52 protein-coding genes, 1 rRNA gene and 1 pseudogene (1 of these 54 cut by a window edge) are annotated in these 57,025 nt (G+C 71.4%); 25 read left to right on the top strand and 29 right to left on the bottom strand.

The window, feature by feature from the left end; genetic code table 11:
• The 5 genes from IE318_RS23955 to hemL form a co-directional block, all read right to left on the bottom strand.
• Positions 1–147, bottom strand: partial view of a cytochrome c biogenesis CcdA family protein gene (locus IE318_RS23955; RefSeq protein WP_189903566.1) — the beginning only. The gene continues 615 nt to the left of window position 1, outside the view; the window shows 147 of its 762 coding nt (coding positions 1–147); it begins with the start codon at positions 145–147; the stop codon falls past the left edge of the window.
• 6 nt (positions 148–153) lie between these two features.
• Positions 154–819, bottom strand: a complete 666-nt coding sequence (locus tag IE318_RS23950; protein ID WP_189903564.1) for a TlpA family protein disulfide reductase — start codon at positions 817–819, stop codon at positions 154–156.
• 66 nt (positions 820–885) lie between these two features.
• On the bottom strand, positions 886–2,235 hold the full coding sequence (locus IE318_RS23945) for a polysaccharide deacetylase family protein (protein WP_189903562.1): 1,350 nt from the start codon (positions 2,233–2,235) through the stop codon (positions 886–888).
• A 189-nt stretch (positions 2,236–2,424) separates the two neighbouring features.
• Positions 2,425–3,126 (bottom strand): histidine phosphatase family protein, encoded by a 702-nt coding sequence (locus tag IE318_RS23940; RefSeq protein WP_030174242.1) that lies wholly within the window; start codon positions 3,124–3,126, stop codon positions 2,425–2,427.
• Positions 3,123–4,439, bottom strand: a complete 1,317-nt coding sequence (hemL, locus tag IE318_RS23935) for a glutamate-1-semialdehyde 2,1-aminomutase (RefSeq protein WP_189903560.1) — start codon at positions 4,437–4,439, stop codon at positions 3,123–3,125. The genes IE318_RS23940 and hemL overlap by 4 nt, the downstream gene beginning before the upstream one ends.
• Before the next feature lie 607 nt (positions 4,440–5,046).
• On the opposite strand from hemL, the gene IE318_RS23930 reads away from it, so the two are divergent.
• From IE318_RS23930 to IE318_RS23905, 7 genes and pseudogenes are all read left to right on the top strand, one after another.
• On the top strand, positions 5,047–5,484 hold the full coding sequence (locus tag IE318_RS23930; RefSeq protein WP_010353923.1) for a hypothetical protein: 438 nt from the start codon (positions 5,047–5,049) through the stop codon (positions 5,482–5,484).
• A gap of 72 nt (positions 5,485–5,556) precedes the next feature.
• Positions 5,557–5,765: pseudogene (locus tag IE318_RS45160) on the top strand (MarR family winged helix-turn-helix transcriptional regulator); the annotation flags it as partial.
• A 103-nt stretch (positions 5,766–5,868) separates the two neighbouring features.
• On the top strand, positions 5,869–6,690 hold the full coding sequence (locus tag IE318_RS23925) for a PaaX family transcriptional regulator (RefSeq protein WP_189903558.1): 822 nt from the start codon (positions 5,869–5,871) through the stop codon (positions 6,688–6,690).
• 156 nt (positions 6,691–6,846) lie between these two features.
• A complete protein-coding gene (locus tag IE318_RS23920) occupies positions 6,847–8,259 on the top strand; it encodes an alpha/beta hydrolase (RefSeq protein WP_189903556.1) in 1,413 nt (470 codons plus the stop codon).
• A gap of 15 nt (positions 8,260–8,274) precedes the next feature.
• Positions 8,275–9,864 (top strand): MFS transporter, encoded by a 1,590-nt coding sequence (locus tag IE318_RS23915; RefSeq protein ID WP_189903554.1) that lies wholly within the window; start codon positions 8,275–8,277, stop codon positions 9,862–9,864.
• Positions 9,865–10,208: 344 nt separating this feature from the next.
• Positions 10,209–11,021, top strand: a complete 813-nt coding sequence (locus tag IE318_RS23910) for an alpha/beta fold hydrolase (RefSeq protein ID WP_189903553.1) — start codon at positions 10,209–10,211, stop codon at positions 11,019–11,021.
• Positions 11,018–11,728 carry a hypothetical protein gene (locus tag IE318_RS23905; protein ID WP_229903721.1) on the top strand — a complete coding sequence of 237 codons (711 nt, stop codon included), beginning with the start codon at positions 11,018–11,020 and terminating at the stop codon, positions 11,726–11,728. Before IE318_RS23910 ends, IE318_RS23905 begins: the two co-directional genes overlap by 4 nt.
• 36 nt (positions 11,729–11,764) lie before the next feature.
• On the opposite strand, the gene IE318_RS23900 is transcribed toward IE318_RS23905, so the two are convergent.
• Positions 11,765–12,730 (bottom strand): EamA family transporter, encoded by a 966-nt coding sequence (locus IE318_RS23900; RefSeq protein ID WP_189903551.1) that lies wholly within the window; start codon positions 12,728–12,730, stop codon positions 11,765–11,767.
• 79 nt (positions 12,731–12,809) lie between these two features.
• Between IE318_RS23900 and IE318_RS23895 the strand changes: the two genes are divergently transcribed.
• The 3 genes from IE318_RS23895 (at position 12,810) to IE318_RS23885 (ending at position 16,332) form a co-directional block, all read left to right on the top strand.
• Positions 12,810–13,703 (top strand): LysR family transcriptional regulator, encoded by an 894-nt coding sequence (locus IE318_RS23895; RefSeq protein ID WP_189903661.1) that lies wholly within the window; start codon positions 12,810–12,812, stop codon positions 13,701–13,703.
• 257 nt (positions 13,704–13,960) lie between these two features.
• A complete protein-coding gene (locus tag IE318_RS45155; protein WP_229903720.1) occupies positions 13,961–14,245 on the top strand; it encodes a hypothetical protein in 285 nt (94 codons plus the stop codon).
• A 188-nt stretch (positions 14,246–14,433) separates the two neighbouring features.
• On the top strand, positions 14,434–16,332 hold the full coding sequence (locus tag IE318_RS23885) for a phosphatidylglycerol lysyltransferase domain-containing protein (RefSeq protein ID WP_189903549.1): 1,899 nt from the start codon (positions 14,434–14,436) through the stop codon (positions 16,330–16,332).
• Between the two features lie 39 nt (positions 16,333–16,371).
• Here the strand turns inward: IE318_RS23885 and IE318_RS23880 are convergent, their stop codons facing one another.
• The gene (locus IE318_RS23880) at positions 16,372–17,865 is read right to left on the bottom strand and encodes a sensor histidine kinase (protein ID WP_229903719.1); all 1,494 of its coding nucleotides are present in this window, start codon (positions 17,863–17,865) and stop codon (positions 16,372–16,374) included.
• Positions 17,866–18,588, bottom strand: a complete 723-nt coding sequence (locus IE318_RS23875; protein ID WP_308438593.1) for a response regulator transcription factor — start codon at positions 18,586–18,588, stop codon at positions 17,866–17,868.
• Between the two features lie 547 nt (positions 18,589–19,135).
• Between IE318_RS23875 and IE318_RS23870 the strand changes: the two genes are divergently transcribed.
• Positions 19,136–21,460, top strand: coding sequence for a glycosyl hydrolase family 18 protein (locus IE318_RS23870; protein ID WP_189903545.1), 2,325 nt, complete (start codon positions 19,136–19,138; stop codon positions 21,458–21,460).
• Positions 21,461–21,579: 119 nt separating this feature from the next.
• Here IE318_RS23870 and IE318_RS23865 read toward each other — a convergent pair whose 3' ends face one another.
• Entirely contained in the window at positions 21,580–22,845 is a 1,266-nt protein-coding gene (locus IE318_RS23865; protein WP_229903718.1) for an MFS transporter, read from the bottom strand.
• 251 nt (positions 22,846–23,096) lie between these two features.
• Between IE318_RS23865 and IE318_RS23860 the strand changes: the two genes are divergently transcribed.
• The 5 genes from IE318_RS23860 (at position 23,097) to IE318_RS23840 (ending at position 26,995) form a co-directional block, all read left to right on the top strand.
• Complete coding sequence (locus IE318_RS23860; RefSeq protein ID WP_189903659.1) at positions 23,097–24,044, top strand: LysR family transcriptional regulator; 948 nt, start codon at positions 23,097–23,099, stop codon at positions 24,042–24,044.
• 214 nt (positions 24,045–24,258) lie between these two features.
• The gene (locus IE318_RS23855) at positions 24,259–24,600 is read left to right on the top strand and encodes a YnfA family protein (RefSeq protein WP_189903541.1); all 342 of its coding nucleotides are present in this window, start codon (positions 24,259–24,261) and stop codon (positions 24,598–24,600) included.
• A gap of 141 nt (positions 24,601–24,741) precedes the next feature.
• Complete coding sequence (locus IE318_RS23850; RefSeq protein WP_189903539.1) at positions 24,742–25,518, top strand: SDR family NAD(P)-dependent oxidoreductase; 777 nt, start codon at positions 24,742–24,744, stop codon at positions 25,516–25,518.
• A 7-nt stretch (positions 25,519–25,525) separates the two neighbouring features.
• Positions 25,526–25,687, top strand: coding sequence for a hypothetical protein (locus IE318_RS23845; protein ID WP_189903537.1), 162 nt, complete (start codon positions 25,526–25,528; stop codon positions 25,685–25,687).
• A 42-nt stretch (positions 25,688–25,729) separates the two neighbouring features.
• Positions 25,730–26,995, top strand: a complete 1,266-nt coding sequence (locus tag IE318_RS23840) for a GNAT family N-acetyltransferase (protein WP_189903535.1) — start codon at positions 25,730–25,732, stop codon at positions 26,993–26,995.
• 5 nt (positions 26,996–27,000) lie between these two features.
• Here the strand turns inward: IE318_RS23840 and IE318_RS23835 are convergent, their stop codons facing one another.
• A complete protein-coding gene (locus tag IE318_RS23835) occupies positions 27,001–28,194 on the bottom strand; it encodes an RtcB family protein (RefSeq protein WP_189903533.1) in 1,194 nt (397 codons plus the stop codon).
• 229 nt (positions 28,195–28,423) lie between these two features.
• Here IE318_RS23835 and IE318_RS23830 point away from each other — a divergent pair, with 229 nt between their 5' ends.
• The 3 genes from IE318_RS23830 to IE318_RS23820 all read left to right on the top strand — a co-directional run bounded on the left by IE318_RS23830 (position 28,424) and on the right by IE318_RS23820 (position 31,688).
• Positions 28,424–29,272: a DUF3558 domain-containing protein gene (locus IE318_RS23830; RefSeq protein ID WP_189903530.1), complete on the top strand. Its 849-nt coding sequence runs from the start codon at positions 28,424–28,426 to the stop codon at positions 29,270–29,272.
• Positions 29,273–29,390: 118 nt separating this feature from the next.
• Complete coding sequence (locus IE318_RS23825; protein WP_189903528.1) at positions 29,391–30,305, top strand: DUF3558 domain-containing protein; 915 nt, start codon at positions 29,391–29,393, stop codon at positions 30,303–30,305.
• A gap of 135 nt (positions 30,306–30,440) precedes the next feature.
• Entirely contained in the window at positions 30,441–31,688 is a 1,248-nt protein-coding gene (locus tag IE318_RS23820) for a DUF2637 domain-containing protein (protein WP_189903526.1), read from the top strand.
• Between the two features lie 74 nt (positions 31,689–31,762).
• Here IE318_RS23820 and lysS read toward each other — a convergent pair whose 3' ends face one another.
• Positions 31,763–33,517 carry a lysine--tRNA ligase gene (gene lysS / locus IE318_RS23815; RefSeq protein WP_189903524.1) on the bottom strand — a complete coding sequence of 585 codons (1,755 nt, stop codon included), beginning with the start codon at positions 33,515–33,517 and terminating at the stop codon, positions 31,763–31,765.
• Positions 33,518–33,668: 151 nt separating this feature from the next.
• Here lysS and argS point away from each other — a divergent pair, with 151 nt between their 5' ends.
• Positions 33,669–35,444, top strand: a complete 1,776-nt coding sequence (argS, locus tag IE318_RS23810) for an arginine--tRNA ligase (RefSeq protein WP_189903522.1) — start codon at positions 33,669–33,671, stop codon at positions 35,442–35,444.
• Between the two features lie 58 nt (positions 35,445–35,502).
• Here argS and IE318_RS23805 read toward each other — a convergent pair whose 3' ends face one another.
• Positions 35,503–36,405 carry an SAM-dependent methyltransferase gene (locus tag IE318_RS23805; protein WP_189903520.1) on the bottom strand — a complete coding sequence of 301 codons (903 nt, stop codon included), beginning with the start codon at positions 36,403–36,405 and terminating at the stop codon, positions 35,503–35,505.
• Between the two features lie 271 nt (positions 36,406–36,676).
• Here IE318_RS23805 and IE318_RS23800 point away from each other — a divergent pair, with 271 nt between their 5' ends.
• A complete protein-coding gene (locus tag IE318_RS23800; RefSeq protein WP_189903518.1) occupies positions 36,677–36,913 on the top strand; it encodes a hypothetical protein in 237 nt (78 codons plus the stop codon).
• Here IE318_RS23800 and hemB read toward each other — a convergent pair.
• Together hemB and IE318_RS23790 are read right to left on the bottom strand one after the other, a co-directional pair.
• The gene (gene hemB / locus IE318_RS23795; RefSeq protein WP_189903516.1) at positions 36,877–37,869 is read right to left on the bottom strand and encodes a porphobilinogen synthase; all 993 of its coding nucleotides are present in this window, start codon (positions 37,867–37,869) and stop codon (positions 36,877–36,879) included. The two genes, IE318_RS23800 and hemB, sit on opposite strands and share 37 nt — an antisense overlap.
• 4 nt (positions 37,870–37,873) lie before the next feature.
• Complete coding sequence (locus tag IE318_RS23790; protein ID WP_189903514.1) at positions 37,874–38,890, bottom strand: helix-turn-helix transcriptional regulator; 1,017 nt, start codon at positions 38,888–38,890, stop codon at positions 37,874–37,876.
• A 73-nt stretch (positions 38,891–38,963) separates the two neighbouring features.
• On the opposite strand from IE318_RS23790, the gene IE318_RS23785 reads away from it, so the two are divergent.
• Positions 38,964–39,353, top strand: coding sequence for a VOC family protein (locus tag IE318_RS23785; protein WP_030174166.1), 390 nt, complete (start codon positions 38,964–38,966; stop codon positions 39,351–39,353).
• 71 nt (positions 39,354–39,424) lie between these two features.
• On the opposite strand, the gene IE318_RS23780 is transcribed toward IE318_RS23785, so the two are convergent.
• The 5 genes from IE318_RS23780 to IE318_RS23760 all read right to left on the bottom strand — a co-directional run bounded on the left by IE318_RS23780 (position 39,425) and on the right by IE318_RS23760 (position 45,213).
• Entirely contained in the window at positions 39,425–41,134 is a 1,710-nt protein-coding gene (locus tag IE318_RS23780) for a bifunctional uroporphyrinogen-III C-methyltransferase/uroporphyrinogen-III synthase (RefSeq protein ID WP_030174163.1), read from the bottom strand.
• Positions 41,131–42,090: a hydroxymethylbilane synthase gene (gene hemC, locus IE318_RS23775; RefSeq protein ID WP_189903512.1), complete on the bottom strand. Its 960-nt coding sequence runs from the start codon at positions 42,088–42,090 to the stop codon at positions 41,131–41,133. Before hemC ends, IE318_RS23780 begins: the two co-directional genes overlap by 4 nt.
• The gene (locus IE318_RS23770; protein WP_189903510.1) at positions 42,087–43,844 is read right to left on the bottom strand and encodes a glutamyl-tRNA reductase; all 1,758 of its coding nucleotides are present in this window, start codon (positions 43,842–43,844) and stop codon (positions 42,087–42,089) included. Before IE318_RS23770 ends, hemC begins: the two co-directional genes overlap by 4 nt.
• On the bottom strand, positions 43,841–44,611 hold the full coding sequence (locus IE318_RS23765; protein WP_030174153.1) for a redox-sensing transcriptional repressor Rex: 771 nt from the start codon (positions 44,609–44,611) through the stop codon (positions 43,841–43,843). The genes IE318_RS23770 and IE318_RS23765 overlap by 4 nt, the downstream gene beginning before the upstream one ends.
• 308 nt (positions 44,612–44,919) lie before the next feature.
• Positions 44,920–45,213 carry a glutaredoxin family protein gene (locus tag IE318_RS23760; RefSeq protein ID WP_189903508.1) on the bottom strand — a complete coding sequence of 98 codons (294 nt, stop codon included), beginning with the start codon at positions 45,211–45,213 and terminating at the stop codon, positions 44,920–44,922.
• 163 nt (positions 45,214–45,376) lie between these two features.
• Between IE318_RS23760 and IE318_RS23755 the strand changes: the two genes are divergently transcribed.
• The 3 genes from IE318_RS23755 (at position 45,377) to IE318_RS23745 (ending at position 48,949) form a co-directional block, all read left to right on the top strand.
• Positions 45,377–46,300, top strand: a complete 924-nt coding sequence (locus IE318_RS23755) for an HAD family hydrolase (protein WP_189903506.1) — start codon at positions 45,377–45,379, stop codon at positions 46,298–46,300.
• Positions 46,301–46,700: 400 nt separating this feature from the next.
• The gene (locus tag IE318_RS23750) at positions 46,701–47,474 is read left to right on the top strand and encodes an ECF subfamily RNA polymerase sigma factor, BldN family (RefSeq protein WP_189903504.1); all 774 of its coding nucleotides are present in this window, start codon (positions 46,701–46,703) and stop codon (positions 47,472–47,474) included.
• A 233-nt stretch (positions 47,475–47,707) separates the two neighbouring features.
• Positions 47,708–48,949 (top strand): DUF5667 domain-containing protein, encoded by a 1,242-nt coding sequence (locus IE318_RS23745; protein WP_189903502.1) that lies wholly within the window; start codon positions 47,708–47,710, stop codon positions 48,947–48,949.
• 110 nt (positions 48,950–49,059) lie between these two features.
• On the opposite strand, the gene IE318_RS23740 is transcribed toward IE318_RS23745, so the two are convergent.
• The 10 genes from IE318_RS23740 to rrf all read right to left on the bottom strand — a co-directional run.
• Positions 49,060–50,172, bottom strand: a complete 1,113-nt coding sequence (locus IE318_RS23740) for a lysophospholipid acyltransferase family protein (RefSeq protein ID WP_189903500.1) — start codon at positions 50,170–50,172, stop codon at positions 49,060–49,062.
• A 14-nt stretch (positions 50,173–50,186) separates the two neighbouring features.
• The gene (locus IE318_RS23735) at positions 50,187–51,248 is read right to left on the bottom strand and encodes an NAD-dependent epimerase/dehydratase family protein (protein ID WP_030174143.1); all 1,062 of its coding nucleotides are present in this window, start codon (positions 51,246–51,248) and stop codon (positions 50,187–50,189) included.
• Positions 51,249–51,469: 221 nt separating this feature from the next.
• Positions 51,470–51,568 (bottom strand): 30S ribosomal protein bS22, encoded by a 99-nt coding sequence (locus IE318_RS23730; protein WP_003948845.1) that lies wholly within the window; start codon positions 51,566–51,568, stop codon positions 51,470–51,472.
• Positions 51,569–51,747: 179 nt separating this feature from the next.
• Entirely contained in the window at positions 51,748–51,960 is a 213-nt protein-coding gene (locus IE318_RS23725; RefSeq protein ID WP_004984898.1) for a helix-turn-helix domain-containing protein, read from the bottom strand.
• Between the two features lie 129 nt (positions 51,961–52,089).
• Complete coding sequence (locus IE318_RS23720; RefSeq protein ID WP_189903498.1) at positions 52,090–52,905, bottom strand: phosphatase; 816 nt, start codon at positions 52,903–52,905, stop codon at positions 52,090–52,092.
• A gap of 98 nt (positions 52,906–53,003) precedes the next feature.
• Positions 53,004–54,176, bottom strand: coding sequence for an acetoin utilization protein AcuC (locus tag IE318_RS23715; protein WP_189903496.1), 1,173 nt, complete (start codon positions 54,174–54,176; stop codon positions 53,004–53,006).
• Positions 54,127–55,338: an MFS transporter gene (locus tag IE318_RS23710; RefSeq protein ID WP_030174135.1), complete on the bottom strand. Its 1,212-nt coding sequence runs from the start codon at positions 55,336–55,338 to the stop codon at positions 54,127–54,129. Before IE318_RS23710 ends, IE318_RS23715 begins: the two co-directional genes overlap by 50 nt.
• Before the next feature lie 74 nt (positions 55,339–55,412).
• The gene (locus IE318_RS23705) at positions 55,413–56,156 is read right to left on the bottom strand and encodes a VC0807 family protein (protein ID WP_229903717.1); all 744 of its coding nucleotides are present in this window, start codon (positions 56,154–56,156) and stop codon (positions 55,413–55,415) included.
• 93 nt (positions 56,157–56,249) lie between these two features.
• The gene (locus IE318_RS23700; RefSeq protein ID WP_189903494.1) at positions 56,250–56,894 is read right to left on the bottom strand and encodes an HAD family hydrolase; all 645 of its coding nucleotides are present in this window, start codon (positions 56,892–56,894) and stop codon (positions 56,250–56,252) included.
• A gap of 62 nt (positions 56,895–56,956) precedes the next feature.
• A 5S ribosomal RNA gene (rrf, locus tag IE318_RS46865) occupies positions 56,957–57,025 on the bottom strand; the annotation flags it as partial.

Below are 57,025 nucleotides of genomic sequence, written 5' to 3'. Positions count from 1 at the left end.
CACGTACGACAGGTAACCGGGGACGAGCGGCAGGACGCACGGGGAGAAGAAGGAGACGAGCCCGCCGAGCACGGCGATGGGCAGCGCGAGCAACAGAGCTCCGCTGAACACCGTCTGGTTGGGGTCAGTGGCTGCGGCCAGTAGCACGGCGGCTCACTTCTCCGCGACGACCGGGTCGAGCATCTTGCGCAGCTTCTCCTCGCTGAGCGCCTGAAGGGCGCGGGCCGCGATCTTCCCGTCCCGGTCGACGACGATCGTGGTCGGGATGAGCTGCGGGTTCAGCGTGCCCTTCTTGAAGCGGAGCATGAGCTTGCCGCTCGGGTCGTACAGGCTCGGGAACGGCACCCCGTAGCGCTTCTCGAAGGCGAGGGCGGGCTGGGTGCTGGTGTCGCGGGTGTTGATGCCGACGAACTGCACGCCCTTGCCGGCGGTGTCCTTGGCGACCTTCACCAGGTTGGGCGCCTCGGCCCGGCAGGGCGCGCACCATGAGCCCCAGACGTTGAGGACGACGACCTTGCCCTTGTAGGAGGCGATGTCGAGCTGCTTGCCGTCGATGGTCTGGCCGGACAGATCGGGGGCGGGCTTGCGGTCGCCCTTCTTCACGGTCGCGATGCCGTCGGAGCCGGTGATGAAGTTGGTGTTGCCGGAGCCGCCGGAGGTGCCCCCGGAGCCGCACGCGGACAGGGCGAGTGCCAGGGCGGCGGTCCCGGCCGCGAGGAGGGTGGTGCGCCCGCGGACGCGGGTCGTGCGCGTGCGGTGCGGTGCGGACGTACGGTTCGCCCGGTTCGAGCACTGGGGGGCGCGGCTGACGACACTCATGTGAAAAGTTTCGCATGCCTGTTCCGGGGATCTTGCGCGCCCCCCTCGCGGGCGGAAAACCGCATTTCAGGCAGCGTTCGCGGTGCCCTTCGCGGCCCCTGACGTCCCGGAGGTCCCGGACGTCCCGGACGTCGTGGAGGCCCCGGTGTCCTTCAGGAACTCCTTCCAGCCGCCGGCCGGCCGCTGCCCGACGTCCAGGGTACGCAGCTTGGCGAGCACCTCCGGCTTCTGTACGTCCATCCAGTCGACGAACTGCCGGAAGGAGACCAGCCGGACGTCGGCGCCCTTCTCCTTCTCGCGCGCGATGTGCTTGAAGGCCTCTTCGACGGAGTCCATGTAGATCCCGCCGTTCCACTGCTCGAAGTGGTTGCCTATGAAGAACGGTGCCCGGTTTGTCTCGTATGCCCGCTGGAAGCCCTGGATGTAGGACTGGGCGGACTGCTGGCGCCAGCCGGGGTAGTTGGAGGGCGGGGCCTTGGTGGAGTTCACCGACTGGTTGGCGAGCATGTTGTAGTCCATGGAGAGGACCTCGAACCTGCGGCCGGGGAAAGGTATCTGCTGCAACGGCAGGTCCCAGATCCCGAGCCGCTTGACCGGCCACACCTGACGGCCGCCGGGCGAGGAGGCGTCGTAGCGCCAGCCGAGCTCGCGGGCGGTGGGCAGCAGGTTGTCCTGGCCGAGCAGACAGGGGGTGCGGCCGCCGACGAGCTCCTTGTCGTAGTCGAAGGGCAGGGAGGGCAGGTCGTGCCAGCCCGTGTTGGTCCGCCACTGCTTGACGAAGGACTTGGCCTGGTCGATCTCGCTCTTCCACTGCTGTGGGGTCCACCACTTGACCGAGCCGTGGGTCTCGCCGCAGAAGTGCCCGTTGAAGTGGGTGCCGATCTCGTGGCCCTCCAGCCAGGCGCGGCGGACGTTGGCGAGGGTGGCCTTGACGTGGTCGTCGTTCAGGTAGCCGATGGCGGAGGCGCCGCGCGGATTGTTCGGCGGGTCGTACATCCGCTTCTTGCTCTCCGGCAGCAGATACAGCCCGGAGAGGAAGAAGGTCATATGGGCGCCGTGCTGCTTGGCGAGGTCCAGGAAGCGCGGGAACAGGCCGTTGCCGACCTCGCCCGCCCCGTCCCAGGAGAAGATGACGAACTGCGGCGGGGTCTGACCCGGCTCCAGCGGCTCGGGCCTGGCGGGCTGATGGGGCTGCTTGCCGGTGAACGACGTCGAACCGTCACCGATCGGACGGGCCGGGGGCTCCGTGCTCCCACCCCCGTGGCCCTTGTCCCCGTGCGAACCCGCGCCCGACCCGGAACCGCCGGCGTGACCCGAGCCGTCCGAGGACTTGAGGCTGCCGCAGCCCGCCAGTCCGGCGGCGGCCGCGGTGCCCGCGCCGAGGCCGAGTATTCCCCTCCGGGAGAAGGTGCGCATGAGTTCCCCGATCCGTCCCGTCCTCTGATGTGGTCACCCACTCAGAGGGCGTGACGGACACGGTGGTTGCGCGGGAACGATATGAATTTCACAACAAATATTGGGAAATTGTCCTTATGTGACGGAACCCTTACCGCGTCCTTACGCTCCGTGCACTTCCCTCCGGCTCGCCAGGGCGGACCGCCGGGTCTACGCCCCGAAGGCCTTCCCCTGCCCCTTCACCGGCTTGGCGCCCGCGAGGAGATGAGCGGGCACCAGGTCGCGGGCGGGCTCGGTGTAGCCCACGGAGACGATCCGGTCGCCCTGGTACGTGAACGTCGTCAGCGAGGCCAGCGTGCACTGCCGCTTGCGCGGGTCGTGCCACAGCCGCCGCCGCTCGACGTAGGAGCGCACGATCCAGATCGGCAGCTGGTGGCTGACGACCACCGCCTCATGGCCGCGCGCGGCGTCCTTGGCCGCGTTCAGCGCGCCCATCATCCGCACGACCTGGTCGACGTACGGCTCTCCCCAGGACGGCTTGAACGGGTTGACCACGTGCTTCCAGTTCGCCGGCCGGCGCAGCGCGCCGTCGCCGATCCCGAAGGTCTTGCCCTGGAAGACGTTCGCCGCCTCGATCAGCCGCTCGTCGGTGGCGAGGTCGAGCCCGTGCGCCTTGGCGATCGGCGTGGCCGTCTCCTGCGCCCGCTCCAGCGGGGAGGCGACGACGTACGTCACATCGCGGGGGGCGAGGTGCTCGGCGACCCGCTCGGCCATCTGCCGCCCGAGGTCGGAGAGGTGGTAGCCGGGCAGCCGCCCGTACAGGACCCCGGTCGGGTTCTCCACCTCGCCGTGGCGCATGAGGTGGACGACGGTGATGTCGTCCTTGCCGTTCTTCTCCGGCGTCTCGCTCATGCCGTCGCCTCCGCCGCCGCCCGGGCCGCCGCCGGAAGGGCGTCGGCGATCCGCTGCAGTGCCTGCTCGTCGTGCGCGGTGGAGACGAACCAGGACTCGAAGGACGAGGGCGGCAGGTAGACGCCGTTCGCCAGCATCGCGTGGAAGAAGGCGGTGAAGCGGTACGACTCCTGGGCCTTGGCGTCCTCGTAGTCGCGCACCGGGCGGTCGGTGAAGAACACCGAGAACATGTTGGAGGCGTTCTGCAGGGTGTGCGCCACACCCTCCTTGGTCAGCGCCTCGGACACCATGGCCTGGATCTGCTGCGAGACGGCGTTCACCTTGGCGTACGCGGCCTCGTCGAGCAGGCGCAGCTGGGCCAGGCCGGCGGCGGTGGCGACCGGGTTCCCCGACAGGGTGCCGGCCTGGTAGACGGGCCCGGCGGGCGCGAGGTGCGCCATGACGTCAGCACGCCCGCCGAAGGCGGCGGCGGGGAATCCGCCGCCCATCACCTTTCCGAAGGTCATCAGGTCGGGCTCGACCCCGTCGACGCCGTACCAGCCGGCGCGGCTGGTACGGAACCCGGTCATGACCTCGTCGGAGATGTACAGCGCGCCGTTCTCGCGGCACAGGTCCTTCAGCCCCTGGTTGAACCCGGGCAGCGGCGGCACGACGCCCATGTTGCCGGGCGAGGCCTCGGTGATCACACAGGCGATCTCGCCCGGGTGGGCGGCGAAGGCCGCGCGCACCGCGTCGAGGTCGTTGTACGGCAGCACGATCGTGTCGCCGGCCTGGGCGCCGGTGACACCCGGCGTGTCGGGCAGCGCGAAGGTGGCGACCCCGGACCCGGCCGCGGCGAGCAGCGAGTCGACGTGCCCGTGATAGCACCCGGCGAACTTGATCACCTTGGTCCGCCGAGTGAAGCCGCGGGCGAGCCGGATCGCGGACATTGTGGCCTCGGTCCCGCTGGAGACGAGCCTGACCTGCTCCAGCGGTCCGACCCTGCCCACCATCTCCTCGGCGAGCGCGACCTCGCCCTCACCGGGCGTGCCGAAGGACGTACCGCGCGCGACCGCCTCCTGCACGGCGGCGATCACCTCGGGCCGTCCGTGCCCGAGGATCATCGGCCCCCAGGAGCAGACGAGGTCGACGTACTCCCGCCCGTCGGCGTCCTTCAGATACGGCCCGCTGCCGGACACCATGAACCGGGGCGTACCGCCCACGGCGCGGAAGGCACGCACCGGCGAGTTCACGCCGCCGGGCGTGACGGCCGCCGCACGATCGAACAGCGCCTGCGAGGCGGGGGCTTCGTATGGATATGGCAGTTCGCTCATGGCCTGCGGCTTCTCCGATTTCTCGGGTTTCTCGGGGTTCACGGGGTTTCACACGGGGTTTTCGCGGAATCCGGTGGGCAGTGACCTGTTCAGGGTAGGCCAGCGGGGGCGGAGCACCGGGCGGTGGTGGTGCCGGCCGACACGCCGGGACGGAGTCCGCGGAAGATCCACGCGCCCGAAGAAGCGGATTCGCCCCCGCCCATCTGAGAAACTGGGCTCCTCGTACGTATGGACAGGACGAAGGTCGTGTCGAGGGCCGCGAGGATCCTCGGAGCTCCCGCGGGCAGATGTTTCGGCGCACGTTTCGGCGTGCGGCCGTGGGGGAGGTCACTGACACGATGATCGGGTTGCGCGGCGGGGGCCACGCGTCCTAGAAAAGCAGTCGGGTGGAGATATGCATCGCGGTGGCGGACTGGGCGAGGGGACTGATGACCTGGGTCCTCGACGTGCCCGGCGGGGAAGGCACCGGCGCGCCGCGGAGCAGGCGGCCGAAGCACGTCAGGCACAGGGTGCACCGAGTGAGCCCGAGCGACCGGACCGGCGGATCGACGACCGGACGGACCGCCGGGTCGACAGCCTTCGGGCGGGGAGCAGGAATGGTGGTCGGGTGGGGGTGACGTACAAGTACTTCGGCGCGCCGGACGGTGCGACCGCGGCCCGCGTCCCGATCTCGATGCGCCCCGAGGAACTCGGCGGTGACGAGCTCGGCATGAACGGCATGTTCACCAAGATCAAGCCGGAGACCATGGCCGCGATGGTACTGACCGGCATCGAGGGCGTCCCCCTGCACAAGGTGCCGCCGCTCGAACTGGTCGTCCTGCACCCCGACTACGCCGTCGTCAAGCTCCCCATGACCGTCGTCGACCCCCTCCGCGACATCGGCGAGGAAGCGGTCGGCGCGGCCGCCTTCATCTGGTCCACGGTCCCCGACCGCGGCGGCCCGAGAGACGCGTTCAACGTGTACCAGCTGCTCCACGAATGGCAGGACTTCTCGCACCGGCTGCACGAGGCGGGGCACCAGCCGTACTGCCTGGTGTGGCCCTGAGCTGGGGTTTCGTGGGGTTTGGGCGGGGTCTTCGGGCCTCACCGTAGCGGTGGCGGACCCGGGACTTGAGGTGAGAAGCCGGGCTTCGCCGAGCGCCGCCCCGCCCCGGAGGACCGCCGAAGTCGCATCGTCGTCCTCACCGAGGACGGTCGGGCGGTTCTGCGCGGCACGGACCAGGCGGGTCAGCGGGTGACAGACGAACTGCTCACCCGGCTCGCTCCCGCCGAGCGGGATCGCTGCACACCCTCCTGCTGCGCGCCACGGAGAACCGAATTGCCTGACCGCCTCGGCCGTCGTGCATCACGCCCATGGCCGCAGACCCCGCGTCCGAGCGACTGCCGCACGCGCGTGTCATGGCGGACGCGTCCCTCGTAGGGTGTCCGCGTGACCGGTCCAGTCCCCCGCCCCCAGTCCCTTCTGCTCAGCTTCCTCGGTGACGAGGTGCTGGGCCGCGGGGTGTGCGTGTACACGGGCAGCGTCATCGAGGTGTTCCGGCGCGCCGGAGTCGGAGAGCAGGCCACCCGGTCCACGCTCACCCGCATGGTCGGCCGGGGCCTGCTGAGCCGTCGGCGCCAGGGCCGGCGGACCTACGTCGGCCTCACCGGCCGCTCCGAGGCGATCCTGCGCGACGGCGAGCGGCGCATCTGGAAGACGGGTGCGGTCAACCGGGACTGGGACGGCACCTGGACGCTGCTCGGCTTCTCGCTCCCGGAGTCGTGGCAGCGCCAGCGGCACGATCTGCGCTCCCAATTGACCTGGGCGGGCTTCGGTGCGCTGTTCAGCGGGCTGTGGATCGCGCCGGGCGAGGTCGACGTCTCCGGGATCGTCGCCGAACTGGGCCTCAAAGCACATGTGAAGGTCTTCCGGGCCCATGCGGACGCCGGCATGGACATCGCCGAGATGATCGACGACACCTGGGACCTGCCCGAACTGGCCGCCCACTACCGGGACTTCGAGGCGACCTGGCGGCCGTACGCGTCGGGTCGCGGGGACCTGGTCGCCGAGGACGCCCTCGCGCTGCGCCTCCGGCTGACCGCCGAGTGGCTCCAGGTCATCCGCGCCGATCCCCGGTTGCCCGTACGGCACCTGCCCGCGGACTGGCCGGCGGCCGCGGCGGAGAAGACGTTCCGCACGCTTCACGCCCTGCTGGAAGCGCCTGCCCGGGACGCGGCGCGGCGGGTGATCGAGACGATTCCGGCGGCGTAACGCCTGTCGCGCCTCCCGCAGGTCCTGTCAGCCGCGATTTTGTGCATTCTATTGACGGCCGCAAGAAAGCAGCCCTACATTCCTCCACACCTTCGTTCAGTGCACTGAGCATCTGCCAGGTCTCCGCTCCCCACCCGCCCTCAAGGAGCCACCTCCATGCCCGCCGGCACACGTCCTCGAACTCCCCGCATCCGTCTGCGCATCGCCCTGGCCGCCTGGGCCACGCTGGCGTCCGCGGCCCTCACCACCCTCCCCGCGTCGGCCGCCCAGGCAGACACGGCGGACGCCGCCCACCTCACCGGCACCCTCTCCGACGGCGCCACCTGGATCGCGGACGTCCCGGCCCGCTGGAACGGCACCCTGCTGCTGTTCAGCCACGGCTTCGGCCCCACCGTCGCCGAGGACGCCCCCTCCGACGCCGTACGCACCGAGCTGCTCGCCGAGGGCTACGCGATGGCCGGGTCGTCGTACGACCCCCATGGCTCGATGTGGGCCCTGAACAGCGCCGAACGCGACCAGTTCGCCACGCTCGGCGCCGTCACCACGAAGATCGGCACACCGACGCGCACCCTGGCCGTCGGTCAGTCCATGGGCGGGCTCGTCAACGCGCAGATCGCCCGCGACGGCGCCGGCCGCGTCGACGGCGCACTCGGCCTGTGCGGACTGGTCGCGGGCGGCACCGACCTGGACAACTACCAACTCGACGCCGAGTACACCATCGCCCGGCTACTGCTGCCCGGGCAGGACGTCGGCCTGGTCCGCTTCGGCACCGCCGACGACGCGTCCACCACCGCCGAGAAGCTCACCGACGCCGTCACCGCCGCCCAGACAACCCCACAGGGCCGCGCCCGCATCGCACTGGCCGCCGCCTTCCTCAACCTGCCCGCCTGGGCGCCCGGACAGGACCGGCCCGCCCCCACCGACTGGGCAGGCCAGGAGGAGCAGCAGTACGCGTGGTTCGCACAGGGCATCCTGTCCTTCGTCGAGGGCGGCCGGTACGCCGTCGAACAGTCCGTCGGCGGCAACAACTCCTGGAACCGGGGCGTGGACTACGCCCGCCTGCTCGCCGGATCCGCCCACGCCCCGCAGGTCCGCGCGCTCTACCGGGCGGCCGGGCTCGACCTGCGCGCCGACCTGAGCTCCCTGACCCGGGGCGCCTCGATCAGCGCGGACCCCGCCGCGGTCCGGGCCGCGCAGCGCAGCTCGTCCGCCGGGCAGGGCCTCGGCGTACCGCTGCTGGACGTGCACACCACCGCCGACAACCTGGTCCCGGTCGAACAGGAACGACGGTTCGGCGACCGCGTGCGCACGGCCGGGGACAGCGCGCTGCTGCGGCAGGCCTATGTCGAGCGGCAGGGCCACTGCGCCTTCACCACCGCGGAGACCGTGGCCGCCCTGCACGCGCTCGAACACCGCGTCACCACCGGCCGCTGGGACGACGCGGCGACCCCCGCCGCGCTCCAGCGGTCCGCCACCGCACTGGGTCCGGACGGGGCGGCGTACGTCCCCTACCGCCCGGCACGTCTGACGGTCGGCAGTGACCGCCCGGCGCACCCCACCCACCCCTGACGTTGGGACCCTCTCATGTCCGACGCATCCGCCGCACCGCGAGGTTCTCTCCCCCTCGGCACGCTCGTCGCCGGCTGTCTCGCCGTCTGCCTCGCCCAGATCGGGCTCGCCATCCCGGCCACGCTGAACGGCCTGTTCCAGGAACACCTCCACCCCGTCGGCTCCCAACTCACCTGGATCTCCGACGCGTTCCTGCTGCCCGTCGCCGTCCTCGAACTCTCCTTCGGCGTGCTCGGAGACCTCTTCGGCCGCAAACAGCTCCTCGTCGGCGGTGCCGGACTGCTGTGCGCGGGCGAGATCGTCGCGGCGAGCGCCTCCGGCATCCATCAGCTCTGGGCGGGGCAGGCGCTGGCCGGCCTCGGCGCCGCCGCTCTCTTCCCCACGTCCCTCGCCATGATCGCGGCCGGCACGCACGCCGGTCCGCAGCGCGCCCGCGCCATCGCCGTATGGGCCTCCAGCCTGTCGGCGGGCGGCTTTCTCGCCCCGCTGCTCGGCGGCATCACCGGCACCTACGGCTCATGGCGGTCGGCGTTCGTGGTGGTGGCCGTACTGGCCGCGCTCAGCGCCCTGGTGAGCCTATGGCTCGCGACCAACTCACGGTCGCCGGAAGGGCGTTCACTCGACTTCGGCGGCCAGATCACCATCTGCGTCGGTCTGTTCGCCCTGCTGTACGCCGTCATCCAAGGGCCGACGGACGGCTGGGGCTCGACCCCGGTGGTCGCGGCTTTCGTGATCGCCGCGGTGTTCGTCGGCCTGTTCGTGGCCGCCGAGAGCCGGGCCCGCTCTCCCCTCCTGCGCCTGGACCTGTTCCGCAACCGCTCCTTTGCGATCGCGTCGGCCGTGGCGGTCGTGGGCATGTTCAGCTTCCTGGGCACGGCCTACGCGGCGAGCATCCGGCTCGGCCCGATCCAGCACCAGAGCCCGATGCGCACCGCCTTCGCGTTCCTGCTGCTCAACGGCATCACTCCGGTCCTCACCCCGCTGACCTCCCGGCTCCTGCACCGCCTGCCCGTGCGGGCGCTCCTGACCGCCGGTCTGGCGTCGATCGCCGCGGGCGACTTTCTGGCCGCCGGGCTCGACGTCGGCGACCGCGACCTCACCGCGCTGATCCTGCCGCTCGGCCTGGTCGGCATCGGCTTCGCCTTCACGGTGTCGTCCATCACCGCGACCGCCGTCAACACCGTGCCGCTACCACTGGCCGGCATGGCGAGCGCGGCGACCAACCTGCTGCGCGACTTCGGCTTCACCCTCGGGCCCGCGGTCATCGGCGCGGTCGCGCTGAGCCAGGCAGCATCCCGGGTGACTTCGTCACTGGCCACCTCGCCGTCCCTGAACGCCGAGTCGAAGGCGGCGGCGCACGAGGTGCTGAAGGAGGGCGGTCCCCTCGCCCTGAACTCCGTCCCCGCCACCTCCCCGCCGGGTGCGGCCCGCACCTACGCCCTCGACGCCCTCGGTCACGGCTACGCCATCGGATTCGTGGTGTGCGGCTCGGCCGCCCTGTTCTCGGCACTGCTGGTCGTGACGGCGCTGCGGGGGCGTACGACACAGGAGAACGGGGCGCCGGCGGACGACGGTACGGAGCGGACCGTCCTGACCACGGGGTGAGGTGCACGCGGCGAGCCTCCGGGGCCGCTTGGTGTCCCGGGGCCCGCCGAACGGCTCCTCGGTGCGTGCCGTTTCCAGCACCGGCATCCGCGAGGCGTGTGCGGGTCGGAATTCTCAACTCCGCGCCGGACCACTTGGCACCGGGGCTCGCCGGGCCGAGCGACCGATGCTCGGCCCGGCGAGCCCCGGTGCGCCAGGCGGCCAGGGCACGTTGAGGGCATATGGGTTTCGCCTGGGGCTGGGGTGCCACCCGCAGTGATTGCGCTCCGATCCCCGCCTCGGGTTGTCCCACCATCCAAGATCGCTCTGTTGGCCGGGTGACCACGAAGTTACAGTGCAAGCCCATGACCCGGATAACGGTTCGTGGCGCCGCACTCCACTACGACGATGTCGGTCCTTCGCATGGGGTTGCCGTCGTCCTGGTCCATGGTCACCCTTTCAACCGCTCGCTGTGGGCTCCCCAGGTCACCGCGTTGACGGACGCGGGCTATCGGGTGATCACGCCCGATCTGCGCGGCTACGGCGAGAGCGACGTGACCGCGGGCACGGTGTACCTGTCCGACTTCGCCGATGACATCGCTGCGCTCCTGGACCATCTGGGCATCGAGCAGGCCGTGATCGGCGGGGTGTCGATGGGCGGGCAGATCACCATGGAGTTCCAGCGCCAGTACGGTCAGCGCGTGCGGGCGCTGGTCCTGTCCGACACGTCGGCGCCGGCGGAGACCGAGGAGGGCAAGGCCTTCCGCAATCGGCTGGCCGACCGCCTGCTGGCCGAGGGCATGGACGGGTACGCCCGCGACGTCATCGACAAGATGCTCGCCGCGTACAACGTCACCGCACTGCCCGAAGTCGCCGAGCAGGTGCTGGGCATGATGCGTTCCACCGATCCACGCGGAGCCGCCGCCGCACTGCGCGGCCGCGCGGAACGGCCGGACTACCGGCCCACCCTGACAGGTGTCGACGCCCCCGTCCTGATCGTCGTCGGAGCCGACGACGTCTACACGCCGCTCGGCGAGGCCCAGGAGATCCAGCGCCACGTTCCGCATGCGGTGCTGAGGGTCATCGACAAAGCCGGGCATCTGCCTGGCGCCGAGCGACCCGAGCAGTTCAACACCGTTCTGCTCGACTTCCTCGCCCAGCAGGTGGCTTCCCGGTGAACGGTGGTCCCCACCCTCTTCTCGGCTGCTTTCTGGAAGCCTGCGAGGGGCGATTCCCGCCGGTGGACGGCCAGGTCACCGTGATGCCGGCGCTGCCCGGCGGGCTGGAGTGCTCGGTCGCCTTCACCGGGCACGCGGTGGTCGCCACCTCGCTGCCCGCCCAGTGCGTCCGCCATGCCGGCCCTGACGGTTTCGGCGGTTCTCTCACGCCGGACTTCCTGCGCCATCTCGCAGGTGCCCGAGGATGGATCGGCGTCATCGACGTCACGCTGGCAGCGCGTGGGACCGGCGGCCCGCCGCGACTTCAACAGCTGCGTGGACAGGAGGAGCATCCGCGCGTCCTGCACGCGCGAGAACTCCGCCGCGAAGTCCGGGTGTACGGCGACGAACGCGGCCTGATCACCCTCGCCCAGGGCCTCGCCGGACGCCTGGAACTCGGTATCGAACTGCATCGTCCCGAGGGCCGGGAGCAAGGGCGCGGACGCAGCCTGCTGATCGACGCCCTCGCACTCGTCCCGCAGGGGCAGCCGGTCTTCGCCGCTGTTTCCCCGGGCAACGCGCGCTCCTTGCGAAGCTTCCTCGCCGCCGGATTCGTCCCGTTGGGCAGCGAAGTCATCATCCGTCCCGACCGGGAAGGAACCGTGGTTCCTCTACCCGAAGGCACCAGGGCGTCCGAGGGAGCACCGTCCGCCGCTCTGCCGCAGTGACCACGCTCTGCCCGGAATACCACCGGCCATATGGATTCAGCCGAATTCGTCCACATATTTCGCGCATGTGCTCCGGTACAGGTCATGTATTCGCTGCAGCCGGTGGGGGTTGAGCTGCGCGGCGAGCAGGGCCGCCAGGGCGAGGACGAAACCGGTGGTCTGCGACAGGCTCAGCGACTCGCCCAGCGCGATGCCGACCACGGTCGCGACCAGCGGGGACAGCAGCACCAGCGGTGCGGACGCGCCGACCGGCAGCCTTCCGATGCCGCGGAACCAGAGCGTGTACGCGATCAACCCGCCCATGCTGCCGAGCCACAGGTAGCCGCCGATCGCACCGGCGTCGATCCGCTGCGGCACGCCCTCGATCGCGAGGGTGAGCGGGAGCAGCAGCAGGCCGCCCGCCGTCAGTTGCCAGCCGGTCAGGGTGAGGGGACCGACCCCCTCGGGGCGGCCCCAGCGCTTGGTGAGGACGACGCCGCCGGCCATGGTGGCCGTACCGCCGAGGGCGGCGAGCACCCCGACGGCGTCCAGGTGGGCCGTGGGACCGAGCACGACGAGTCCGACGCCGGCCACGCCGACCACACCCGAGATCCATCGCCAGGCCGTCGGCCGCTCGCGGAGCACCGCGATGGCCAGCCCGGCCACCAGCAGCGGCTGGGTGGCGCCGAGGGTGGCGGCGACTCCGCCGGGGAGCCGTTCCGCCGCCAGGAACAGCAGTGGGAAGAAGGCTCCGATGTTGAGCACGCCGAGGACGGCGGCCTTCCACCACCAGTCCCCGCGCGGGAGCACCCGGGTGACCGCCAGGGCGAGCAGCCCGGCGGGCAGGGCGCGCATCAGCCCGGCGAACAGCGGATGCCCGGGCGGCAGCAGTTCGGTGGTCACGGCGTACGTGGTGCCCCAGGAGGCAGGGGCGAGTGCGGTCAGTGCGACGGTCCCCATCGCCACCCGCGGTGCGTACGACGCCCTTGTCGGGGCCGGTGATCGCTCGGTCAGGCCATGCATGTGAGGAAGTCTCGGCCGCGCCCATCATGAATGCAAAGCATGCTTGTCATGGCAGCAATGAAGGACGACGATGGATGCCGTGGATCTCCAGCAGATGCGGTACGTCGTCGCCGTCGCCGAAACCCGTAACTTCACCCGTGCCGCGGAGCGCTGCTGCGTGGTGCAGTCGTCGCTCAGCCACCGGATCGCCGGGCTGGAACGGGAGCTCGGGGTCCGGCTGTTCGCCCGGTCCAGCCGCCGCGTCGAGCTGACCAGCGCGGGGGCGGCGTTCCTCGCCGGTGCGCGGGAGTGCCTGGCCGCCGCCGATCGCGCGGCCGCCGATGCCGCCGCCGCGGCCGGCGTGGTGCGCGGCCGGCTCGCCGTCGGCGTGATCATGACCACGGCCGCCGTCGACGTACCCGAGCTGCTCCAGCGGTACCGCGCCCGGCATCCGGACGTCCACGTCCTGCTCCGCTCCGGACGCAGCGACGAACTGGTGACGGCGATCCGGGGCGGCGACCTGGACATCGCCTTCCTCGGGCTGCCGGAGGGCGAACGGCCTTCCGGTGTGGAGAGCGTCGTCCTCGATCACGACCGGCACGTCCTGGTGGTGCCGGCCGGGCACCGGCTCGCGGGCGCCTCCCGGCTCACGCTGCGGGAGATCGCCGAGGAGCCGTTCGTGGACTTCGTGGCCGGGACACCCGCCCGGGCCCAGTCCGACCAGGCGTTCGCCGCCGCGGGCCTGGCCCGCGAGGTCGCCTACGAGACCGGTGTCGTCGAGCTGATCACCCGGCTGATCGCGCGCGGGCTCGGTGTCGCGCTGCTGCCGTCGGCGTTCATCCGCCCGCTGGCCGCCGACGACCCCCGACTGGCACTGGTTCCGGTGACCGACGGACCGCACCGCGCCGAGTATCTGGCGTGGAGCCGGTTCAATCCCAGCCCGGCGACCCGGGCGATGCTCGACGTGCTCGGGGTCAGGCCGCCGTCTGCGTGACGCGCCCCCGGGCGTCGCGGCAGGTCGCCTTCCTCGAAGGCGTGGACAAGAGCGAGCGTGCGCGGGTCGGCCTGAACGCATGTCCGAGTGGCGGCGGCCGGTTTCGCCCGACGGTGGGGCACTACATACTGTAGGGTCCGGCTCGCCGTCCAACCGTCCACGGGGGATCCATGCAGGAAGCGCATTGTTCGGGACCGGTCCCGTCGCCAGGTGAGAAGACGGAGGGCGGGCTCCGGCCGACCGTCGCCGTGCTCGTGGTGAGTCTCACCATCGCGGCCGTCGGCGTGTACCAGCTGTGCGGCTTCGGGCTGCACAGCCTCGACCAGCGGCCGCATCTGTTCGACGACGGTTTCGCCACGGCCGGGGTGATCGCGGCCACGGTGGCGGCCGGCGCGGCGGCGGGCAACCTGGCGTGGCTGCTGACGGCGTCCCGCAGACGCGAGGCGCACGACGACGGAAGCACCGACGGCGGCGGGTCCCAGATCTCCGAGGGCAACCCCACCTCCGCCGACAGCGGTCCCGCCCCCGTCTCCGGCGGGTAAGGGCCCGTACCCCCGCTCCTTACCTTTTACCGGAACAGTGGAGCCGTCCCCTGGCTGTCCGTCCGCTGTCCGCTCACTGTCTCTCCACTGTCCCCGCTGTCCCCGCTGTCCCCTGCGGCCCGTCCGCTGTCCGCTCCCGTCCCGTTTCCGCCGGTTCCGGTGGTCTCCTCCGAGGTGACGTGTCACCCATGCCCGTACAGAAATCGGTCGTCGTCCCCCCGCTCTCCCCGCAGCGCGACTCCCGCCGCTGCGAGGACCCCTCCCCCGGCCCCCGGACCGGCCTGCGGCCGGGCCCCCGGCTGCGGGAGCGGGCCGCCGCGGCCACCGTCTGGTACCTGCGGCTGCTCGCCGTCCTCAACATCGTCGCGGTGCTCTCGCTGCCCTTCCGCGAGGAGGTCCACGAGCACAACGGGGGCGAGTTCTTCACGCCGTACCTGGCCACCGCCGGCCTGGTCTCCGCCGCGCTGGCGCTGTTCCTCGCCATGGTGATGCGGCGCCGGAAGCGGGCGGCCTGGGTGTTCAACCTGCTGCTCGCCGGCCCGCTCTTCGCGCTCTACGTCCTCGCCCTCACCCAGGACCGCTTCCAGGACCACCTCTTCAACTGGCTCTCCGCCACGCTCACCGGCCTGTTCGTGGCCGCGCTGGTGATCGGCCGGCGCGAGTTCAACGCCATCGGCGACCGCTCCAACCCCCGGCTCGCCCTCGCCGTCGGCGCCGCCGGCCTCCTCGTCACCGGTGCCGTCGGCACCTGGCTGGTCGACGCCACCAACAAGGCGCAGGGCGGCGCGTCCCTCGGCAAGAAGATCGTCTACGTCCTGCTGCGCGGCATCAGCGTCGGCCCGCTCGCCGACCGCGTCCCGGAGGTGCACGCGCCCCGCCTGATCGACATCACCATCAACGCGCTGACGGCGGCGACCTTCCTCCTCGTCCTGTACGCCTGCTTCCGCTCCCCCCGCGGCCGTGCCCTGCTCACCGGGGAGGACGAGAAGCGGCTGCGCGAACTGCTCGACCGGCACGGCGAACGCGACTCCCTCGGCTACTTCGCGCTCCGCCGCGACAAGGCCGCGATCTTCTCCCCGACCGGCAAGGCCGCCGTCACCTACCGTGTCGTGGGCGGCGTCAGCCTCGCCTCCGGCGACCCCATCGGGGACCCCGAGGCCTGGCCGGGCGCCATCGACGCCTGGCTGGCCGAGGCCCGCCGGCACGCCTGGACGCCCGCCGTCATGGGCGCCAGCGAGGAGGCCGGCACGATCTACGCCCGGCACGGCCTGGACGCCCTCGAACTGGGCGACGAGGCCATCGTCGACGTCGCCGACTTCAGCCTCGACGGACGGGCCATGCGGGTCGTGCGGCAGGCCCACAACCGGGTCCGCCGGGCCGGCTACACCGTGCGCATCCGCCGCCACGAGGACATTTCCGACGACGAGATGGCCCTGCTCGTCGACCGCGCCGACCGCTGGCGCGACGGCGCCACCGAACGCGGCTTCTCGATGGCGCTCGGGCGGCTCGGCGACCGAGCCGACGGCCGCTGCGTGATGCTGGAGTGCCGGGACGCCGAGGACGAGCCGCGCGCGCTGCTCAGCTTCGTGCCGTGGGGCGAGCAGGGGCTCTCCCTGGACCTGATGCGCCGTGACCGCGCCTGCGAGAACGGCCTGATGGAGTTCATGATCGTCGAACTGCTGCTGCGTGCCGGAGAGATCGGCGTACGGCGGGTCTCGCTGAACTTCGCGATGTTCCGGTCGGTCTTCGAGCGCGGGGCGCGGCTCGGTGCCGGGCCGGTGCTGCGGCTGTGGCGCTCGGTGCTCACCTTCTTCTCCCGCTGGTGGCAGATCGAGTCCCTGTACCGCGCCAACGCCAAGTACCGGCCGGTCTGGGAGCCGCGCTTCCTGCTGTTCGCCAAGAGCGCCGACCTGCCGCGCATCGGTATCGCCAGCGCCCGCGCCGAGGGCTTCCTCACCCCGCCCGCGCTGCCGGCGTTCACCCGCCGCCGGGAGTCCCGCCCGGCGACCGGCGCCAAGGGCACCAAGGACGCCCAGGGCGTCAAGGAGACCAAGGACACCGACACCAAGGTCGGCTCGGCCTCCTGAGGGCCGCCGTCGCCACGACGGCGGCCGTACCGCCGTACGTCAGCCCACGCCGCCGTCGTGGCGCCACCGATCCCTGTCCCGGTCACGCTCCCGGTCCCAGTCGCGGTCCCGATCACGGTCCCGTTCCGCCCCCACCGTGAAGCCGATCACGGCTCCGCCGCCCTCGCGCCGAAAGGCGAACGGCGCGCCGCCATGGGCCAGGGCCACCTCGCGCACGATGGAGAGCCCGAGGCCCGAGCCGGGCAGCGAGCGGGCGTCGGGGGCGCGGTAGAAGCGGTCGAAGACGCGGATCAGGTCACCCGCGGCGATGCCGGGCCCGCGGTCGAGGACCTCGACGCGGACCGTGCCCGGCCGGGCGGGGCCGGAGACCGCGATCTCGATGGGTGCCGTGCCGCCCCGGTCGAACTTCGCGGCGTTCTCGACCAGGTTGGACACCGCCCGCTGGAGCATGGCGGGGCGGCCGTCGGTCGTCGTGTCGCCGCTCGCGCGGACCACGATCTCGCGCCCGGTGCGGCGGCGCGCGAGACCGGCGACGTCCTCGGCGATCTCGGCCAGGTCGACACGCTGCGGCGGCTCGGCGTCGGACTGGCCGGCCGCGAGGTCGACCAGTTCGTTGACCAGGTCGGTGAGTTCCCGGGCCTCCTGGGTGAGGTCGGCGACCAGTTCCTCGCGGGTCTCGGGCGGCAGTTCGTCGATGCGGCGCAGCAGCGAGATGTTCGTACGCAGCGAGGTCAGCGGCGTACGGAGCTCGTGCCCGGCGTCCTGGACCAGGCGGCGCTGGTCCTCCTCGGACTGGGCGAGCCGGCCCAGCATGCGGTCGAAGGAACGCCCCAGGCGGCCCACCTCGTCGTAGCCGGTGACGGGGACCTGGACGCCGAGCCGCCGGGTGCGGGCGACGTCCTCGGCGGCGGAGGTCAGCACCACCAGGCGGCGGGTGATGCGCCGGGCCAGCCACCAGCCGCACAGCCCGGCCGCGATGACCACGACGCCCATCAGGATCAGCGTCCGCTGCTGCAGCGCCCGCAGCAGGTCCTCGGTGTCGCTGAACTCCTGGGCGACCTGCACGGCGCCCCGGCCGTCGCCGAGCGCGACCGTGGCGATGCGGTATACGTCGTCGGCGACGACCACGTCCCGGTACTCGATGGTCCTGCCGGCCGTGGCGGCGGCCGCGGTCGCCCGGTCCCGCGCGGTGACGGGCAGCTGGGGGCTGCCGTGGTCCACGATCTGCCCGCGGTCGCCGAGCACCTGGACGTCGGTGCGGCTGGGCCGGACCACCTCGTGGCCGGGACGGGAGGAGGAGAAGTCCCCGGGCGTGCGGTCGTAGCGCCGCACCTCGTCCTGCACGTCCTGCACGACCTGCGTGAACACCGACTGCTGGTCCACCCGCACCAGCCGGGCGGCGGAGCTGTACGACAGGATGCCGACGAGAATGGTGACGGCGGCGGTCACCACGGCGAACGTCACCGCGAACGTGGTCCGCAGCGACGACAGCCGGGGCCGCGGTCGGGCCGACAGCCGCGCGAGGCGGCCCACTCAGTCCTCCCGCAGCACGTAACCCACCCCGCGCACGGTGTGGATCAGCTGCGGCGCGCCCGGCTCGTCGAGCTTGCGGCGCAGATAGCCGACGTACACGGCGAGGTTCTTGGAGCCGGGGCCGAAGTCGTAGCCCCAGATGCGGTCGTAGATGGTGGAGTGGTCGAGCACGATCCCGGCGTTGCGGACCAGCAGTTCGAGCAGTTCGAACTCGGTGCGCGTCAGCTCCAGTTCGCGGGTGCCGCGCCACACCCGGCGTGCCTGGAGGTCCATGCGGATCCCGGCCGCCTCGACCTGCCGCGCGGGCAGCTGCACCCCCTTCGCCGGTGCGTCCTCGACCGGGCCGCCGGCCGCGGGGGTGCCGGCCGGGCTGGTCCGGCGCAGCAGGGCGCGCAGCCGGGCGAAGACCTCCTCCACGTCGAACGGTTTGACGACGTAGTCGTCGGCGCCGGCGTCCAGGCCGGCGATCCGGTCGGCGGTCTCCACCAGGGCGGTGAGCATGAGGATCGGGGTGCGGTCGCCCTCGGCGCGCAGAACCCGGCAGACCTGGAGTCCGTCGATCCCCGGCATCATCACGTCCAGGACGAGCACGTCCGGCGGGGTCTTGTGGGCCTGTGCGAGCGCCTCGACGCCGTCGGCGACCGCCGTCACCTCGTAGCCCTCCAGGGTCAGGGCCCGCTCGAGGGCATGGCGGATGGCACGGTCGTCTTCGGCGAGCAGCACAGTTTGAGGCACCCGTCCAGTTTGCCAAGGCCACAGCGGTGCAAGTCGGGCGAGCGGGCCTACGATCACCCTTTTTACCCGGCTCTCACCGACCCGGGGCAACCCGGGGCGGCCGCCTACCGTCCTCTCACCGCGGACCGTGGACGAACTCGACCCGCCGCCGGAGCCCGGCGCTCCCAGGGGTCGCGACACGCCGCCCCATCGTAAAGAGAAGGTAATTTCTTTCCGGATTGGTCCAGACGTTTCCTGCCAGCGACAACGGGACCGCAGCCGGCCCGGTCGGCCGAATTGGTTCAGTCCAATTATTCGGCCGACGCATTGCCCGCGCCCGGGGCCGTCGGCTGTCCTGGGAGTCCGGCACCACCAAGCGCAGAGGCGGGCCGGGAGCGAGGGGCTTCCCCGTACCCGGCGTGCCGCGTCCGGCCTCCCTCACCCGCGGCCGCGGCCCGCGTCCGGCTGCACCTCTCCGGGCCTCCCTCTGCGGGCACGGCTCTGTGCACGGCCCCGCCCCGGGCCGTACTGGCGTCTCCCACGACCAAGGAGAGCGATGTCGTCAAGGCTCAGACCCCCGAGATCCCCCCGAACACCGGTGCGGCCGCTGCGGCGGCTGGCCGCCGGGCTCGCCACGCTGGGCCTGGCGCTGGCCGGGCTCACCGCGGTCGACGCGCCCGCGGCCCACGCCGCCGGCGCGCTGACCGCCGAGTTCAGCAGCACCGGCAGCGGCAATTCGTGGACGGGCACCTACACGGTCAAGAACGGCACGTCCGCCGCGGTCAACGGCTGGACGCTGGAGTTCGACCTGCCGGCCGGCGTGACGATCACCAGCGACATGTACGGCACGCACACCACCAGCGGCTCGCACGTCACCGCCCTGCCCGCCTACTACAACTCCACCATCCCGGCGGGCGGTTCGACGTACCCCTACAGCTACACCTTCACCGCGTCCGGGTCGATGTCCGCACCGACCGGCTGCATCATCAACGGCGCCAAGTGCGACGGCACACCGGCCACGCCCCCGGCGGCACCGACGGGTGTCGCGGTCGCCGACGCCACCGCCCACACCGTGACGCTGAAGTGGAACGCCGCGGCCAGGGGCGACTTCCCGGTGGCCTCCTACGACGTGCTGCGCGGCAACACCGTGGTCGCCTCCAGCGGCACCACCCAGGCGGTCGTCCAGGACCTGTCCCCGGCGACGTCCTACCAGTTCACCGTTCGGGCCAAGGACTCCCGCGGCAACCTCGGGGCGCTCAGCGACCCGGTCACCGCGAAGACCTTCGACCCGTCCACCGACACCGTCCCGCCGACCGCGCCGGGCGGCCTCACCGCCGGTGCCGTCACCTCCAGCACCGTGCAGCTGTCCTGGAGCGCGGCGACGGACAACAACCGCGTGGCCGCGTACGACGTCTACCGGGGCTCGACGCTCGCCACGACCGTCCCGGCCGACACCCGGACCGCGACGGTCGGCGGCCTGATGCCCACCACCGCCTACACGTTCACCGTCAAGGCCCGCGACCTGGCCGACAACTCCTCCCCCGCGAGCAACGCGGTCACCGTCACCACCAAGGACCCGGTGGGCGACGGCGGATACGCCAAGGTCGGGTACTTCGTGCAGTGGGGCATCTACGGCCGCCAGTACTTCGTCAAGAACCTCGACACCGCCGGTGCCGCGGCCAAGCTGGACGTCGTCAACTACGCGTTCGGCAACATCGACCCGGTCAACCTGACCTGCCTCAACGGCGTGACCAAGGGCACCACCGCCGACCCGGAGGACCCCAACCAGGGCGACGGCGCCGGTGACGCCGAGGCCGACTACGGCCGCGCCTTCTCCGCGGCCCAGTCCGTCAACGGCCAGGCCGACGACGGCTGGGGCAAGCTGCGCGGCAACTTCAACCAGCTCAAGGAGCTGAAGGCGAAGTACCCGCACCTGAAGGTCGTGGAGTCGCTGGGCGGCTGGACGTACTCCAAGTACTTCTCCGACGTGGCCAAGACCGACGCGTCCCGCAAGAAGTTCGTCAAGTCCTGCATCGACATGTACATCAAGGGCAACCTGCCCGCCTACGAGGGCGCGGGCGGGCCGGGCGTGGCCGCCGGCATCTTCGACGGCTTCGACCTGGACTGGGAGTGGCCCGGCTCGCCCGACGGGCACCCCGGCAACCACTGGAGCGCCGACGACAAGGCGAACTTCGCCGCGCTGATCCACGAGTTCCGCGTCCAGCTCGACGCGCTGGGCGGCGACCACAAGCTGCTCACCGCGTTCACCCCGGCCGACCCGAAGAAGGTCACCGCCGGCTGGGACCTGCAGCAGGTGTCGAAGGACATGGACATCCTGAACGTCCAGGGCTACGACTTCCACGGCTCGGGCAGCGACAACTCCTGGGAGCCCAACCGCACCGGCGACGCCTCCAACCTCTACCCCGACCCGAAGTCGCCGTACCCGAACGACTTCAGCATCGACGGCGCGGTCCAGGCCTACCTCGACGCCGGGGTGAGCCCGCGCAAGCTCACCGTCGGCTTCCCGTTCTACGGGCGGGGCTGGCAGCAGGTCGCCGACGGCGGGGCGCACGGCGAGTGGCAGAGCGCCAACGGGGCCGCGCCCGGCCAGTTCCAGGAGGAGGCGGGTACCCGCGGCTACAACAACCTCGTCACCAGCGTGCCGGGGCTGACGGTGTACCACAACGACCAGACCGTGGCCACGTACGGCTACACCGGCCCCAACGGCCAGTGGTGGTCCTTCGACGACACCTGGTCCATCGGCAAGAAGGCCGCGTACATCAAGTCCAAGCACCTGCTCGGCGCGATGATCTGGGAGATGTCCGGCGACACACCGAACGGCACGCTCCTCGGCGCCCTGAACTCAGGGCTCCAGAACTGACCGCCCGCACGTGACACCCCGCGGTCCCCACGGCGCACCGGCGCGGTGGGGACCGTGGGCTGCCCGCCCGGGCCGCCGGCGACGGTCGTCGATCTCGCTGCCGGGCCGCTCCCCGGGCATCACGGGAGAACCTCCGCGGCCACCGGCCGCGGCCCGGGCAGCCGCTCCCGCCACGGCAGGAGCACCGGCGTCGCGAGCAGCAGCAGACCCGCGGCGCCGATGGCGGTGCGCGGGCCGGTGAGCGAGGCCAGCAGACCCCACAGCGCGGTGAGGGTCGCGGTGGTCGCCTTGCCGGTGACCGACCAGGCCGACAGCGTACGGGCCACCCGGTCGGGCGGGGCCTGCTCCAGCCGGTAGGCGGCGTACACCGGGCCGAACACACCGCAGCACGTGATCAGCACCAGCTCCACCGCCATCACCAGCACCAGCCCGGACACCCCCGGCCGGACGAAGACCAGCCCCACCGGCCAGCACACGCGCAGCGCCCCCGCGGTGAGCAGGACCCGCCGTTGCCCGAACCGGGCGACCAGCGGACGCGCCAGCCGCGAGCCGACCAGACCGCCCACACACGGCCCGGCGAAGGCGAGCCCGTACTGCCACGGCGCGAACCCGAGCGGCCCCAGCATCAACACCGCGAGCAGCGGCGAGGACACCATGATCAGTGCGTTGACCAGGACCGTGTTGACGAACAACGGCCGCAGCGTCGGGTGCGCCAGGATGAACCGCCACCCGTCGAGCAGATCACCCGCCCGCATTCGGCCGGCCGGTGCCTCCCCGCGCGCGGCCCGCCGCGCCGGCTCGGGCTCGTTCCCGCCGATCGCCCGGATGCCGGCCGCCGACAGCAGATAGCTGACCGCGTCGGCCGCCACCGTCACCACCGGCCCGAAGATCCCCACCAGCGCGCCCCCGACCGGCGGCCCCAGCACCGACGCCGTCCACGTCGTCGACTCGAATCGGCTGCTCGCCACCAGCAGGTCCGCCGCCGGCACCAGGCTCTTCAGATACGCCCCGCTCGCCGCCCCGAACGCGATGTCCGCCGCGGCGACCACCACCGACACCGCGAGCAGCCAGCCGATCCCGAGCCCGCCGACCGCGAACGCCACCGGCACACTCGTCAGCGCGGCGAACCGGACCAGGTCCGTCGCGATCATCACGGGCCGCTTGCGCCGGAACTCGATCCACGGCCCGAGCGGCGCCGCGGCCAGCGCTCCCACCGCCGGCCCCGCCGCCGACAGCAGCGCCACCTCGGCCGACCCGGCGTGCAGCACCACCACCGCGATCAGCGCGAAGGCGTCGAACGCCAGCCAGGTCCCGAACGTGCTGACCGCGTACGCGGCCCACAGCCACCCGAACCGCCGCCCCAGCACCCGCCGCCCGGCCGCCACGCCCACGCCTCCTCACCACACCTCGCCGACTCGCACCGCGGAGCGCCCGCACACCACGGCGCCCGCCCGCCGGGACACCCTCGTGCCGACCGGCCCGCGCCATCCAAGCCCCCGGCCGGTCCGCGCGGCAAACAACCATCCGGCCCGCCGAGCCACAACCGCCGGTTGTGCGACCAGCGGCTGGGGACTTTCGTTCGCATCGCCCCGCGAGCCCGGCATGATCTGAACGAGAGGCCCTAGTGTCGACCGACGTGGACCTCAACGCCGTACGGACCTTCGTCGCCGTGGCCGACGCGGGCCGGTTCCAGGACGCCGCCACCGACCTGTCGATCACCCAGCAGGCCGTCTCCAAGCGCGTCGCCGCACTGGAGAAGGACCTCGGCGTACGGCTGTTCACCCGGACCGCGCGCGGGGCCCGCCTCACCGTCGACGGGCAGGCGTTCCTGCCCCACGCCCGCGAACTGCTGCGCGCCGAGGAACGCGCGGCGGCCTCCGTACGGCCCGGCCGGCGCGCCCTCCGCGTCGACGTCATCGGCCGCAAGCTCGCCCCCGCCGCCCTGCTGCGCGACTTCCTGCGGGCGCACCCGAGCACCGAACTCGACGTGGTGACCCTCCACGACGTCGAAGCGGCCGTCACCGCCATCCGCTCCGGCACGATCGACGCCTCGTTCCGCGCCGTCGCCATGCCCGGCCGGCCACTGCCCGACGACATCCGGGCCACCCCGGTCCACGACGAACCCCTTCAGTTGCTCACCGGACCGGGCCACCCCTTCGCCGACGCCCCCGCGGTCGCCCCCGCCGAGCTCGCCGGACACCGGATCTGGATGCCGGAGCTCCCACCCGGCACCGAGTGGGCCGCCTACTACGCCGATCTCGCCGCCGCGTTCGGCCTGTCCATCGACGTGGTCGGACCGCACTTCGGCACCGAGCCGCTGCCCGACGTGCTCGCCGACTCCACGACGCTCGCCACCTTCGTGGGCGAGCTCACCCGGGTCCTGTGGCCCGCCGACTACGACCTGCGCCGTATTGCCCTGCACCACCCGACGCCGGTCTACCCGCACTGCCTCCTCCACCACCGCGACAACCCGCATCCCGCGCTCGCCGCCCTCCGCGAGCACCTCACCCGGTCCGGCCCCGAGCGGCGACTCCGAGGCGACGAGATCTGGACACCGGCGTGGGCCCACCGCACGACCCCCTAGTGCCCCAACAGGCAACGTTCGCCCCGTCGCGACGCCCGGCACGCCCTCTCGCCGCACCGCCCGAAAGCCCAAGTACGTCCAGTACGAGGACTTCCGGCCAGCACGCCGAGAGCACGCACCGGACGCCGCTCCTTGACGGGCAAACGTTGCCTGCCGGGGCACTAGCCACACCGCGGCCACCGGACCGCCCGGCGCCCCGTGCGAAGCTGCCCCCATGCCCCTGATCCTCCGCTCCGCCGCCCTCTTCGTCGTCGCCGCGCTCTTCGAGATCGGCGGCGCCTGGCTGATCTGGCAGGGCGTGCGCGAGCAGCGCGGCTGGCTGTGGGCCGTCGGCGGAGTCCTCGCGCTCGGCGCGTACGGCTTCGTCGCCACCTACCAGCCCGACGTCCACTTCGGCCGCATCCTCGCCGCCTACGGCGGGATCTTCGTGGCCGGCTCGATCCTGTGGGGCGTGGTCGCGGACGGCTACCGCCCGGACCGCTGGGACCTGACCGGAGCGCTGATCTGCCTCGCCGGCATGGCCGTGATCATGTGGGCGCCGCGCAACGGCGGCTGACGGACAGGGGCACGTGCGAGGCCGTACCCCCGGGCGGAGCCGCACTCCGGGCGAAGCCCCGCCCCGGGCGGAGCCGTACTCTGGGCAGAGCCGACCACGCAGATCAGGCAGACCCCGCCGACCCCCTCACAGGAGCAGCTCATGGCCAGCGCCGCACCGTCCGCCGCCTCCCGCATCGCCGTCGTCACCGGCGCGAGCAGCGGCATCGGCGCCGCCACGGCCCGGCAGCTCGCCGCCGCCGGCTACCGCGTCGTCCTGACCGCCCGCCGCAAGGACCGCATCGAGGCGCTCGCCGAGGAGATCAACGCGGCCGGGCACGCGGCCACGGCCTACCAGCTGGACGTCACCGACCGCGCGGCCGTCGACGAGTTCGCGACGGCCTTCCAGACCGTCGGGGTCCTGGTCAACAACGCGGGCGGCGCACTCGGCGCCGACCCGGTCGCCACCGGCGACCCCGCCGACTGGCGCACGATGTACGAGACGAACGTCATCGGCACCCTCAACCTCACCCAGGCCCTGCTGCCGAAGCTGGTCGCGAGCGGAGACGGCACGGTCGTCGTGGTCTCCTCCACGGCCGGCCACGCCACGTACGAGGGCGGCGCGGGATATGTCGCCGCCAAGCACGGCGCCCACGTCCTCGCCGAGACACTGCGTCTGGAGATCGTCGGACAGCCGGTCCGCGTCATCGAGGTCGCGCCCGGCATGGTCAGGACGGAGGAGTTCGCGCTGACCCGCTTCGGCGGCGACACGGAAAAGGCGGCGAAGGTCTACCAGGGCGTGGCCGAACCGCTGACGGCGGACGACGTGGCGGAGACGATCGCCTGGGCGGTGACCCGCCCCAGCCACGTCAACATCGACCTCCTGATCGTGCGCCCGCGCGCCCAGGCGTCGAACACCAAGGTGCACCGGGAGCAGTGAGACGACGATGACGACGCACGACACCGGCCGGGACAGGACCGAGGAGCAGGAGCGCCTCGCCCTGGAGAAGAAGCGCGAGCGCTACGTCTGGTACTACCTCGGCTACTTCCTCTTCGGCATCCACATCGTGGCGTTCGTCATGATCTTCGCCGTACGACACGCGAAGTAAACCGGGGACGAAGGCCGCGGCAGCCGCCTAGGGTCACTGACCGTGGACAGACACATACCCTTCGACGCCCTGCGCAACGTCCGCGATCTCGGCGGCTACGGCACCGAGGACGGCAGGCGCGTCCGCCCCCGCCGCCTCTTCCGCGCGGACGGCCTCGGCAAACTGCACCGGGACACCGCGGACTGGGACCGCTTCCTCGCCCTCGGCATCGGCACCGTGATCGACCTCCGCCACGACTGGGAGGTCGAGCGCCAGGGCCGCGTCCCGGAGCACCCGTCCTTCACCTACCACAACCTCAGCATCGAGCACCGGCCGTACGACCAGCCGTCGCTGGGGCCCGAGGTGGAGCCGGGCCCGTATCTGGCGGAGCGCTACATGGAGGTGGCGGAGGACGGCACCAAGGAGATCCGCAGAGCCCTGGAACTGATCGCGGACGCGGCCGCCTCCGACACCCCCCTGGTCTTCCACTGCGCCTCCGGCAAGGACCGCACGGGTGAGATGGCCGCCCTGGTCCTGTCCCTGCTCGGCGTCCCCGAGCCCGTGGTCATCGAGGACTTCAGCCTCACGGAGCTGGCCACCCCGGCCCTGCTGGCCGACTGGCGGAGACGCAACGGCGGCCGCACCCCGGCCTGGCCGGGCTACGGCCGCGCGCCCGAGTCGGTGATGCGCCTGTTCCTGACCGCCCTGAAGCAGAGGTACGGCTCGGTCGAGTCGTACGTGGCGAACGCCCTGGACCTGGACGCCGAGGCCCTGGCGACCACCCTCCGCACCCACCTCCTGGAGCCGGCGCCGACCGCCTGGCCCCCGCTGGCCTACCGCAGGGCCACGGCCTCCGACGCCGGCACCCTGGTCCGCCTGCGCGACACCGCCGCCCTGTGGCAACTGGCCCGCGGCATCGACCAGTGGAAGCCGGGCGAGAAGGACGAGACCCACTTCCTCACCCGCATGCGCGAGGGCGAGGTCTGGCTGGCACACGCGGGCGACCACCTGGCCGGCGCCTGGGAACTGTGGTGGGACGACCCGGCCGCCTGGGGCTCCCGCCCCGCGGACGCGGGCTACATCCACCGCCTGATGACCACCCCGCACACGGCACCGCCGGGAACAGGCCGACAGATGCTGGCCGAGGCCGAGTCCCGCATCACCGCGGCGGGCCGCCCCTACGCCCGCCTCGACTGCCTCGCCTCCAACCCCCGCCTGCGCGCCTACTACGAGTCGGCGGGCTACAGGGTGGTCGGCGAACAGCGGGCGAAGACGGACGGCGGGGGCAGCCCGTATGCGGTGACGCTGCTGGAGAAGCGGCTGGTGTGACCGGCTCAGCCCTTCACACACACCACCTGCTTGAGCTTGGCCACCACCTCGACGAGGTCCCGCTGCTGGTCGATGACCTGCTCGATCGGCTTGTAGGCGCCCGGGATCTCGTCGACGACGCCGGAGTCCTTGCGGCACTCCACGCCTCGCGTCTGCTCCTCCAGGTCCTTCGTGGAGAAGCGGCGCTTGGCGGCGTTGCGGCTCATGCGCCGACCCGCGCCGTGCGAGGCCGAGTTGAACGCCTTGTCGTTGCCGAGACCCTTCACGATGTACGAACCCGTGCCCATCGAGCCCGGGATGATGCCGTACTCGCCGGAGCCGGCCCGGATCGCGCCCTTGCGGGTCACGAGCAGGTCCATGCCCTCGTAGCGCTCCTCGGCCACGTAGTTGTGGTGGCAGGAGATCTCCGGCTCGAAGGCGGGCTTCGCCTTCTTGAACTCCTTGCGGATCACGTCCTTCAGGAGCGCCATCATGATGGTGCGGTTGTACTTGGCGTACTCCTGCGCCCAGAACAGGTCGTTGCGGTAGGCCGCCATCTGCGGGGTGTCCGCCACGAAGACCGCGAGGTCGCGGTCCACCAGACCCTGGTTGTGCGGGAGCTTGTGGGCCACGCCGATGTGGTGCTCGGCGAGTTCCTTGCCGATGTTGCGGGACCCGGAGTGGAGCATCAACCAGACAGAACCGGCCGTGTCCGTGCACACCTCGACGAAGTGATTTCCGGATCCGAGCGTTCCCATCTGATGCGTGGCTCGTTCCTGACGGAACTTGACCGACTCGGCCACCCCGTCGAACCGGCCCCAGAAGTCGTCCCACCCCGCCGTACCCAGCCCGTGGAACTGCCCCGGATCCACCGGATCCGCGTGCATCCCACGTCCCACCGGGATCGCCTGCTCGATCTTCGAGCGGAGCCGGGACAGGTCGCCCGGGAGGTCGTTCGCCGTCAGGGACGTCTTCACCGCCGACATTCCGCAGCCGATGTCGACACCCACCGCCGCCGGGCACACCGCGCCCCGCATGGCGATGACCGAGCCGACCGTCGCGCCCTTGCCGTAGTGGACGTCGGGCATGACGGCCAGGCCCTTGATCCAGGGCAGGGTCGCGACGTTCTGGAGCTGCTGCATCGCCGCGCCCTCGACCGCCGCCGGGTCCGTCCACATGCGGATGGGAACCTTCGCGCCCGGTATCTCCACGTACGACATATTGTCCTCATTCCCCCGTAAAACGTACAGAATTCTCAGAAGTTGCGAAGGGCAATACCGGCGCCAAGATCTACGAAACAGGGCAACGGACCGGCGTCCACGGCAGTGCGTGCGATACACATTGTCTCCAGGAGCCGCCCCCGCCCGGCAAGCGAATAACCTGCGGGGACCGGACCGGCACACCACCTGCGGACCGACACGCACCGACACCGTCGAGAGGAGCCTGCCCGTGCTGCGGAAGGCGTACGTACCCGGCGCGGCCGCGCTCCTCGCGGCGGCCCTGCTGCTGACCGGCTGCACCGACGGCTCGTCGGACAACGGCCGGACGGACAACGCCAACCAGGACGGTTCCGGTCCGGCGACGCTGGAGGCCCAGCCGGGCAAGTACCGCACGCTGCCCGAGGCCTGCGGCGCGGTCGGCCACACCACCCTCGACTCGCTGCTGCCCGGCATCAAGCAGATCACGGACCCGGACCAGCGGGACCACGCCTACCAGGGCGAGGCCGCGCTCACCTACGACACGGACCGCAAGGTGGGCTGCCGTTGGAAAGTGGACTCCACGGAAGCCACCGACCGGCTGCACATCGACTTCGAGCGGGTCGTCTCCTACGACAACTCCGTGAGCGACGACAGCCAGGCGCAGTCGGTCTTCGCCACGAAGCAGGCGGACGCCCACCTTCCCCTACCCGCGACCACGCCCTCCGGATCGGACAGCTCCTCCGGCTCCGGCTCCGGCAGTACTCCGTCCTCCTCCGGGGCGCCCTCGCCGTCCTCCTCCGGCGCCACCCCCTCCTCTGGCGCCTCCTCGGCCTCGCCGCCCGTCTCGGACCCCGCCGATCTCCAGCCCCGCACCCTCGACGACCTCGGCGACGAGGGGTTCCTCGACGATCAGCTCAGCAGCTCCGGTTCGACGGCCAAGCAGCGGACGGTGACTGTGGCGTTCCGCACGTCGAACGTCATCGTGACCATCGAGTACGAGGAGCAGCCGGCCGCCGTCGGCGTGGTCCCCGACAGTGAGGAAATGCAGGACAAGGCCCGGAATCTGGCGGCGCGACTGGCGGATTCGCTGGGCGGCTGATGCCTTTCGTCCGGCACTTGGCGCCCGGCCGCAATGCCCGGGAAGGCGAACCACACGGCTGTCTCACCGCGTACCGTGGCCCCTCGGACCCGATCCGACCGCAGGAACCACGAGCGTCATGAGTGAAGGAACCATGCAGCGAGCAGCCCAGCGAGACCATCGTGCCCAGCGACCCGAGCGTGCCCGGCGACTGAACCGCGTCGTTGTCTGCGCGGCGGCCGTACCCGTGATGCTGCTGGCCGCGGCCTGCTCCTCGAACTCCGGCTCCGGTGACGGCGCCGGCGGGAAGAAGACGCCGGCGGACGGCGCCAAGGCGTCCGCGAGCGCGAGTGCCTCCCCGACGGTGCAGGCGGCGAGGTACGCGAAGCTGCCGGAGGCGTGCAAGGTGCTGTCGGGCAAGACGCTGGGCGAACTGGTCCCGAAGGGGACGAAGTCCGCCAAGGAGGGCACCTCCAGCGATGTCTCCTCGCGTGCCAGCTGTTCCTGGAACAGCCTGGAGAACAACGGGGTGAAGGGTTCTCAGTTCCGCTGGCTGAACGTCTCGTTGCTGCGTTTCGAGTCGGACGCCGACCGTGGCTCGGGCGACGAGCAGGCCAAGGAGTACTACGCGAAGCAGGTCCAGGACGCGAAGTCCGTGGCGGGCGCGAAGAACACCAAGTCGGAACCGGTGTCCGGGACGGGCGACGAGGCGACTGCGGTGCGCTACGACCTGAAGAAGAAGGAAGGCTCCTTCAAGCAGCAGACGGTCGTGGCGCGGGTGGAGAACGTGGTCGTCACCCTGGACTACAACGGTGCCGGTCTGGCCGGTGACAAGAGCCCGGACGCCGACGATCTGGCCAAGGACGCGAAGTCGGCGGCCAAGGAGGCGGTGGCCGCGGTGGCGAAGGCGAACGGGGACGGTGGCGCCGCCTCGCCGAGCACATCCTCGTCGGCCTCGGGCTCGGCGTCTCCCTCCAAGTCCTCCTCCGGGTCCTCCGCCAGGTCCGCGTCCCCGTCGACGTCGTCTTCGACGAAGGCCGCGTCGAAGGGCTGAGCGGGTCCAAGTCGGCCCGTAGTCGGGCATTCTCATCCGCCCGCCCGAGCGCCGCACGAGTGTGCCACTCTGTTGCGCGCAACAACAGGCAAGGGGAGGGGAGTACGAGTGGCCGGGCCACTGAAGCTGACTCGGATGCACCGCGTCCTCATCGGCGTGGTCGTGACGGGCGCCGTGATCATCGCCGGTATCGGCTTCGCGGGTTCGTACGCGGCCGTCCGTGAGCTCGCGATCAAGAAGGGCTTCGGGAACTTCAGCTATGTGTTCCCGGTCGGCATCGACGCGGGCATCTGTGTGCTGCTCGCCCTGGACCTGCTGCTGACCTGGATCCGTATCCCCTTCCCGCTGCTGCGTCAGACGGCGTGGCTGCTGACGGCGGCGACGATCGCGTTCAACGGCGCGGCCGCCTGGCCGGACCCGCTGGGTGTGGGCATGCACGCGGTGATCCCGGTGCTGTTCGTGGTCGCCGTGGAGGCGGCCCGACACGCGATCGGCCGGATCGCCGACATCACCGCCGACAAGCACATGGAGGGCGTCCGGCTCACCCGCTGGCTGCTGTCCCCGGTGCCGACGTTCCTGCTGTGGCGCCGGATGAAGCTGTGGGAACTGCGCTCCTACGACCAGGTCATCAAGCTGGAGCAGGAGCGTCTGGTCTACCAGGCGCGGCTGCGCTCCCGCTTCGGCCGGGCCTGGCGGCGCAAGGCTCCGGTGGAGTCGCTGATGCCGCTGCGGCTGGCCCGCTACGGTGTGCCGCTGGCGGAGACGGCCCCCGCCGGTCTGGCGGCGGCGGGAATCGAGCCGGCGCTGATCCCGCCGGCGCCTGAGTTCGAGACGACGGTGGGCGGCCGGCCCGCCGTGGCGGGTCCCGTCCCGCAGCAACGGGCGGCGACCGCCGCCGGGCAGCGCCCGCTGCTGGTCGCCGAGCAGGATCCCGGCGGGCCGGCGTACGAGGAGCAGTTGCCGCCGGACGACCAGAGCCCGTGGTTCCAGGCGCCCCAGCAGGTCGACTACCACGGCGGCTACGATCCGACGTACGACCCGGAGCCCGTGTACGAGGACTGGTACGAGGAGCAGCAGCCGGAGCGGTTCGAGCAGCCCTCCATGGAGGACACGGGCAGCTTCCCCATTCCGGTGGGCCCGAACCGTACGCGCGAGCTGGGCGAGGGCGGCGGCACGCCGGAGCCCGCGCCGCCGGACGAGGAGTCGTACTACCAGGTCTTCAAGCAGTCGATCAGCGGCAGCGGCTATCCGACTCCGCGCGAGTTCAGTGACAACGTCGAGGCGACGTACGGCATCCCCGTCCCCGATGCCGAGGCCAAGAAGATGGTCATGCGCTTCCAGAACCGCCACACCGCGGAGCTGGAGGACGACCACATCGCGTAGGGCAGGACGCCCGTCGCACGGGAAAGGGGCCCTCCGAGGAGGGCCCCTTTTCCCGTCGGGGTTTCCTTCGGCGGTTACTCGCCGAGCAGCTTGCGCACCCGCTCCTGCCCCACCGCGAGCAGCAGCGTGGGCAGGCGCGGACCCGTGTCACGGCCCACCAGCAGGTGGTAGAGCAGCGCGAAGAACGACCGCTGGGCGGTCTTGATCTCCGGCGGCAGCTCCTTGGGCGTGGCATCGGCGGAGAACCCGGCCTGCACCTTGGGCACGCCGTACACGAGGTGGGTCAGTCCGTCGAGGGACCAGTGGTCGGCGATTCCGTCGAGCAGCAGGCGTACGGACTGCTGGGAGGCCTCGTCGAGGGACTTCAGCAGTTCGGCGTCGGGCTCGTCACGGACGATGGTGCGCTGGTCGGCGGGGACGTGGGTGTTGATCCACGCCTCGGCCCTGTCGTAGCGCGGGCGGGCCTCGTCCAGCGAGCCGAGCGGGTCGGCCGGGTCGAGCTCGCTGAGGATCCGCAGCGCCTGGTCCTGGTGGCCGGCGGTGATGTCGGCGACGGACGCGAGCGTGCGGTACGGCAGCGGGCGGGCGGTCTTGGGCAGCTCACCGGCGGCGGTGCCCACGGCCCGCGTGTACGCGGCGACATCGGCGGGGAGCGCGGATCCGTCGGCGACCTTGCCCGCGAGCTTGTCCCACTCGTCGTACAGGCGCTGGATCTCCTGGTCGAAGGCGATCTTGAAGGACTGGTTCGGCCGGCGCCGGGCGTACAGCCACCGCAGGAGCTGCGGTTCCATGATCTTCAGCGCGTCGGCGGGGGTGGGGACACCGCCCCGGGAGGAGGACATCTTCGCCATGCCGGAGATGCCGACGAAGGCGTACATCGGGCCGATCGGCTGCTTGCCGCCGAAGATCCCGACGATCTGCCCGCCGACCTGGAAGGAGGAGCCCGGCGAGGAGTGGTCGACGCCGGAGGGCTCGAAGATCACGCCCTCGTACGCCCACCGCATGGGCCAGTCGACCTTCCACACCAGCTTGCCGCGGTTGAACTCGCTGAGCCGGACGGTCTCGGAGAAGCCGCACGCCGTGCAGGCGTAGGTCAGCTCGGTGGAGTCGTCGTCGTAGGAGCTGACGGTGGTGAGGTCCTTCTCGCAGTTGCCGCAGTACGGCTTGTACGGGAAGTAGCCGGCGGCGCCGGAGCTGCCGTCGTCCTCGGCGGCGGCGCCCGAGCCCTCGGCGGCCTCCAGCTCGGCCTCGTCGACCGGCTTCTGCTTGGCCTGCTGCTTCTTCTGGTCGGCCGGCTTGGGCTTGGTGCGGTACTGGGCGAGGACGGCGTCGATGTCGCCGCGGTGCCGCATCGCGTGCAGGATCTGCTCGCGGTAGGCGCCGGAGGTGTACTGCTCGGTCTGGCTGATGCCGTCGAACTCCACGCCCAGCTCGGCGAGCGAGGCGACCATGGCGGCCTTGAAGTGCTCGGCCCAGTTCGCGTACGCCGAGCCGCGGGGGGCGGGGACGGAGGTGAGCGGCTTGCCGATGTGCTCGGCCCACGACTCGTCGATGCCGGTGACGCCGGCCGGGACCTTGCGGTACCGGTCGTAGTCGTCCCAGGAGATCAGGTGCCGCACCTCGTAGCCCCGGCGGCGGATCTCGTCGGCGACGAGGTGCGGGGTCATGACCTCGCGCAGGTTCCCCAGATGGATGGGGCCGGAGGGAGAGAGTCCGGACGCGACGACGACCGGTTTGCCCGGGGCCCGGCGCTCCGACTCCTCGATGACCTCATCCGCGAAACGGGAGACCCAGTCGGTGGTCTCGGTGCTCTGAGCCACGTTCGGCACGTCCTCTGATGGTCTGAACCCAGAAAGCCTGGATGGGAGTACTGACCTCTCCATACTCCCAGACGGCCGCGCGCGCGGAAAAACGGCTTTACCCGCCATGGGATACTGGCTGGGACTATCCATTCCCACGAGGAGAACGGCACCCATTCCTATGGCCTCGGTCACGTCCCTCAGCGACTCCGTCCAGCAGCACCTCGCTTCCGCTCTCTCGGCCGGCCTTCCGGAGGCCGCCGGCGCGGACCCGCTGCTGCGACGAAGCGACCGGGCCGACTTCCAGGCCAACGGGATCCTGGCCCTGGCCAAGAAGGCGAAGGCGAACCCCCGGGAACTGGCGACTCAGGTCGTCGACCGGGTGGTGACGGGTGACGTCATCAAGGAAGTCGAGGTCTCCGGCCCCGGCTTCCTCAACATCACGATCACGGACAAGGCGATCATCGAGACCCTGGCCGCGCGGTACGCGGACGAGGCGGGCCGCCTCGGCGTGCCGTACGCCGCGAACCCGGGCACCACGGTGATCGACTACGCCCAGCCGAACGTGGCGAAGGAGATGCACGTCGGCCATCTGCGCTCGGCGGTGATCGGCGACTCGGTCGTCCAGCTCCTCGAGTTCACCGGTGAGAGCGTGGTCCGGCGTCACCACATCGGCGACTGGGGCACCCAGTTCGGCATGCTCATCCAGTACCTGGACGAGCACCCGCACGAGCTGGACCACAAGGCGTCCACCGAGGACACGGCCGCCTCCGGCGAGGAGGCGATGTCGAACCTGGACCGGCTGTACAAGGCGGCGCGGAGGAAGTTCGACTCGGACGAGGAGTTCAAGACGCGCGCCCGGCGCCGGGTGGTCGACCTCCAGGCCGGGGACCCGCACACGCTGGCCATGTGGCAGAAGTTCGTCGACGAGTCGAAGATCTACTTCTTCTCCGTCTTCGAGAAACTGGACATGGAGATCCGGGACCCGGACATCGTCGGCGAGTCCGGCTACAACGACATGCTGGCCGAGACCTGCCGGCTGCTGGAGGAGTCGGGCGTCGCGGTCCGCTCCGAGGGTGCCCTGTGCGTCTTCTTCGAGGACATCAAGGGCCCGGACGGCAACCCGGTCCCGCTGATCGTCCAGAAGTCCGACGGCGGCTACGGCTACGCGGCCACCGACCTGTCGGCGATCCGCGACCGCGTCTTCAACCTGAAGGCGGACACGCTCCTCTACGTCGTGGACGCCCGCCAGTCCCTGCACTTCAAGATGGTCTTCGAGACGGCACGCAGGGCCGGCTGGCTCGGTGACGGCGTCAAGGCCCAGCAGCTGGCCTTCGGCACGGTGCTGGGCAAGGACGGCAAGCCGTTCAAGACGCGTGAGGGCGAGACGGTCCGCCTGGTCGACCTGCTGGACGAGGCGATCGACCGGGCCTCGGCGGTCGTCCGGGAGAAGGCCCAGGACCTCTCCGAGGAGGAGATCGCCGAGCGGGGTGCCCAGGTGGGCATCGGCGCGGTGAAGTACGCGGACCTGTCGACGTCGGCGAGCCGGGACTACAAGTTCGACCTGGACCAGATGGTCTCGCTGAACGGCGACACGTCGGTCTACCTCCAGTACGCCTACGCCCGTATCCGGTCCATCCTCCGCAAGGCGGGCGAGCTGCGCCCGGCCGCGCACCCGGAGCTGGAACTGGCGGCGGCGGAGCGGGCCCTGGGCCTGCACGCGGACGCCTTCGCGGAGACGGTGCGGGAAGCGGCGCGGGAGTACGCCCCGCACAAGCTGGCGGCATACCTCTACCAGCTGGCGTCCCTGTACACGACCTTCTACGACAAGTGCCCGGTGCTGAAGGCCGAGACGCCGCAGCAGGTGGAGAACCGCCTCTTCCTGTGCGACATCACGGCCCGTACCCTCCACCAGGGCATGGCCCTGCTGGGCATCAGGACGCCGGAGCGACTCTGAGGCACCCGAGGCCGTCACCACCCCCGGTGGCGGCCTCTCCGGCTCCTCCCCCTCCTCGCTACGCCTTGCCGCCCACTGCCGCGTACACGTTGATGTCGGCGTCCGTCACGTCGTTGATGTCGGCGTAGCGGACCTTCTCGATGTCCTCGAGAGCGGCGAGGTAGGAGGCTTCCGGCTGCTCGGGGACGGGGGCGGCGTGGTCGGGGCGCCAGTGGTGGACGGGGACGACTCCGGGGTCGGCCGGCTGAAGGCCGTTGTCCGTGAAGAAGCGCTCGACGTCGGCCCTGGAGCGCAGCACGAACGTGAAGCCCCGCTCGGTGTAGGTGCGTTGCACCGCGCGGATGTTCTCCGGGTTGAGGTCCTCGGTGAGATGGCTGAGGACCAGCCGGCTGCCGGAGGGCAGGGCGGCGACGAGTTCACGCACGATGCCGTACGCCTCCGCGTCCTCGACGAAGTGCAGGATGGCGACCAGGCACAGTGCGATCGGCTGGTCGAAGTCGAGGGTCTTGGCGGCCTGTTCGAGGATGTGCGCCGGGTTCTTCAGGTCGGCGTCGATGTAGTCGGTACGGCCCTCGGGGCCGCTGGTGAGCAGCGCGCGGGCGTGGGCGAGGACCACGGGGTCGTTGTCGACGTACACCACCCGGGAGTCGGTGTTGATCCGCTGGGCGATCTGGTGGACGTTCTCGCCGGTCGGCAGGCCGGTGCCGATGTCCAGGAACTGGCGGATGCCGTCCTGGGCGGCCAGCGTGGTCACGGCGCGGCGCAGGAAGTCGCGGTTGTGCCGTACGTCGAGGTAGCCGCGCGGATTGGCGGCGAGCCCGGCGGCGGCAGCGGCGCGGTCGGCCGGGTAGTGGTCCTTGCCGCCGAGGAAGACGTCGTAGACCCGGGCGGGGTGGGCTTTGGTCGTGTCGATCCTCCTTCTCAGCTCGGCGGGGTCCTGGCTGAGGGCGTCACCGGACATGGGCCTTCTCCCTGAGAGGTTCGGCTGATCTTCAACAACCTAACTCCCAGGGCGACTTGATCGTGCCCGAGGCGGGGACCAGAACGGCCCCGCGTCCCGTCCCGCATCCCGCAGGAACGCCGTTCGCGCTGGTCACGGCCGGTGTCGGCGTCCCGGCGTCCCACGTTCACGGGCAACCGTGGCGGCGGACGCCCCGAAGGGATCAAGCTGGGTGCGTCCGACCGTCCGCCGTCACCGCGGCTTGTTCCTGTTCGCCCACGGGGGATCTTCCATGCCCGTACACTCCACCCGCACCCGCACCCGCACCCGCACCCGTCCGCTCGCCGCGACGGCGCTCCTGCTCACCGCCGCCGCGGCCCTGACCGGCTGCCATGACGGTCAGGGCGTACGCGACGAGGGCCCGTCCTCGGTGTCGCGGTCGTTGGAGCGCCCGTGCGCCCAGCCCGCTCCGGCGACCCCTGACCGGCAGGCTCAGCGCAGCTTCTGCGCGACCTCGGTCGCCCAGTAGGTGAGGATGTTCCGGGCGCCGGCCCGCTTGATGCCGGTCAGGGTCTCCAGGATCGCCCGGTCCCGGTCGACCCAGCCCTTCTCGGCGGCGGCCTCGATCATCGAGTACTCGCCGGAGATCTGGTAGGCGGCGACGGGCACGTCCACGGCGTCGGCGACCCGGGCCAGGATGTCCAGGTAGGGACCGGCCGGCTTCACCATCACCATGTCGGCCCCCTCCTCCAGGTCGAGGGCCAGCTCGCGCAGCGACTCGCGCAGGTTCGCCGGGTCCTGCTGGTAGGTCTTGCGGTCGCCGTTCAGCGAGGAGCCGACGGCCTCCCGGAAGGGCCCGTAGAAGGCGGAGGAGTACTTGACCGTGTAGGCGAGGACGGCGACGTCCTCCCGTCCGATCTGGTCCAGCGCGTCACGGATGACGCCGATCTGCCCGTCCATCATCCCGCTGGGCCCGACGACATGGGCACCGGCGTCGGCCTGCACCTGGGCCATCTCGGCGTACCGCTCCAGGGTGGCGTCGTTGTCGACGCGGCCCTCGGCGTCCAGGACGCCGCAGTGCCCGTGATCGGTGAACTCGTCCAGGCACAGGTCGGACATGACGAGCAGCTCGTCCCCGACCTCGGCCCGTACGTCGCGCAGCGCGACCTGGAGAATCCCGTCCGGATCGGTCCCGGCCGTCCCGAGGGCGTCCTTCTTGGACTCCTCCGGCACCCCGAACAGCATGATCCCGGAGATCCCGGCCTCCACCGCCTGAGCGGCGGCCTTCTTCAGACTGTCCCGCGTGTGCTGCACGACCCCGGGCATCGCCGCGATCGGCACGGGCTCGCTCACGCCCTCCCGCACGAACGCGGGCAGGATCAGGTCCGCCGGGTGCAGCCGCGTCTCGGCGACCATGCGGCGCATCGCGGGAGTGGTGCGCAGCCGACGAGGACGCGTACCGGGAAAGGATCCGTACTTCGTCATGCCCCTACGCTACGCCCGCCGATCCCGTGCCTTTGCCGACGCCGAGTCGGTCGCCCGCGCACACCTCGTCGTCCGCGTTGACCTCCAGCAGCTCCCGGGCACGGCGCACCAGGGCACGACGTACGGCGTCGGGCGCCAGGACCCGCAGAGGTACGGCCAGGCCGACGAGGTACCGGGCGAGCCCGTCCGCGTCGGGTCCGCCGACGTCGACGATCGTGGCGTCGGGGCCGTCCGGCCGGTGCGTACCGACCGTCGCCGGGATCACTCGCAGCGCCTCGTCCATGGGCAGGGGGAGCCGGATCGTCGCGCTCAGCGGGTAGGGGCCGTTCGCCGTGGAGCGGGAGACGAGCTGTGCCGGGTCGGGCGGGTCGGCCAGGTCCACCGGCTGACCGGTCGGCTGCAGCCGTGCGACGCGGTCGGCCCGGAACGTACGCCATTGGTCCCGTGCCACGTCCCGGGCGACGAAGTACCAGCGGCGTCCGGTGTGGACGAGACGGTAGGGGTCCACGTCCCGGACGGTGGCCCGTCCCTTCACGTCCCGGTAGGACAGGCGGGCGCGCTCGCCCCGGCGGCACGCGGCGGCCAGTTCCAGCAGCATGTTCGGGGTGATCTGCGGCTCCATGGCCCTCGGAGTGTGCACGAAGGCGGCGTCCATCTCGCTCAGCCGGTCCGCGATCCGCCGCGGCAGCACCTGCCGCAGCTTCAGCAGCGCCGACAGCGCCGCCTGGTCACCGCCGAGAGCACCGCTCAGCGCCGCCTCACGCAGCCCCACGGCCACGGCGAGGGCCTCCTCGTCGTCGAGGATCAGCGGCGGCACCCGGGACCCGGCCCGCAGCCGGTAACCGCCCCACGGACCCGGCTCGGACTCGACGACGTAGCCGATCTCGCGGAGCCTGGCGATGTCGCGCCGCACCGTGCGCTCCGTGACCCCGATCCGCTCGGCCAGCTCGGCACAGGTCCACGACGGCCGGGCGGCCAGCACGGAGACCAGCCGGAGCAGACGGACGGAGGCACTGATCACCTTCCGAAGTTTTCCACGGGCCGGACACGACCAGGACCGGAACTGTCCGGGTCACCGCCTACCGTCCTGAAGCATGAGCGCTGAGAACACCGACTCCGCCCCCACGTTCCGCTACGCGGCGGTCACCTTCGACTGCCCGGACCCCGCGGAACTGGCCCGCTTCTACGGCGAGGCCCTGGGTCTGCCCGTCGCCTTCTCCACCGACGACTTCGTCTTCCTCGCCCAGGAGGGAACGCCCGGCCTGGGCTTCAACCGCCTGACCGACTACCGCCGCCCCACCTGGCCGGACCCCGCCCAGGAGAAGCAGGCCCACCTCGAGCTGGGCGTCGACGACCTGGAGGCCGCCGAGTCCCGACTGCTCTCCCTGGGCGCCGCCAAGCCCGACCACCAGCCGTCCCCCGACCGCTGGCGAGTCCTCCTGGACCCCGCCGGCCACCCCTTCTGCATCACGACGCTGGTCTGACACCCCGGTACGCCGAAAAGCGGTTGGAACGCCCCCGTGAGGGCGCTCCAACCGCTTCGGCTCACCTCGGCTCAGGTCGTCGAGCGACGCCTCCGTGCCCCCGGGCGCCGCTCGCTCGGGCGGGTCACCGGGTCGCCGGCCTCCAGGGCGGCCGCGCGGCGCTTCATGCCGAAGTCGGCGAGGGCCTCGGCGAGCTTGTGGACCGACGGCTCCGGTGACATGACGTCGACGCGCAGGCCGTGCTCCTCCGCCGTCTTCGCCGTCGCCGGGCCGATGCAGGCGATCACCGTGACGTTGTGCGGCTTGCCCGCGATGCCGACGAGGTTGCGGACCGTGGAGGACGAGGTGAACAGGACCGCGTCGAAGCCGCCGCCCTTGATCGCCTCGCGGGTCTCCGCCGGGGGCGGCGAGGCGCGCACGGTCCGGTACGCCGTGACGTCGTCGACCTCCCAGCCCAGCTCGATCAGGCCCGCCACCAGCGTCTCGGTGGCGATGTCGGCGCGCGGCAGGAAGACCCTGTCGATCGGGTCGAACACCGGGTCGTAGGGCGGCCAGTCCTCCAGGAGGCCGGCCGCCGACTGCTCGCCGCTCGGCACCAGGTCGGGCTTCACGCCGAAGGCGATCAGGGCCTTGGCCGTCTGGTCGCCCACCGCCGCGACCTTGATGCCCGCGAAGGCGCGGGCGTCCAGGCCGTACTCCTCGAACTTCTCGCGGACCGCCTTGACCGCGTTGACCGACGTGAACGCGATCCACTCGTAGCGGCCGGTGACCAGGCCCTTGACCGCCCGCTCCATCTGCTGGGGCGTGCGCGGCGGCTCCACGGCGATCGTGGGCACCTCGTGCGGTACGGCACCGTAGGAGCGCAGCTGGTCGGAGAGCGACGCGGCCTGCTCCTTGGTGCGCGGCACGAGCACCTTCCAGCCGAACAGCGGCTTGGACTCGAACCAGGAGAGCTGGTCGCGCTGCGCGGCGGCGCTGCGCTCGCCGACCACCGCTATCACCGGCCGGCCGCCGTCCGGGGACGGCAGGACCTTGGCCTGCTTCAGGGTCTGCGCGACCGTGCCGAGGGTGGCGGTCCAGGTGCGCTGGCGGGTGGTCGTACCGGCGACGGTCACCGTCATCGGGGTGTCCGGCTTGCGGCCGGCCGACACCAGCTCGCCGGCCGCTGCGGCCACCGAGTCCAGCGTCGTGGACACCACGACCGTGCCGTCCGAGGCGCCGACCTCCGTCCAGCAGCGGTCGGAGGCGGTGCGGGCGTCGACGAACCGTACGTCGGTGCCCTCGGCGTCACGCAGCGGCACACCGGCGTACGCGGGCACACCGACGGCGGTCGCGACGCCGGGGACGACCTCGAAGGGCACCCCGGCCGCGGCGCAGGCGAGCATTTCGGCGGCGGCGTCCGTATCAAGTCCCGGGTCCCCGGACACCGCACGGACGACCCGCCTGCCGCCCCGCGCAGCCTCCATGACAAGATGTGCGGCATCCCGCACCGCGGGGGCTCCGACGGTTGTTGACGTGCTGTCAACAACCGTGAGCTGGGGTGTGCCCGTGCCCGGAACAGGGTCCGACGAGGGATCCGTGTCCGTGTGCACGACGGCGACACCCTGGCGGGCGTGCGTACGTACGACGTCGAGCACCTCGTGCTCGGCGACGAGGACGTCCGCGTTCGCCAGCGCCTCGACGGCGCGCAGTGTCAGCAGTCCCGGATCTCCGGGTCCGGCACCGAGGAAGGTGACGTGCCCGTGTTCCGGACCGGCGGCGGGAAGGGTGGTGGGGCTCAATGTGCTCGCTCCCCCATCAGACCGGCCGCGCCCTGGGCGAGCATCTCGGTGGCGAGTTCGCGACCGAACGCCATCGCCTCATCGTGCGTCTGGGGCACGGGACCGGTGGTGGACAGCTGCACCAGCGTGGAGCCGTCGGTCGTACCGACGACGCCGCGCAGGCGCATTTCCTTGACAATCTGCCCGTCGGCCAGAAGGTCGGCCAAGGCGCCCACAGGGGCGCTGCAACCGGCCTCCAGGGCGGCGAGCAGTGATCGCTCGGCAGTCACGGCGGCCCGCGTGAACGGGTCGTCGAGCTGGGCGAGCACGGCGAGGAGTTCCGCGTTGCCCGCGGTGCACTCGATCGCCAGGGCCCCCTGGCCGGGGGCGGGCAGAACCGTGTCGACCGACAGGAAGTCGGTCACTTCGTCGCTGCGGCCGATCCGGTTGAGTCCGGCCGCGGCCAGCACGACCGCGTCCAGCTCGCCGCCGCGGACGTATCCGATACGGGTGTCGACGTTGCCCCGGATCGGAACCGTCTCGATGTCCAGGCCGTGGGCGCGGGCGTACGCGTTCAGCTGGGCCATGCGGCGCGGCGCGCCGGTGCCTATCCGCGCCCCGCGGGGCAGGTCGGTGAACTTCAGCGCGTCCCGGGCGACGACCACGTCACGCGGGTCCTCGCGCTCGGGTATCGCGGCCAGGACCAGCTCGTCGGGCTGCGTGGTGGGCAGGTCCTTGAGCGAATGAACCGCGAAGTCCACCTCGCCCCGCAACAGCGCCTCGCGCAGCGCCGCGACGAACACGCCCGTGCCGCCGATCTGCGCCAGGTGTTCGCGGGAGACGTCGCCGTAGGTGGTGATCTCGACGAGCTCGACGGGCCGTCCGGTCACCTGGCTCACGGCGTCCGCCACCTGCCCGGACTGGGCCATGGCGAGCTTGCTTCGCCTGGTCCCCAGCTTCAGTGCCTTGGTACTCATGCCGGCCCTCGGTTCTTGCCGTTCTTCTCGGAGTCTTCGTCGGCCCTGGAGACGGAGGCCACCGTCTCCGGGTCGAGGTCGAACAGGGTGCGCAGCGCGTCCGCGTACCCGGCGCCGCCGGGCTCGGCCGCGAGCTGCTTGACCCGGACGGTCGGGGCGTGCAGCAGCTTGTCGACGACGCGCCGCACGGTCTGGGTGATCTCCGCCCGGTGCTTGCCGTCCAGGCCGGGCAGCCGCCCTTCCAGGCGGGCGATCTCGCTGGCCACGACGTCGGCGGCCATGGTGCGCAGGGCGACGACGGTGGGCGTGATGTGCGCCGCCCGCTGGGCCGCCGCGAAGTCCGCGACCTCGCCCGCGACGATGCGGCGGACCTGGTCGACGTCGGCCGCCATGGGCGCGTCCGCGGAGGCCTCCGCGAGGGACTCGATGTCCACCAGGCGCACCCCGGCCAGCCGGTGCACGGCCGCGTCGATGTCCCGCGGCATGGCCAGGTCCAGCAGGAACAGCACCGGCTCGGGGCGCGGCGCCACGGCGACCGGCTCGGGCCTGCGCAGCTCGGGGACGCGGCCGACCCTGGCGACGGTCGCGGCGAGCGCGGTGATCAGCTCGGCGTCGGCCTCGACGACCCGGTCGGCGTGCTCCCGGCGGTCCACGGTGCCGTTGTCCACCCAGGTGCCGTGCTGCTCCAGGGTGGCCGCGTCGATGCCGGCGACGGCCGACTCGCCCAGCAGGGAGAAGCCGGGCTCCACGGACGCCAGGTCGAGCGGGCAGCCCTCCTCGGCGCCGAGGGTGGCGGGCGGCAGCGGGGTCTCGCGTACGTCCGTCTTCACGGCCGTACGGCGCTCCCCGGCGTCCTCGGCCGGGCTCTCGCCGCCGAGGCTCTCGCCGTCGAGTTCCTTGGCGGCCGCGCCCGTGCGGCCCTCGACCGCGGCGGCGATCGACTCGGCGGTCAGGACCAGTCCGGTCGCGCCGGTGCAGGAGACGGCGACGTCGGCACGTGTCAGCTCGGCCGGTACCGCGTTCATCGGTACCGCGCGGGCCAGCACGTCCGTGTCGTCGCCCTCGGTGAGGATCCGCGCCAGGCGCTCGGCGCGCTCCTGGGTGCGGTTGGCGATCACGATCTCGGCGACGCCGGCGCGCGCCAGCGTGGCGGCGGCCAGCGACGACATCGAGCCGGCGCCGATGACCAGGGCCTTCTTGCCGCGGGCCCAGTCGGTGACGGCCGTGCCCGCGGACAGCTGCTCCAGGCCGAAGGTGACCAGGGACTGTCCGGCACGGTCGATCCCGGTCTCGGAGTGGGCGCGCTTGCCCACCCTGAGGGCCTGCTGGAACAGGTCGTTCAGCAGCCGCCCGGCGGTGTGCAGCTCCTGCGCGCGGGCCAGGGAGTCCTTTATCTGGCCGAGGATCTGGCCCTCGCCGACGACCATGGAGTCCAGGCCGCAGGCCACCGAGAACAGGTGGTGGACGGCCCGGTCCTCGTAGTGGACGTAGAGGTAGGGGGTGAGCTCCTCCAGGCCGACGCCGCTGTGCTGGGCGAGCAGGGTGGACAGCTCGGCCACACCGGCATGGAACTTGTCCACGTCGGCGTACAGCTCGATGCGGTTGCAGGTGGCCAGGAGCGCGGCCTCGGTGGCGGGCTCCGCGGCGACGGTGTCCTGCAACAGCTTGACCTGGTCGTCCGTGTTCAGCGAGGCCCGCTCCAGCACGCTGACCGGGGCGCTGCGGTGACTCAGTCCGACGACGAGAAGACTCATGCCGGCATCACGGCGGGGACGTCCCCGTCGGGCCCCTGGTCGGCGGACGCCTTGCGGGCGGCGGCAGCGGCAGCGGCGGGCAGCGCGGTGTCGGCGGCGGACTCCTCGCCGGCCTTGCGCTGCTCGTGGAAGGCGAGGATCTGCAGCTCGATGGAGAGGTCGACCTTGCGCACGTCCACGCCGTCCGGGACGTTCAGCACGGTCGGCGCGAAGTTCAGGATGGAGGTCACCCCGGCGGCGACGAGCCGGTCGCAGACCTGCTGGGCGGCGCCCGCGGGGGTCGCGATCACGCCGATCGACACGCCGTTGTCCTGGATGATCTTCTCCAGGTCGTCGGTGTGCTGGACCGGGATGCCGGCGACGGGCTTTCCGGCCATCGCGGGGTCGGCGTCGATGAGGGCGGCGACCCGGAAGCCACGGGAGGCGAAGCCGCCGTAGTTGGCGAGTGCGGCGCCGAGGTTACCGATACCGACGATCACAACCGGCCAGTCTTGGGTCAGCCCCAGTTCCCGGGAGATCTGGTACACGAGATACTCGACGTCGTAGCCGACGCCCCTGGTCCCGTAGGAACCGAGGTAGGAGAAGTCCTTGCGCAGCTTCGCGGAGTTGACCCCCGCCGCGGCCGCGAGCTCCTCGGAGGAGACCGTGGGGACCGAGCGCTCCGACAGTGCGGTCAGGGCTCGGAGGTACAGCGGAAGCCTGGCGACGGTGGCCTCGGGAATCCCTCGGCTACGGGTCGCCGGTCGGTGAGTTCGGCCAGTTGCCACGGTGCTCCTGCGGGTAGAGCGGGGCTGTGGGCGGTCATACGTCCCCAGACCGCCCCGTCGACAGCAGGCTATGTCTTTGTGAACGCGTGCACAAAGATTGTGTCCGATTTGCCCGGCCAACGTGACCGGGGTCACGCGCCCCCGGCGCACGCGCGGGGAACCGGCGCACTCGCACCCGCGTTCCTTCTTTGTTGGGGGCAAAACCGCACACGCTCCTCTACGATCCCCACCCCCGAGACCAGGTCGCCGTCGATCCTAAGCGACTTCTGGCCAGTTTGAACTCGTCGGTCAGTTCCCGGACGGGGCCGTCACACAGACCTGCCGGTCAGCGCCTTGCGCAACCGCTCCTCGTTCACACGCCAGAAGGTGTGCTGCTCGCCGTCGATCAGCACGACGGGGATCTGCTCCCAGTACTGGTCATACAGCCGCGCGTCCTCGGTGATGTCCTTCTGCTCCCACGGCACGCCGAGGTCGGCGCAGACCTTCTCGACGACGGCCTGCGCGTCGTCGCACAGATGACAGCCGGGCTTGCGGACGAGCGTGACGAGCCGGTCCCCGGGGGTGGGGGGCTTACGGCGGAAGAGGGGACTCATGTCGGCCATTGTCGCCCGTCCCCCGGCGCACCCCCACCCCTTCCCACGACCGCTTTCACCAGTTCCTGCAGGCCCGGCCCCACGATCCCTTTAACGACACGGACGTGCAGAGTTCACGGCCTGCGAACCTCATGGCTCCGGAACCACCGAACAGACTGGCTATGCTCACGCCATGGCCGCTCTCGGATGGCTCACCCCCCGTAGGCGCTCCGCCACCGCGCGGAGCGTGTTGGCAGGCGAGGCCTCGGCGGAGGCCGCGCGCAAGTCCTCGCAGGAGGCGGAGGTCGTACCGCCCCCGCAGGAGGCGGAGTTCCCGGTGCACGGGGACGAACGCGCCGCCGCCTTCTTCGACCTGGACAACACCGTCATGCAGGGCGCGGCGCTGTTCCACTTCGGCCGGGGCCTGTACAAGCGGAAGTTCTTCGAGACGCGCGACCTCGCCCGGTTCGCCTGGCAGCAGGCGTGGTTCCGCCTGGCCGGCGTCGAGGACCCCGAGCACATGCAGGAGGCCCGCGACTCGGCGCTGTCCATCGTGAAGGGGCACCGCGTCGCCGAGCTGAAGTCCATCGGCGAGGAGATCTACGACGAGTACATGGCCGAGCGGATCTGGCCGGGCACCCGGGCGCTGGCCCAGGCCCACCTGGACGCCGGCCAGAAGGTCTGGCTGGTCACCGCCGCGCCGGTGGAGATCGCCCAGGTCATCGCCCGGCGCCTCGGCCTGACCGGCGCACTGGGCACGGTGGCCGAGTCGGTCGACGGCGTCTACACCGGTCGCCTGGTCGGCGAACCGCTGCACGGCCCGGCCAAGGCCGAGGCGGTACGCGCCCTGGCGGCGGCGGAGGGCCTGGACCTGTCCCGCTGCGCCGCCTACAGCGACTCCCACAACGACATCCCCATGCTGTCGCTGGTCGGCCACCCCTACGCCATCAACCCCGACACCAAACTCCGCCGCCACGCCCGCGAGATGGACTGGCGCCTGCGCGACTACCGCACCGGCCGCAAGGCCGCCAAGGTCGGCATCCCCGCCGCGGCGGGCGTCGGCGCGGTGGCCGGCGGCACCGCGGCCGCCATCGCCCTCCACCGCCGCCGCCGGTAGCAGCTGCACGGAGCGTAACCAGAGCCCACCCGAGACGGACCCCACGGCCCTCGGGAGGCTTCGCAATGCTCACGCATGTGCGACGCACCCGGATTCCGATCAAACGACCGAACATACCCGTGTACCGCCCTGGCCATTCTCCTTGGCGGTACACCGCCACAACACGCCCCCGACTGACACCGAACCCGGACCAGATCGGTCAACAAACGGTCACTCTGCGGCACTTGATAGGGCGTCAATCGGTTACGGAAGCGACGTAATCGATGATTTGAGCAACTCGGTGTAGCAGTGCCTGTACGAAGCGTTATTCTCCTCAGACGCAAACCGGTACCCCTCCGTCGCCACGACGGGTGAACGGTTCCGCACTGCACGTGATGGAAGCTCTGCCTCTGGGAGTCCCGTGTACCCACACGTCGGGGTTGACGCCTCGGGCCTGGCTACGCTCCGCGCAACGGTCCTCGACCTGCTGCGCGGCCTCGTCCCCACGCCGTATGCCGGCCCCGCATTCGCCACCGCCGCCCCCGTAGGCCCGTGCTACGCGCTGGCCGAGGGCGGCGCCGCCGCCGTGGGCAGACGCGGGCGCCCGTCCGCCGGGGCGACCGCCCGCCGCCCGGCCGCGGACAGCGACAGCGCCCGGATGATGGACCTCGTCGAGCGCGCCCAGGCCGGCGAGGCCGAGGCCTTCGGCCGCCTCTACGACCAGTACAGCGACACCGTGTACCGGTACATCTACTACCGCGTGGGCGGCAAGGCCACCGCCGAGGACCTCACCAGCGAGACCTTCCTGCGCGCCCTGCGCCGCATCGGCACCTTCACCTGGCAGGGCCGCGACTTCGGCGCCTGGCTGGTCACCATCGCCCGCAACCTCGTCGCCGACCACTTCAAGTCCAGCCGCTTCCGCCTCGAGGTCACCACCGGCGAGATGCTCGACGCCAACGAGGTCGAGCGCTCCCCCGAGGACTCCGTCCTGGAGTCCCTGTCCAACGCCGCCCTCCTCGACGCCGTCCGACGACTCAACCCCCAGCAGCAGGAGTGCGTCACGCTCCGTTTCCTGCAGGGCCTCTCCGTCGCGGAGACCGCCCGCGTGATGGGCAAGAACGAGGGCGCCATCAAGACCCTTCAGTACCGGGCCGTGCGCACCCTCGCCCGGCTCCTCCCGGACGACGCCCGCTGATCGGCCCACGCTCGGCGACCGTCAACTCACGCTGTGTCACGGCACGTTGACTTACCGATCGGATGCTCCGGTGTCCGTAACCGAAGTGCCGAGCCGCTCGTTGTGCGGGATACAGGCTCCCTGTGGTCACGCCTTGGCCCACGCTGATCACTCGTTCGGGTGGTGCGGACGTGGGTGGGCAACCCTCAGGACCCCAGGGGAGTCGACCGTCATGACGAGAGGAGGTGCCGCCAGTGATCGCGAACGTATCGGCGCACCGGCGGGCGAACGCCTTCGCCCAGGCCCTGGAGGAGTTGTCCGACCGGGGCACGGCGGCCGAGCAGTCCGAAGGACCGGCCCCCGCGCCGGCAGCCGCGGAACAGACCGAGCAGGGCCGCCTGTTGGCTCTCGCCGACGGTCTGGGCGCGCTGCCCCGGCCGGAGCTGGACCCCGAGGTCAAGGTCGTCCAGCGGGCCCAACTGGTGGCCGCGATGGAGGCCATGATGCAGGAGGGCACCGCTGCGGGCGAGGCTAGTGACCTGTCAGTGCCCGGCCAGCGATCCCATCGGGGCAAAGGCGCCCACCGGGCGAGCGGCCTGGGGAAACTGCGGCCGCGCACGCGGCTGACCAAGGGCCTGGCGGCCGGCGGACTCAGCGTGGGTGTGGCCGCGGGAGCCTTCGGCGGTGTGGCCGCCGCCAGCTCCGACGCCCTCCCCGGTGACTCGCTGTACGGCCTGAAGCGCGGCATCGAGGACTTCAAGCTCAACTACCTGACCGACGGCGCCGACGAGCAGGGCCAGGCCTACCTCGACCTGGCCTCGACCCGTTTGAACGAGGCCCGCCGGCTCCTCGACCGCGGCCGCGGCGGCCACCTGGACCACGAGTCCCTCGGCGAGATCCGCCGCACCCTGACCGGGATGCAGCACGACGCGTCCGAAGGCCACCGCCTGCTGCACGAGGCGTACGAGCGCGACCCCGACCACCTCGGCCCCATCCAGGCCCTCTCCACGTTCTCCAAGTCCCACCGCGAGACCTGGGGCGCCCTGCGCGAGAAGCTGCCGGTGCAGCTCGGCGACGTCAGTGACCAGGTGTCGTCGGTGTTCGACGCCATAGACCAAGAGGTCGCCCCGCTCCAGTCACTGCTCCCGCAGCCCCCCGCCTCCGGTGACGGCAGCGGCACGCAGCACGGAAGCGGTGCTCACTCCTCCACCGAGCCACCCGGCGCCAACCGGTCCGCCCGGCCCGGCACCGGAACACCCTCGGGCGGCCACCAGTCCCACAGCGGCAGCCCCAGCACCTCGGCCGGTTCCGGCGGCGAGACCTCCGAGGGCCTGCTCGGCGGCACCACCGGCGGCCTGCTCGACCCGCCGAAGGCCAGCGGCAGTGCCTCGCCGTCCGAGAGCAAGCCGCCCGCCGGCGGCCCGGACGTGACCATCCCGCCCCTTCTCCCGGGCCTCCTCCCCGGCCTCGGCATCGACAGCGAGGACGCGAAGTAGGCGTACGGCGAAGGGGTACGGCACAGGCGAAGACCGGTCCACGACGATGGGGGCGCCCTCAGCACGAGGGCGCCCCCATCGTCGTGGCACCGCCGGACTCGGAAGAACACTCAGAAGAACACCGACCTGCGCTGCACCAGCAGCTTGTACAGCGTGTGCTGGATCTGCTCACGGACCTGGTCGGTCAGGTTGAACATCAGCATCGGATCCTCCGCCGCCTCCGGCGGATACCCGTCCGTCGGGATCGGCTCGCCGAACTGGATCGTCCACTTCGTCGGCAGCGGGATCGCCCCCAGCGGGCCCAGCCACGGGAACGTCGGCGTCAGCGGGAAGTACGGGAAGCCGAGCAGACGGGCCAGGGTCTTGGCGTTGCCGATCATCGGGTAGATCTCCTCCGCCCCGACGATCGAGCAGGGGATGATCGGCGCGCCCTGCCGCAGCGCCGTGGAGACGAAACCGCCACGGCCGAACCGCTGAAGCTTGTAGCGCTCGCTGAAAGGTTTCCCGATGCCCTTGAACCCCTCCGGCATCACCCCGACCAGCTCGCCCTGCCCCAGCAGCCGTTCGGCGTCCTCCGTGCAGGCGAGCGTGTGGCCCAGCTTGCGGGCGAGCTCGTTGACCACCGGCAGCACGAAGACCAGGTCGGCGGCGAGCAGCCGCAGATGCCGCCCGGCCGGATGGTGGTCGTGGACGGCGACCTGCATCATCAGCCCGTCCAGCGGCAGCGTCCCGGAGTGGTTGGCGACGATCAGCGCGCCGCCCGCCTTCGGGATGTTCTCGATGCCCTTCACATCGACCCGGAAGTACTTCTCGTACACCGGCCGCAGCAGGGACATCAGCACCTGGTCGGTGAGCTCGGCGTCGTAGCCGAAGTCGTCGACGTCGTACTCCCCGGTCAGCCGCCGGCGCAGGAACGACAGACCGCTCGCCACACGCCGCTCCAGGCCGCCGCGCACGCCCTCGCCCTCCCCGGGCTCGCGCGCCGGCGGCGACGGCAGCGACGGCCCCGCCTGAAGCGCCGGCCGGTCCTGCGGACTCTCACCGGTCTCGGGACCGCCCTCCGGTGCGGCGGCCACCCTGGCGGGCAGCGGCTGCACCTCCCGGACGACCGCGGGCTCGGCGCCGGAGCGCCGGCTCCCCGTGCTCCGGCGCCGCGACGGCCGTGCTCCGGCGCCCCCGCGGGACCGGTCGTCGTCGAACGGAATGACCTTGGCGTCCGCCATCGTTGCTGCGCTCCTCAGTTGGCGCTCTGCGTCGGGGGGTGGCCGCTGCCCCGGAGGGACAGCGCGGCGATCCGGTCGACGGCCCCCGAAAGGGCCTCCGGCGGCAGCAGTCCGGGGCCGCGGCTGCGGACGAAGTCCGCGAACGTCTCCGCGGTCGTGTACTTGGGTGTGAAGCCCAGCGTGTCGCGCATCTGATCGGTGGCCACGACCCGGCCGTGGGTGAGCAGCCGGATCTGCTCCGGTGAGAAGTCCGTCATACCCAGCGTACGCACCAACGAGCCCGCCCACGTGACGGCGGGCAGCAGCAGCGGCACCGTGGGACGGCCCAGCCGCCGCGAGCACTGCGAGAGCAGCAGCACACCGTCACCGGCGATGTTGAAGGTGCCGCTGTTCAGCGTGCCCCGGCGCGCCTCGTGCGAGGCGATCCGCAGCACCTCGATCACGTCGTCCTCGTGCACGAACTGCAGCCGCGGGTCGTAGCCGAACACCGTCGGCAGCACCGGCAGCGCGAAGTAGGAGGCCAGCGGGGTATCCACGGTCGGCCCGAGGATGTTGGCGAACCTGAGCACGCACACGGCCACGTCCGGCCGCCGCCGCGCGAAACCGCGGACGTATCCCTCGACCTCGACCGCGTCCTTGGCGAAGCCGCCGCTGGGCAGCGACTTGGCCGGAGTGGTCTCGGTGAACACCGCCGGGTCCCGGGAGGCGGAGCCGTAGACGTTGGTACTGGACTTCACCACCAGCCGCTTGACGCTCGGCGACTTCTGGCAGGCGCCGAGCAGCTGCATGGTCCCGATGACGTTGGTCTCCTTGACCGTCGCCCGGCTGCCGCCGCCCAGCGCGGTGCCGGTGACGTCCATGTGGACGACCGTGTCGGCGCCGGTCTCGGCGAGCACCCGCGCGATGGTGGCCTGCCGGATGTCCGCCTGGATGAAGTCGGCGCCGCCCAGATGATGCTCCGGCGGTACCGCGTCCACGGCGACGACCCGGTCCACCTGCGCATCACGCTGGATCCGCCGTACGAACCGGCCCGCGAGCCGGCGGGCCACTCCGGTCACCAGCACGACCTGTCCCACGATCAGCGCCTTCCCTCGTGTCGCACACCGCGTTCCCCGTGGACGCCAACCTATCGGGTCGCTGTTGCGCTGTGATGACCGCCGGCTGCACGAAGTGACGAAAATGCCCCCACCAGGTGAGGAACGCGTGCGGCCCCCCACCCGGGGGGTGGGGGGCCGCACTCACGCTCTCGCGATGCCGCGCACTGGATCATCACATGATCACGGCGCGACGGACGTCACTACTTCTTGTTGCGACGCTGGACGCGCGTGCGCTTCAGCAGCTTGCGGTGCTTCTTCTTGGCCATCCGCTTGCGCCGCTTCTTGATAACAGAGCCCACGACTACCCTCGCTCACTTCTCATCACTCGGTGTTTGGGCGCCATGGGCCCACACGACCTACGAGGGGTCAGCCTACCCGCAGGAGCGCCGCTCTTGTTAATCGAGGTGTCCGGAGGGACCCGGAAGTGCCCTGTGCTGCCGATACGGATCCCTCCGGGCAATCTTCTGGTCGCTCGCCGTCAGGCGGTTTCCACCCCCACATAGCTCTCACGGAGGTACTCGTGAACCGCCTGCTCCGGGACGCGGAAGGACCGCCCGACCCGGATCGCGGGCAGATGACCGCTGTGCACCAGCCGGTACACGGTCATCTTCGACACTCGCATCACCGAGGCGACCTCCGCCACGGTAAGGAACTGAACCTCGTTCAGAGGCCTCTCGCCAGCTGCAGCCATGACACACCTGCACCTTCCGCACTCGACGGCCACCGGCTTCCCCTTCCGGTGACTCTTCGTCGCTGCGTGCTCACTCCCCAGACTAGGGGCGGGTGATGCAAGTGGGGAAGAGGTGCACCCATCGGCGGCCTACTGTGACAGACACGCTCGATCGAGCACGTAGCGGGTGACCGGGCGGTAGTAGGCGGCCCGCACCGCGTCATCAAGCGGAACGACGACGGACACGCGCCCCTCCGCCTGCCCCACGAACAACGCGGGGTCGTCCGTATCGGCCAGCCCCATGGCCTCGAACCCCAGCTGACCTGCTCCGCAGACCCAGCCGTGGTCCCCGATCACCAGCTCGGGCAGTGGGCCGCCGGCGTCCGCGGCCGCCTCCAGCGCCAGCCGAACCGGGAGCGGCGAGTGCGAGTGTGCGCCGGTCTCACAACCGGGGCGTTCGCTCCCGGCCGGCCGCACCAGCCCGACGCCCCGTACGTATGCGAGACGGAACGTGCGTAGACCGAACCGGGTCGTTATGTCGACACAGCGACCCTGCGCCGGGGTGAGGACGGTACATCCCGCCGCCGACAACGCGTCCGCCAGCGCGGCGTAGAAGCCGATCAGCCGGTGCGGGTGCCCGGTGCCCAGGAGCACGCACGCGCCGCGCCGGGCGACCGCGCGGAGCCGGTCCGCGAAGGCCCCCAGGGCGGCGAGCGTCAGCTCCGGGTCGATCACGTCACGGCCGACGGTGTGCCGCGGATCGGCCGAAACCCCGCACCTTCGCGCCATCAACTCGATCAGATCCCGTTGCCCCCACGCCAGTTCGGGATCGATTCCGATCAGCGTCCGGGGGTCCCGGGCCGCGAACAGCCGATAGCTGCGCAGACTGGACTCCCGGGTGGTGGCCACGACCCCGGCCAGTCCGGCACCCACCAGATGGGCACGCAGTGCGGCGGTGTTCAACACGAGTGCGATGGTGGCGGACCAAGAGCGGGGGCGTCCCGGGAACCACGGAACACCCCACGGTCGGCCTAACACGGAGATGACGGCAGGGACTCGACCGCCTACGCCAGCAACCCGCGCAACGGGAACACCGCCCGCCGAGTCGCCAGGATCGCCTGGTCCAGCCGGTCCGCCGGGTCGTACCCCGCCTCCCAGTCCGCCCAGGACACCGGCCACCGCCCGTCCGTCATCCGCATCGGCCCCAACTGCCGGGTCCGCGCGTACACTTCCTGCCGCCAGCTCTCCGGGATCACCGTCTCCGGCTCCACCGGCCGCCCCGCCGCGATCCCCACCAGATGCGTCCACGAGCGCGGCACGACCTCCACCACCGCGTATCCGCCCCCGCCCAGCGCGACCCACCGCCCGTCCGCGTACTCGTGCGCCAGGTCGTGGCAGGCCAGCTGCACCGCCCGCTGCGCGTCCAGCGACACCGCCAGGTGCGCCAGCGGGTCCTCGAAGTGCGTGTCGGCGCCGTGCTGCGTCACCAGCACCTGCGGTCGGAAGTCGGCGAGCAGCTCCGGCACCACGGCGTGGAACGCCCGCAGCCAGCCCCGGTCCCCCGTCCCCGCCGGCAGCGCGACGTTCACGGCCGACCCCTCCGCCCGTTCGGCGCCCGTCTCCTCCGGCCAGCCCGTCTGCGGGAACAGCGTCCGGGGATGCTCGTGCAGCGAGACCGTCAGCACCCGGGGGTCCTCCCAGAACGCCGCCTGCACCCCGTCCCCGTGGTGCACGTCGACATCGACGTACGCGACCCGCTCGGCCCCCAGTTCGAGCAGGCGCGCGATCGCCAGCGCCGCGTCGTTGTAGACGCAGAACCCCGAGGCCGAGCCCGGCATCGCGTGGTGCAGCCCGCCCGCGAAGTTCACCGCGTGCGACGCGTCCCCGTGCCAGACCGCCTCCGCCGCCCCCACCGACTGCCCGGCGATCAGCGCGGACACCTCGTGCATCCCGGCGAAGGCCGGATCGTCCAGCGTCCCCAGTCCGTACGACCCGTCCGCCGAAGCCGGATCCGCCGACGCGGCCTTCACCGCCTCGATGTAGTCCTCCCGGTGGACCAGCCGCAGCGTCGACTCCCCGGCCGGCTTGGCCGCCACCACATGCGCCTCCCGGTCGAGCCCGAGGGCGCCGACCAGTTTCCGGGTCAGGGCCAAGCGGACCGGATCCATCGGATGGTCCCGCCCGAAGTCATACCCCGTTACTGCCTCGTCCCACATCAGCTGTGCGCGGCCGCTCATGACCGCCACCGTATCGGTCCGGTTGAGCCTCGAACGACCTGGCGTACACCAACGTCACCAGCACCAACGCCATCGGCACCAGCATCGCCCCGCGATAGCTCCACGCGTCGCCCAGCGCGCCCACCAGCGGCGAGCCGACCAGGAAGCCCACGTAGTTGAAGATGTTGAGCCGCGCCACGGCCGCGTCGGAGGCCCCCGGGAACAACCGTCCCGCCGCCGCGAACGTCTGCGGCACCAGCACGCACAGGCCCAGACCCAGCAGCGTGAACCCGAGCATCCCGACCCACGCCCCGGGCGCCGAGGCCACCACCGCGAACCCCCCGGCCGCCACCAGCGTCCCGAGCCGCACGACCGTCACGGCCCCCAGCCGCCGCACCCCGAAGTCCCCGATGGTCCGCCCCAGCAGCGTGGTCACCATGTACACGTTGTACGGCACGGTCGCCAGCTGCTCCGAGCTGCCCAGCACGTCCTTCAGATACTTCGCGCTCCAGTTGGAGACGGTCGAGTCCCCGATGTAGGCGAAGGTCATCACCAGGCACAGCGGGAGCAGCAGCTTGAAGACGACACCCCCGCCCTTGGTGCCCGGCTCCTCCGGGGGCGCCGGATCCCCGTCCACGTACCAGCGGCTCCCGACGAGCGTCGCCGGCAGCAGCACCGCCGCCACCGGCAGATACGACACCCACAGCGCCAGATGCCAGTGCGCCCCGACCCAGGCCAGCGAGGCCCCCAGGATCCCGCCCAGGCTGTACACGGCATGGAAGCTGAGCATGATGCTGCGCCCGTACGACCGCTGAAGGCTCACCCCGAGCATGTTCATCGAGGCGTCCAGCACGCCCACGGCCAGCCCGAACGCCGCGAGGGCGACGGCCATCCCGACAAGGCGGTCCCCGGCCCCCACCCCGAGCAGGGCCAGCAGGACCACCGGCTGGGACCAGCGCAGCAACCGGCTGGGCCGCACCCGCCTCACCAGCTGCTCGGTCGTCACGCTGCCGACTCCGGCCAGGATCGGCACGGCCGCCAGGAAGAGGGGCAGCAGGGCGTCGGAGACGCCGTAACGGTCCTGGATGGCGGGGATGCGCGTCACGAGAAGGGCGAAGGTGACGCCCTGGGCGAAGAAGCTGAACGCCAACGAGGCCCTACCGCGCCGCAGCACTTCTGTCATGGCGGCGAGCGTAGGGCCCCGGGCTACCGGTGGGTAGATCCGGTCAAAGATGAATTCTGCTCAGCTTCTCCGGGTCACTCGGCGGCGGCACCGGCCACCGCGAGTGCGGAAGCGGAGGGAGGGGTCACAGTCGTGCGGTCGGTGGCGGTGGCGGTGGGGTCGATCGCGGTGCGGTCGGCGCGGCTCGTCTCCGCGAGGAGCATCCGCGTCATCGGCCCGGCGGCGAGAGCGCCGCTCACAAGGAACCCGATCACCATCGCGGCAATCATGATCACATTCCCGAGCCACACCATGGTGTCCACGGGCAGCGTGTACGCCCCCACGACGCGCACCACGCACTCGCCGAGCAGCACCACGCCCCACACCACCGAGAAGACCTTCTCGGCGCGCCGGAAATCCGCCGAGCCGGCCACCAGCCGCGCCCACGCGGCCTCGCGCGCGGCGTCCCCCTTCAGCAGCCAGGGCTTCATGCCCTCGGTCATCATCGGCCTGCCCAGTGCCACCGACACCAGGATCCCGATGCCGATCGCGCTGCTCACCCCGCTGTCCTTGGCGAGCATCAGCCGCGGGTCGCCGGCCACGAGGCTGAGCAGCAACCCGACCACGTTGACGAAGAGGATGAGCGCGGCGAGCGCGTTGAGCCTGCGCTCCCTGACCGCGCTCCACACGGTCCGCAGGGCGGGCACCACACTGCTCCACCCCAGGGCCGCGAGCGTGCTCATCCCGAACGCGTCCTTGAGCAGGTAGTACCCACCGACCGGCACCGCCACATCCACCAGCAGAGGGGCGAGCTTCGCGCGCTTCGTGTTCGTCGTCATGCCCTCAGCTTCGCGGCTGAGGGCGGTCCTCCAGTAGAAACGATCGTCCGGAGGTCCGCATGACAAATGTCAGCCCCGAGCCGATGGCCCCGGTCATATCAGCAGGTCAGCCAACTCGCCCATGGTGGAGAAGAGTTTTGTGGCCGCGGCGAGCCTGGTCGCGGGCGTCATCCCGGTGAACCCGAACACGTCCATCCCGGCCGCAACGGCCGCCTCCACGCCGAGCGGGGAGTCCTCGACGACCAGACACCGCTCGGGTTCTACGCCCATCCGCCCGGCCGCGTACAGGAAGAGGTCGGGCGCCGGCTTCCCGCGCCCCACGTCCTGCGAGCTGAAGACGCGCTCCTCCTCGAACCACCGGTCGAGTCCGGTCGTCCGGTGTCCCACCCGGATCCGCTCATGGCTGCCCGAGGACGCCACGCAGTACGGCACCCCGTCCGCCGTCAGCTTCTCCAGCACCCCGGTGACACCGGCGACCGGCTTCAACTCCCGCTCGAACGCGGCGAAGACCCGGGCGTGAAAGACGTCGTCGAAGTCGTCCGGCAGCCGCCTGCCCGTCCGCTCCAGGACGAGGTCGTGCACCCGGTGCATGGCCGACCCCATGTAGTCGCGGATGGAGTCCTCGTAGGAGGTGGGGTGCCCCAGCTCGGTGAGGTAGGCGGCGAGCAGCCGGTTGGATATCGGCTCGCTGTCGACGAGGACGCCGTCGTTGTCGAAGATGACGAGGTCATAGCGCATACAGCCGAGCATAAACGCAGAAAAGGCCCACGCCATCCGGCGTGGGCCTTTCCCGAAGAATTGTTCGGCGGTGTCCTACTCTCCCACAGGGTCCCCCCTGCAGTACCATCGGCGCTGTGAGGCTTAGCTTC

Source organism: Streptomyces spiralis (assembly GCF_014654675.1).
GTDB classification, from domain to species: domain Bacteria; phylum Actinomycetota; class Actinomycetes; order Streptomycetales; family Streptomycetaceae; genus Streptomyces; species Streptomyces spiralis.
This window is presented reverse-complemented; position numbering and strand designations above follow the sequence as displayed.

Bases quoted from the DNA above. Each gene is read 5' to 3' on its own strand.
- IE318_RS23945 (WP_189903562.1), bottom strand. From the start codon at position 2,235: ATGCGCACCTTCTCCCGGAGGGGAATACTCGGCCTCGGCGCGGGCACC.
- IE318_RS23770 (WP_189903510.1), bottom strand. From the start codon at position 43,844: ATGAGTCTTCTCGTCGTCGGACTGAGTCACCGCAGCGCCCCGGTCAGC.
- IE318_RS23845 (WP_189903537.1), top strand. From the start codon at position 25,526: ATGACGACGCACGACACCGGCCGGGACAGGACCGAGGAGCAGGAGCGC.
- IE318_RS23755 (WP_189903506.1), top strand. From the start codon at position 45,377: ATGGCCGCTCTCGGATGGCTCACCCCCCGTAGGCGCTCCGCCACCGCG.
- IE318_RS23910 (WP_189903553.1), top strand. From the start codon at position 10,209: ATGACCCGGATAACGGTTCGTGGCGCCGCACTCCACTACGACGATGTC.
- IE318_RS23950 (WP_189903564.1), bottom strand. From the start codon at position 819: ATGAGTGTCGTCAGCCGCGCCCCCCAGTGCTCGAACCGGGCGAACCGT.
- IE318_RS23855 (WP_189903541.1), top strand. From the start codon at position 24,259: ATGCCCCTGATCCTCCGCTCCGCCGCCCTCTTCGTCGTCGCCGCGCTC.
- IE318_RS23710 (WP_030174135.1), bottom strand. From the start codon at position 55,338: ATGACAGAAGTGCTGCGGCGCGGTAGGGCCTCGTTGGCGTTCAGCTTC.
- IE318_RS23835 (WP_189903533.1), bottom strand. From the start codon at position 28,194: ATGTCGTACGTGGAGATACCGGGCGCGAAGGTTCCCATCCGCATGTGG.
- IE318_RS23705 (WP_229903717.1), bottom strand. From the start codon at position 56,156: ATGACGACGAACACGAAGCGCGCGAAGCTCGCCCCTCTGCTGGTGGAT.
- argS (WP_189903522.1), top strand. From the start codon at position 33,669: ATGGCCTCGGTCACGTCCCTCAGCGACTCCGTCCAGCAGCACCTCGCT.
- IE318_RS23805 (WP_189903520.1), bottom strand. From the start codon at position 36,405: ATGTCCGGTGACGCCCTCAGCCAGGACCCCGCCGAGCTGAGAAGGAGG.
- IE318_RS23740 (WP_189903500.1), bottom strand. From the start codon at position 50,172: ATGGCGGACGCCAAGGTCATTCCGTTCGACGACGACCGGTCCCGCGGG.
- IE318_RS23850 (WP_189903539.1), top strand. From the start codon at position 24,742: ATGGCCAGCGCCGCACCGTCCGCCGCCTCCCGCATCGCCGTCGTCACC.
- IE318_RS23800 (WP_189903518.1), top strand. From the start codon at position 36,677: ATGCCCGTACACTCCACCCGCACCCGCACCCGCACCCGCACCCGTCCG.
- IE318_RS23785 (WP_030174166.1), top strand. From the start codon at position 38,964: ATGAGCGCTGAGAACACCGACTCCGCCCCCACGTTCCGCTACGCGGCG.
- IE318_RS23715 (WP_189903496.1), bottom strand. From the start codon at position 54,176: ATGAGCGGCCGCGCACAGCTGATGTGGGACGAGGCAGTAACGGGGTAT.
- IE318_RS23700 (WP_189903494.1), bottom strand. From the start codon at position 56,894: ATGCGCTATGACCTCGTCATCTTCGACAACGACGGCGTCCTCGTCGAC.
- IE318_RS23870 (WP_189903545.1), top strand. From the start codon at position 19,136: ATGTCGTCAAGGCTCAGACCCCCGAGATCCCCCCGAACACCGGTGCGG.
- hemL (WP_189903560.1), bottom strand. From the start codon at position 4,439: ATGAGCGAACTGCCATATCCATACGAAGCCCCCGCCTCGCAGGCGCTG.
- hemB (WP_189903516.1), bottom strand. From the start codon at position 37,869: ATGACGAAGTACGGATCCTTTCCCGGTACGCGTCCTCGTCGGCTGCGC.
- IE318_RS23900 (WP_189903551.1), bottom strand. From the start codon at position 12,730: ATGCATGGCCTGACCGAGCGATCACCGGCCCCGACAAGGGCGTCGTAC.
- IE318_RS23920 (WP_189903556.1), top strand. From the start codon at position 6,847: ATGCCCGCCGGCACACGTCCTCGAACTCCCCGCATCCGTCTGCGCATC.
- IE318_RS23915 (WP_189903554.1), top strand. From the start codon at position 8,275: ATGTCCGACGCATCCGCCGCACCGCGAGGTTCTCTCCCCCTCGGCACG.
- IE318_RS23940 (WP_030174242.1), bottom strand. From the start codon at position 3,126: ATGAGCGAGACGCCGGAGAAGAACGGCAAGGACGACATCACCGTCGTC.
- IE318_RS23885 (WP_189903549.1), top strand. From the start codon at position 14,434: ATGCCCGTACAGAAATCGGTCGTCGTCCCCCCGCTCTCCCCGCAGCGC.
- hemC (WP_189903512.1), bottom strand. From the start codon at position 42,090: ATGAGTACCAAGGCACTGAAGCTGGGGACCAGGCGAAGCAAGCTCGCC.
- IE318_RS23825 (WP_189903528.1), top strand. From the start codon at position 29,391: ATGAGTGAAGGAACCATGCAGCGAGCAGCCCAGCGAGACCATCGTGCC.
- IE318_RS23725 (WP_004984898.1), bottom strand. From the start codon at position 51,960: ATGGCTGCAGCTGGCGAGAGGCCTCTGAACGAGGTTCAGTTCCTTACC.
- IE318_RS23760 (WP_189903508.1), bottom strand. From the start codon at position 45,213: ATGGCCGACATGAGTCCCCTCTTCCGCCGTAAGCCCCCCACCCCCGGG.
- IE318_RS23820 (WP_189903526.1), top strand. From the start codon at position 30,441: ATGCACCGCGTCCTCATCGGCGTGGTCGTGACGGGCGCCGTGATCATC.